The organism is Sphingobacterium sp. GW821-FHT03E03, assembly GCF_059420745.1.
The window spans coordinates 1-57,671 of sequence record NZ_JBWKUH010000030.1; the positions used below are offsets into that span (position 1 = coordinate 1).

A 57,671-nucleotide genomic window follows, 5' to 3' on the forward strand; every position below is an offset into this window, starting at 1 on the left:
CAATTTCTAAAACAATAAAGATATTTTTAACCGCACTTATTCTTTCCAATATCGTCCTAATGGCTTGTGTAGCCTACTTTTTTTTAAACAACGAGCGCAGCTTAACCACAGAAAGAATAGATATCAAGGACAGATCTGGAAAAAATCGTGTAGTTATTGCAAACACAGATAACATTCCGCAGCCCATTATCAAAGGGAAGACGTACAAAAGGGCTTACTCTCCCGCAGGTCTTATTTTCTTTGATAAAAACGGCGACGAAAGAGGTGGTTTGGCGATTACTGATAATGAGGAGACTAATCTGAACGCACTAGCATTTGATTATCAGAATGCCGATGCCATCGGTATCTTGGCACAGGATAATAAACATGACAATTATTTCAGGGCTGGTCTATTGATTAACGATAAAGATCTATCTGGTAAGCCAGGGCATAATATCAATCGTATCAACCTGCTAACGGAAAACGGGAATGCATCTTTGGTAATGAAAGATAATAATGAAGTACCGAGAATTATTTTAAAGGTTGATAGTCTAGGTAACCCCTCTATCGAAATGTTTGACAATAATGGAAAAGTGAAATGGAAACAATAAGCTAAGTACATATGAAAAAAACATTAAAAGCCATAGTCCTTATCAGGTCAATCCTTATGGCGGTAAAAACTTTGGGTCAAAATAAAAACCAACAAAAAATGGAACAATTTCAAATAGAGGAGAAATCTATAACCGAAAAGTGTGCTGTCATTGATAAAATTACTATCTCAGCTAAAGCCATTGAAACATACACCGAAAAGGCAGGATATATCCGTAATATGATTCGACAACAGCCAGGATTTATAAAATAGGGAGTGCAACTCAAACTGTGTCATTGGATAATTACCCTAAATCTAAAAGCCTCTATCAAGTTTGAGCCTATCCCAAAATTTAATGTTAAGTTGGGATATGGTCAAGCCCCAGTTGTGCACCGGCGTCGTCCACTTTTCAGAGATATACTTTATGATCAAATACATCAATTTTATTAATGTTGTTCGGAGCTGAAAGCTCCTTTAGATTATTCATTAGAGCTTATTCTTAAGGCATTCATGAGCTCGCTTCGCTCGGTTTAATGATTTTTCATATCTGACGGTGAATTCCCTCGATCGGATTTGTGGTGTATATAATCTTACGAACCTAATCCTCGTACTCAAAGAAAGTGGAAATATTGGTCCAGTTATCCATCCAGGATTTGGCAGCAAGAGGATATTTCTTGCCCCATTTTTCTTCATTTGCGGCTTTATATACAGATTTTAGGCTCCATTACGAGCTTTTATCTTTCTCAGTTACGTAACGTATACTTGTTCTGATCTGGTGAACATCTATCAGTTAGTTATTGTAAAAGCAAAGCAATCATCTAAACCATTAAAAACAATAAGATAAATCCTTTTTAGTCGTAGTTTTATTCATAATATTCAATTTTTCTTTTTATTAGAAGTCCACCTTCAAATTCGTCTTTAGGATTTCTTTTAATAATTTCCTTTTGTTCAATCCAGTTTCCATAATTATCATATATATAAGAATAGTTTGATAATTCAATTGTAGAACGTTTTTCAGACTCGGTTTTTTCTTCTTCTAAATCACCGTGCGAATTGTATTTATAACTTTTTGTTTCTTTAAAATAAGAAGACTCCAGCTCTATGGGCTTATTGAAATTATCATACTTTATATTAACTACCCCTGATATATTACCATCAAAATTCTCTGTTTTTTCCTGAATAATATTTTTATGAAAGTCATATATTTTAGTGATGATAGAAGTTAACAGAAATTCTTGTTTTGTTTCATCATATTCATAACGTTTTTCTATTTCTTCATTTACATTATAACAATAATCGGTGTATGCACTCAACTGATTCATCACTAGCTTATTGGCTTGGAATTGGTTTTCAATCTTTTTTACCAATTGCATTTTTTCATTATAGGAAAACAAAACCTCTTGGCATTTTTCAGCTGTATTTGTGCCAATTTCTTCTATTTTGTTGAGTTTTCCTTTTTCATAAACATATCTTTCATTTAAATTGTAGCTATTTTTACCCTTATTTTTGTCAAATTCTACTATATATATTTTTGAAACGGTACCATCTGCATTGTATTCTCTATATTCATCGAGACCTTTCCGATCCACTCTGTTAATATGCCTTCTACCTATTCCGTGATAGGTTATTTCTTCTGATTTTATCAGAGGATTAGTTTTTTGTGTTCCTTGTCCAAAAGCAACAGTCCACAATAAAAACATTGATGTAAATACTATTACTTTTTTTTTCATTTAATGCTATTTTGTAAGTGCTCTATTTTTTGTCTTGAGATGGAGTCTCCTAGTGTTTCTCTGTTTTAATTAAATTTCCTTTTTCGTCGTAAAATTTCCAATCTCCAGTTTCCTTTCCATCTATATAGATTTCTGTTTTTACCAGACTGCCTTGTTCATTATAAAATTTCCATTCGCCGTTATATCTTTTGTATTGATTATAGATTTCTACATGTTCCAATTGTCCATTTTGATAATAATAATTCCAATCGCCAATTTTCATTCCATCATCATATCTACCAATGCTTTCCAATTGTCCATTCTCGTAGTATTCTTTCCATTCTCTCGCTGGACGTCCGTATTCATCATATTGCTCTAATCCTCTTGTCGTTCCGTCTTGGTAATACAATTTCCATTGATCTATATAACTCCCATTTTTCATATCTCCTAAAGCCGATAGTTGACCATTTTCATAATAATACTTCCAAGCGCCTGTTTTTTCGCCATTTTCATAATTTCCACTGTTTCCCAATTGTCCATTTTCATGGTATTCTTTCCATTCTCCAGACATCTTTTCATTTTCACCGAATGATACACTACCTCTTAGTTTTCCATTTTTCCAATACCACATGCTTTCACCAATTTTCTTTCCACTTTTATATTTGTTGACCGTCGACAACTTTCCATTGTCAAAATATATTTTTGCTTCGCCAGTCAATTGGCCATTTTCATCTAAATAATATATTTCCTTAACCTGACCGTTCTCAAAAAAGTTCCTTTGCTCCTTGTATTGTCCATTACAAGAAAAAAATAAGTGTAAAATAGCGAGTAGAAATAGTACTTTTTTCATTTATCTGTGTATTGTGTTTCAATATCATTATTCAAATCTTGCTATTGAAGAGCAAAAGAAATCATTATAATGTAGCTACCTCGTCCAATGGCAGTGTTTTTCCCAATTCATACCATGAACTACTACTACATCATAAGTGTCGACATAATTTTATATAAATATACTTACGGTTTTCTCGATATCTAGGGATGATTTATAATTCGTTAAGTTGTATTTACTATCCGCTATAACTTTACAATTATCCGTGACTAATCAGCCAACAAAAGATCAAATAAATCAAGGAGACTATCCGCGTGATTGTTTTGTGTCTCATTTAGGGCTTAGTATTGAAAGATTATTTTATCTATCAAAATGCAATCGTATTTGGCATTTTTTCATTCAATTTATCTTCTGGAGATTTGTCGAGTTGATATATATCGTCGTACATAGTTGGTTTCTCATCTTTTATCGACATAGTCAGATAAGTGATGATGATGGATACAGGCTGCTTCAAAACAAAATCCATTTTACCATACGTTTTCACTGCGTCTTCCAACACGGAATTTTATCCTTTGAACTATCGAATGCCAACAATTTAGCTGCCAATAGTTTAGGGTTTTGAACCCAAAGATTTTCACAATTGTTTGTGGCTTAGAACCGGATGACTGATTTTGGGTAATTCAAGTTAGATAGATTGAGACTATCCTTAAGGAATAATGTGATCGCGTTAGTTACCTTTAAATCCTGACAGTAGATTGTTGTAGTGATAATACTAAAAAAGATCGCTGTAAAATTCAGGAACGCTTTCATAACTTTGAATTTCAATACACTAAAACTACAAATTATTCCCTAATATATACAAAAATTAATCACTAAAAGAATAATCGTTTACTAACTATATTGGACTATATCGATACAACGACCAACTCTTTTCATTAATGGTCTTCCCATACTTCGCTTTTAGACTTTGGGTACTGGGTTTAAAAATCCGCCTCATAAGTAATATGGGGCGGAGAAGGGAACTGTGATCATTTATCATATTTTCTTTAGAAGAGGCATTCCAAAACCTGCTGTGGATGGTGGGATCAGTTTGCCATCCTGGATCTTGTAGCCGGAAAGATCAACGTCGTCGGACGTGCTCGTTACCCCCTCTATGGTGATCGTATTACCAAGCCCTCCTGCTAGATGTGCCGTATAGTAGGACTTAAGCAGAGAGCCCCATGCATGCGGGGAAGCCTGCGCACCCATTTTCTTCAATTGCGGCATCAATCTTCTCCAGCTCGTGAAGCCCAGGCCCTCGATATCTGTAAGGTGTACGTCCAATAGTTTCTTTTCAAAGAGCTCCTTAAGCAGCGCTGGATTGGGATCTGCTTCACCATCCGCCAACAAAGTGTTTATCCCCGCAGTTTTTATGTAATTTCTCAGTTTTTGATAGTCAACAACGGTTTCATGAAAGGGTTCTTCTATCCAGAATAAGCTGACCGATGGAATACCTTTTAGATATTGGATGAATTGATCTATTGTAAAACCATTGTTCCCATCCACTAAAATGCCACAATCAGGGAAGGCTTGGGCCACTGCATTGGTTACATCAATATCTCGCTGGAGCCCTTCTTTGAAGGGCATCCATTTATGGCCCCGCCCGATCTTAAGCTTAAATTGTCTATAGCCAACTTCATAATCATATCGGCACTCCTCCAGAATCCGGTCTATACCTCCAGGCTTTTCCAATGGTTCCAAATCGTCGAAATAAATCATTCCACTATAATAGTCAGTGGTATATGGCGTCTTGCGACCAAGTAGTTCATAAACTGGTTTCTGCAAGATTACTCCCGCAAGATCGTGAAGGGCAATATCAAAAGCGATGTGCCTGTCATTCAAAATTCCAATATTGGAAGCAAAAAGTTCAGATACTTTTTTACCGAGGAGTTCCTTTTCCATCTGCTCTGCATCTTTTCTGGATCCTCGTAAAGAAGCCCAGCCCATAGCACCTTTGTCTGTTTTGATAACACAGATTTCCACATTAGGGCCATAGCCATGCAGATCTAGTCGGGCATTTTTCCCCACAAGGCGGGGATATTTCATCTGAACGTTCGAATATTTTATTTCCTGTATTCGGTGATATGAGAGTTCCTTTTCCCGAACATTACTGTCCAAGATAGCTGTTAATGACATGGCATTTCCTGCACCATGATAGAATGTTGCGGATGCAATGCCCAAATTTAATGTCTGTAAGAACGTTCTTCTTTTCATTTTTGGTTTATTTTGATTTTAATTGATTATCGATGATTTTTCCTTGTCTTTATCGCCAAGACTAGTCTTTATTGGCTCATCAAGCTTCGCAAAATGTTGTGCGCTAGCAATTAAAGATTAAATTGCCTGTTTCAAATCTTTATTGGTTATTCGATGTTTTCTTAAATATTATGAGGTATAATTTAAAGTTTTACAGTAGTTTTTTGAAAAGTACATTAAAATCAAAAATTTAAGCAGCATTTCTGTTTCAATTTACTATCGAATTTTATCATTATGATCCAAAGTGTTAGTTGGTAAAATACATAATACATTTTCCTATGCGTTGGGGCAGGCAATTTGAGGTGTTGGCATAAATTTTCTTTTGCGGGGGAAAAATACCTGGTCAAGCAGTGTTTGTCCGGTAAGAGCTGTATCACTTTACGGAATACGCCTTTGTAAACTACGGATCTGCAATAAATATCCGCTTATGGGTACAGCTTTTGATGCATAAAACGAAACAACATAACACCTTAATTATAAAATGTCATATGGAAAATATAGATCAAAAAGCAAAGAAAATCGGCCTAGAAAAGGGATATTATTTACTATTAATGGCTATTTTGGGTATTCCAGTAAATAACGAGAACGACAGCACAAAAGAGGACTAAGTGTATGAAAAGAATCGTTATTATAAGTACCTATCCACCCCAGGAATGCGGGTTAGCTACTTTCACGAAAGACCTTAGCAAAGGAATGGCATTGGATCAGACAGTCTCCATTGAGGTGATCGCAGTGTCCAAATCCGGCTCCGAAGAGTTTGATCCTGCCGTTCGCTTTGTTATCGACAAAGAGCGACTTGACAGTTATATCCAGGCTGTACGTATCATCAATGAGGAATACGATTATTGTATTATCCAACACGAATATGGGATATTCGGCGGAGCTGATGGAATATTTATCAATCAGCTGGCTAATCATTTAAAAATTCCTTTGTTAACGATATTCCATACGATATTGAAATCACCGTCCTTACGTCAAAAGGAAATCATGGAATTGTTACTTACCAAATCTCAAGCGGTAGTTTCGCTATCGCCGAAAGGTAGTGAATTATTAAAAGATCTCTTTCCAACAATCGACCGCCAGAAAATCCACGTAATAGCCCACGGTGTACCTCAATTTGATTACAACCAAGGCTTGGCAAAATACAGATTGGGCTTACAAGATAACTTTGTGATGATGACTTTTGGTCTAATTGGACGAAGTAAAGGCCTAGAATATGCGATCCGGTCATTGGCTGAACTCAGTCTGCCGAATTTCAAATATCTAATTGTGGGCAAGACTCATCCGAATGTCTTGGCGCATGAGGGTGAATCCTATCGCTTTGAATTACAAAGTTTAGTAACTCAGTTGCAATTGCAGGATAAGATTATTTTTATTGATGAATTCATCAGCGATGACCAACTAAAAGAATACTTAACAGCCTGTGATATTTATTTATCTCCCTATCAACATGAGCAACAGATTAGCAGTGGAACATTATCTTTTGCGGTAGGAGCTGGTGCCGCCGTCATTTCTACTCCTTATTGGCATGCTGCAGACCTATTGACAGATGACCGTGGCATTCTTACACCCTTTGATGATGTCCAAAGCATGAGCGATCATATCAAATTATTATATAGATCTAAACGTTTACTTGCTTGGCATCGTTTCAAGGCTCGTAGTTATGGAGAACAGACGACTTGGGAAATGATCGCGAAAATATATCTTGGACTGCTATCTGAATTGATTACACCTGTACGATCCTTGGTGCACTATAAGAATTACCATACATTTGATTTAAAGCAGGAAGCCTAAAGAACAGGTCTCGCCAATGGCGAGACTTGTTCTTTCTATGTTTGTGCGTTTGACAAATCCTTCTTGACATGTGAATAGTAGTCAAGTATGAAAAGTTCGATTGATTGATTTATTATAAAACATTATCCAAACGAATATTGTTATCAGTAAAAAACATATTAACATTATGGGAAATTTATTATACATCATTGCCGTTATTTTAGTTATCATCTGGGCAATTAGTTTTTTTGGAGGTTATGCGACAGGAAATATAATCCACGCGCTGTTGGTAATCGCAATTATCGTGGTACTATTACGTGTGATTCGCGGTGCAGCCTAATGGGTATCACTTATTGGTAACAACATGGATTGTCCTTGAAAAACGATTTTGGCCTCCTGTCTCAAAACCGCACGCGTCAAAAATAGAGATTTTCGGTATTATCAGGGATTTTGTATCCAATAAAACCACTTTTTTACAAGTGGTTTTATTGTGCAATTTAAGCCATGTACTTAAAATTCGGCAATATGACTGAGAACACGAAAACATCCAATTTATGATCTTGATGGAAGAAGTACCAAATAAATCCGTTCTGGGGAACGCATTTATTTGGCGATAATTGTTTGATACTAAAAACATTGAGGCGAAATATGATCTCACGAATTGTGAGCTATCAAATCTGCTTTTTAATAGGCGTTTTTCACTGTTAAATTATAGGTGTTTGGTGCCCCTGGAATTCCGCCACCAGTTACCAGTGTTTTTACTAGTGTAACAGGTGTCGTAATATTAACATGGTATTTGCCATTGGTATCTATAGTAACATCTGCCGTTCCACCCGAGGTAGTAGTTGCTGCATAATTAACTGCACCGCTTGTAACTGCAGTTCCTACGACGCAAGTGAGCGCCATATAACGTACATTAGGATTAGCCGACATTACACTACTGGTCGTTAATGTATATTTCCCTGCTCCTAAAGAAGATCGAAAAATAATAGTTAATGCGCTACCAGAATAGGCGCCATGATTACCCCCATCCCCGGATGTTGTCACCGTCATTCCTGCCAAACCACCGGTATTACTTTGAGAGGAGGCTCCTCTATTATAAGAATAGGCACCGAGTTTCCAACTGGATTCAGTTGCAGGCGGCTCTGGAACTGGATCATCATCTTTGCTTCCACAGGAAAATAGTGTCGTGGAGCTGGCAAGTAAAATACAAATAAGTGATTTTTTCATATTGTTTTATATTAATTATTAAAGGTCAAAATAGACTGTATTTTGATTGTACAATTCTTTAGGTGAAAATTATTGATTATAGGCAATGAATAGGACTATCCTATAAATAGCCAGGATTATGAATTTGGCTATTCAAAGCCGCATGAGTGAAATTTTGATAAATTCGTTTTCTTTGCTGTTCTAATTTCATAATTGCCTGTTCTGGATTTATGGTACCATCAACTGGAAAATAATTGATGTCTACTATTCCGAGTTGATTTAGGATACGCGTTATCTGTATTTCAATGAGATTCTTTTCTTCTGCTGCGGGCTGAGTCATGCCCATTGCAGAAATGATATATGCCTTTTTATCGGTCAGCAACCCTCTTATTCCGTTACTGTCATTTGTAAAAGTCTTTTCTGTACGGACGATGAGGTCAAAATAAGCCTTTAAAGATGATGGAATGCCATAATTATACATCGGACAGGTAATAAGCAGCTCATCATTGCTATATAGCTCTTCGATCAATTGATCCGATAAAGCAAGAATTTCGGAAGATACAGCGCTATCAAAAAAACCGTTTACAGTGTCCTGAGTAAGGTGGGGAATCATTTGCAGATTTATGTCCCTTTCGATGATCTTTCCGTTTGGGTGTTTTATTTTCCATAATTCTACAAAATAATCACCCATCGTCCGAGAATAGGAACCTTTTATCCGAAGGCTGCTATCAATGCGAAGTATTGTTTTCATGTGTGCTTTTTTTCTAAAGACATAATTACCATTACATGTGAGGCTTAAACCAAGCTTTTAATTCTGAGGGTCTACAATGGAATTGTCTCCCAGATTCGAAAACTACGGTAAAAACGCATTTAATTCTAAGTTGGGAGACGGTCCTTTTGCTCCTTTTTCCTATTGAAACGATAGGTCGCTGTAGCATTGACAATCCGGCCAACACCATAATTCTTTGACTCCAAACGATAAGTCGATCCGTTGAGCGTCTGCTTTTCAACAAGGGAGTCAAATACATTATTGAAAGCCATGCTCACAGTCATTTTTTCGTTAAAAATATCTTTGCTGATAGCGATGTTAAATTTGTATACAGGGCTGTTAAGGGACTGTACTTCCTTAAAATTGCTAGTATAAGTAAATACAGATTCTATCACTAGTCTTGTGGGCAATCTGAGCCTGGAATTTAACTGAGCAGTCCATCGATTGCCTTTCACAAAATAGCGTTCACCGCTAAATTTGCCTTGTTGATTAAAACCATAATAGTTAAAATTTAGAGCTATTCGCCAATTTGGCAAAGGACTATATAAACTATTCAATTCTAATCCGTAACGCTTCTCATAATCCATATTAATAGGTGAACGAAGAAAATAGTCCACAGCAGTCTCCTGCACGAAATATTGAAAAAAGCTATTCGTATATTTGTAATAAATTGTAGGGTTGATCGTAAATTGTGAAAGCTTCTGCATTAGCATAAATTCTATTGCATTTGTATAAGCTGGATCGAGATCCGCATTACCAATAGTAAGATTACGTAGGTCAGAAAGACCACCAAAGGGATTCAATTGTGGAAATTCCGGACGGTCAATCCTTCTGCTATAGCTAAGTTGCAAATCGGAATTATCCTGGATTTTATAGCCCAAATGGATAGTTGGAAAAATATCAATATAACGCTTATCCTTGTTAAAGTCCCCTTTTCGATCTGCTATTTCAATCAATGATAGCTCTGTCCTTAAACCGAATTGATAACTCCATCGTTTCATAGTATTGTTCCATTGAAAATAGGCTGCAATAAGACGTTCATTATAATTAAGTTTGTTATCATATTCTTCCAACAATACACCATTGGCAGTAGCCCAATAATCACTTCTAATTGCACGGAGATCGACACGACCACCTACTTCGAGTTTGCCCCTACTACCAATAGTGTTAATATAATCACTCTGGATAAAGATATCATTGCTACTTTCTATGTTTTGAGTGACTAAATTGTCTGTCGCAACTGGCATCGGAAAAACAGACGACTGGCTAATGTATTGATTTTCATTATCATGCCAAAAATCATAACGCATGCTTGTCGTCCAGTTTTTGTCTTTTTTCTCAAATGTCTTGACATAACTAACCTCAAGCTGATTATATTTTTTAGGCTCATTATATTGCTCAAAGCGCTGGGTAGTACTATCCAGCTTGCCCCCTGAACTGAAATAATCATATTGGTTGTCTATTCTATTATCAACGAGTAGCGTACTATGATAAAAACTAGCAGTCAATGTATTTAGACTATCGATATAATAGTCGCCCCCAATGTAAAAATTATGACCTCTGCCCCCCCAATCCGTACTGGTTTCCTGCTTCAAAAGGCGTTGTTTACCTTCGCCCAACGAAATTCGTTTCAATTCGCTTCTGACAGTTAAATCGCGGTAACGGAAGCCAACATCGCCAAAAAGATTAACCTTATCCGTTTTATAACTCAAATTAATATTTCCATTATGATTTGTAGGAGTAGTCCAAGTGGTCTGAACACTTCCGTTTAGACCGGTTAACATATTTTTTTTCAGTACAATATTGATTATTCCCGCAGTTCCTTGGGCTTCATATTTCGCTGACGGATTATTAATCACCTCTATTTTCTCAATAGAGCTAGCCGACAGCTGCTCTAATCCATTATTGGCGGAGATAATCGAAGGCTTTCCATTGACCAGTATACGGACACCCGATTCTCCACGAATGCTAATATTTCCCTTACCGTCAACGTTGACGGAGGGCACATTGTTTAAAACATCATTGGCCGTACCTCCTTTAGCTGACAGATCTGATCCTACATAAAATACCTTCCTATCCAGCTCAAGTGACAATCCTGGCATCATTCCGGTAACCTCAGCACCTTCCAGCAATTGGGTTTTAGCCTGCAACATTACTGTACCGAGGTCCTTATTGCTATCTATTTGTTGCCTAGGAAGCAATAATGCCTGGAACGAAACAAAACTTATTATGATATCGTAGTAGCCTTTCTCAACAGAAACTTTAAATTCTCCATTTGCTGAGGCCATCGTAGTCGTTAGCCCTTGTACTCCTGATATAGCTCGTAAGGTAATACTGGCACCACCCAATGGTAATTGTGTTTGCCGACTGTGCACACTTCCTTTAACAATGACTTTCTGAATTTCCTGCCCTAGACCGCGATCAGTAAAAAGACTTACCAGTAAAATAATTAATATCGCTTTTATTGTCTTCATAACATTGAATTTGCTACGAAAATGCGGGATTCTCAGTTAGGAAAGATGGTTTGACGATAGATAAGTCGAATAAAGCAGATTAAAACACACTATTGAAGGCAAATGGATTTTGTCGACAGAATAACTCCATTTATAGGGCTATTTGCGGTATTCGTCTTTTACTGATACCTTTCTTTTATAGAAACGTTATCTTTGATACTAACATGTCAATTGTAGAAAAAGCTATTCGCTATAGTACTATTTATCGGGTTTCTAGCCACGTATTATTCTGGTTGGTAGTTTTCATCGTTCCTCAATATCAAACGGATATGAGTATCCGTGATATGCTGATCCAAAACTCATTTTACGTCTCTTTTTACATGATGGCTTCTTATTTTGTAGCTTATTTTATCATCCCCAAGTTTCAAAAAGGAGAAAATTATTTGATTGTTATTCTTTATTTTATAATAGGCGGTTATCTACTTAGTGCTACTTCACGGATCATGGTTGTCTATATGCTTGAACCCTTGATACGTAAGCCTCCATACAGCCAGGAGTCGATATTGGAAATTATTACCGATCTCAGAAAACTCATCACGGATTATTTCCTTCAAAACTTTTCATTGGCATGGATTTTCGGCTTTATCAAGCTATCGAAAGACCAATATCTGATAAGACAACGTACATTACAGTTAGAAAAGGAAAAGGCAGAAGCTGAATTAAATGCTTTAAAAGCGCAATTAAATCCACATTTTCTATTTAATACCTTAAATAATATCTATAGTCTTTCGTTGATCAACTCGCCAATCACTTCTTCGTCAATCGCGGGATTGGCGGAAATCTTAGATCACATACTGTATCGCTGCAATAGCAATTTTGTTCCGATGTCTACAGAGATTAATCTGCTCGAGAATTACATTGCATTGGAAAAAATTAGATATGACAAGCGTCTAAACGTGCATTTTAATCATGTTATCGACCAAGATGTACAAATCGTCCCGCTCATCCTATTATCAATCATAGAGAATGCATTCAAACATGGTGCGGGAGAAGATATAGGCGAACCGCGCATCGCTATTGATCTAATAGTGCGGGAAGGCGCTCTACATTTTAAAGTGGAGAATACATATGTTGATCAAAAAGAGCAGGTATACACTGAAAAAATAGGTATGAGCAATTTACGCAAACAATTAGCATTAGTTTATCCAAAAAATCATGAATTTACAACATATATTTCACAAGGCAGATTTGTAACTTTACTCAACATATTCAATTTAACTATTGATGATAATCGATTCAAAAATAAAAGTACGATGTCTTTTAGTTGATGATGAACCGTTAGCAATTCAATTGCTCCAAACTCATCTAAAAAGAATGGAGATATTCGAAGTGGCAGCAACTTCTACTACTGCTCTAAAGGCCCTGGAAATTATACGACATGAGGCAATTGACCTCATGTTTTTAGATATTAAGATGCCACAGATAAATGGAATAGATTTTTTAAAAACACTGAAGCATCCCCCGGCTGTTATTATTACAACTGCTTTTAGAGAATATGCCATAGAGGGATATGATCTGGATGTTGTAGATTATCTATTAAAACCTATTACTTTTGAGCGTTTTTTTAAAGCAATAGACCGTTATCTTAGAAACCGAAAAATTCAGTCCCAAAACATGATGCCTGAGGCAAAAGACCAAGCGATCACAATCAGGTCAGGTGGAAAATTCCATAGGCTGGAGATTGCTGATATTCTTTATATTGAAAGCAACAAAGATTATATTACTATCCACAGTAGCCAACGAATTGTGACAACTAAATATAAAATCACCGTAATTGAACAAGAATTAAAGCAATTCAATTTTCTTCGTATTCACCGATCTTTCCTCATTAATACAAATAAAATCACAGCTTTTACCACGAATGATATCGAAATTGGAAAACAAATGATTCCGATTGGCACCAATTACAAAGAACTTGTTCAACAAGCATTAAAATATCTTTGTTTAAAATGATTTGCCAAAAATTGCAGACCAACAAAAACCCTAGAAGTCTAGTATAGGTTTCAAATTTTTGGGAGAAACTGCAAGTACTTATTTTGCGCGCTTTGATTTACTATCGGATGAAGGAGCTTAATAATATTTTCTTAATTTTATGGTTAATATCAAAAGGAATGGAAGTGCTCTTCTAATAAGGTTGCTTAACCAAACTTAAGGCATCAGAATGGAATATAGCGTAGAATGCGAAAAACCATTCGCTCTTTTGAACAAAGTTAAATAGGCCTTTTGAACAAAATAAGAAATATGGAAGCTTTCTAATTTTGTCTCACTAATAATAATTAGATGTATTCAAAATGGAAAAAAATAATTATCAGGGAGCTCAACAACATCCTATAGTTTCAGGCTTCAATGCAAAATCAACATCGAATGAAGTAATCGAAAACATCGATCTTACTGGGAAAATAGCAATTGTCACTGGTGGAAATACCGGGATTGGACTGGAAACAACTAAAATTCTCTCAGCAGCAGGAGCTACAGTAATCGTACCCGCACGAGATCTTAAAAAAGCAGAGAAGAATCTGGAAGGAATAGCCAACGTTGAAATTACCGCAATGGATTTAATGTCACCAACATCAATTGATACCTTCGCTGAAAATTTTATTGCTTCGGGAAGACCTTTACATTTACTGATCAATAATGCCGGTATTATGTGGGTACCCCTGCGTAGAGATGAGCGGGGTATAGAATCACAGCTTGCCACCAATTACTTGGCATTATTCCAGCTTACTTCCAGATTATGGCCTTCACTAAAGAAAGCCAATGGCGCACGAGTGGTTAATATTTCTTCTCACGGTCATCATTTTGCACCCTTTGATTTTGATGATCCTAACTTTTTGCATAAAGAATATGAAACATTGCAGGGATACGGACAATCCAAGACGGCTGTCAATCTTTTTTCAATGGAACTTGATGTACGAGGACAATCTTCTCTTGTCAGAACTTATGCCGTTCACCCAGGCTCTATTGCTGGGACAGAGCTAGGCAGGGAAGCTCCATTGGAGCTGTTTCAAAAAATGGGATTTGTAGATGCTGATGGCAATATGTTACCCGAAATAGCAGCATCACTAAAGACTGTCCCACAAGGTGCTGCTACAACAGTATGGTGTGCAACGAACTCACTATTAAATCATATTGGTGGTATATATTGTGAAGATGGAGATATTGCTGAATTATCATCAGATAGTGGATATCAAAAAGGTGTAAACCCATACTCATTGGATGAAAGCCTTGCAAAAAAATTATGGAAACTTACTGAGGAAATGACAGGTATCAGATTTAATCCAGAAGCATCTTTTTGAACAAAATAAATGATGTTATTTTTATCTTTATAGTATTGATTTCCTTTTTAAAAAAAACAAAATCATGGAATACCAAGCCCGCTATATCACCGAAGACATAAAGCTCTCCAGTTATGAAGACAAATTTTTCAAGTCGGACATAATGTTTGACCAACATATGCTGGTATGGTTTCTTTCAGGTGAAACCAAGATTGTGCAAGCTGACGCCTCCTATATCTTTGGAAAAGGTGATATATTTCTGATTCCCAGAAATCAATTGGCCACTATTATCAACTATCCTAAGAATGATGAACCGCATAAAACGGTAGTCATGCATTTATCACGGGAGATATTAAAAAATTATTATGCAGCCAAAAATATAAAACCCCAACCGCAAAAATCATCGAGAATCTTTTGCTTCAATAATCATCCGTTACTGGAAAGCTGTCTTGCGTCACTCATCCCTTATTTTGAGATGAAGGATATACCTGCAGATATTGCATCTATTAAAATTACAGAAGCCATAAGCATTCTTAGAACCCTAGACAAGGAGATCGATCTTGTTCTAGCTAATTTTGAGGAGCCAGGAAAAATTGACCTTGCCAATTATATGGAAAAGAATTTTATGTTCAATCTTCCACTTGAAAAGTTTGGTTATCTGACAGGCAGAAGTCTAACAACATTTAAACGTGATTTCAAAAAGGCTTTCACCATGACTCCACAACGATGGTTAACACAGAAGCGTTTGGAACTAGCCTATTATCAGTTGACCGAAAAGAAAAAGAAGCCCCAGGAAGTTTGTTATGAGGTAGGATTTGAAAACCTATCTCATTTTTCCTTTGCCTTTAAAAAGCAGTTTGGAATTGCTCCAAGTCTATTAGTATCCCCCTCTGTTACTTCGTAGGGGATAAAATGACATTTTTCGATCCTCACTATGCCTCTGGGTATTATCCCTACTTACATTGATATGTGGATTTTGAACGACTAGTTTATCAGATTTTTTAAAATCACTTACATTTTTTCCTGTGTGGATGTTGGCAAGTATTTTGACGACGATTGTTATAAGCCTATCTAACCGTTTACGATTTCTCCACCATTAGGGTGCAAAACTTGACCGCTCATAAAATGTGAATCTTTGCTAGCTAGAAATAGAAAGCTTGGTGCTATTTCATTTGGCATTCCTGCCCTTCTCATTGGAGAGTCACTTCCGAATTCGGAGTTCTTTTTGGGGTCAAATGAAGATGCTATTAATGGAGTCCATATCGGACCTGGGGCAACAGCGTTTACCCTAATTCCTTTAGCTATAAGATTTGCTGACAAACTTCGAGTGAAAGAAATTATTGCCCCTTTTGTTGCAGAATAATCTATCAACTTTGGACTGCCTCGATAAGCAGTCACCGAGGATGTGTTAATTATACTTGCCCCCTTCTTAAGATAGGGTATGGCATACTTCGTAATCCAGAAATAGGAAAAGAAATTATTCTGAAAAGTCTTTAATAGCTATTCGGTCGTAATTTTTTCAATGGATTCTGTTTCCCAATGAAGGCCAGCATTATTAACGATAATATCAACTTTCTTATGAGTTTTTATCGTAATTTTAATTACTTTTTTACAGTGATTTTCTTTTCCCAAATCACCTTTAATCAGTATGCATTTTCTAGAGAAGGATTCAACATCTTTTTGAGTTTGTTTTGCATCTTTTGTTTCACTAAGATAGGCTACAACGATATCAGCTCCCTCCTTCGCAAATAACAAAGCTACAGCTTTCCCTATGCCGCTATCTCCTCCGGTAATTAACGCTACCTTATTTTTTAATTTTCCTTCTTTAGGATACTTTAATGGAGAAGTATCAGGAACTGGTGTCATATTTATTTCTAATCCCGGTCGCTTTTGCTTTTGCAAAGGTCGATTTTTTTTAATTGCTACTTTTTTCATACTAATTCTTTCAAATAACGACAAACAACATGCGAATTCCATAATGTATTAGAAACAAATAGTCCTTCTTCCGAAGGGCTATTTGTTTTTACTTTAGGAAGGTACTTTTCTTGATTTTTCTCTCTCCCATACACGATGGCCTCTCATAATCGCTATAAAATCCGTTGTTAGATTATCCTTGCTTTCGAAAATAACACCTTTGTCTTTTTTAATAAATGATCTTTCAGCTAACTCTTCAGCACCTTGTGCAAATGCCAAGATCTTACAGTGTCGGTAACCTTCATTGATAAAATGGAGGTAATCGGCATTTTGCGCAAGAGTTTTTACCGATTCACCTGCTGGTGTGAAGAATGCATCGTAACAAACTGACGCTTCAGTAAGATATGAATGCTGGATATCTTCTTCTGTTCCTTCCTTGAACCGGATCTTTCCTACATGAGATGCAATCAGCACGGCTTGCGCCCCTTCCCTCTCAAGTGCTGTTTTCATTTTATCTATAGAGGATTTACTAGCTCCATTATCAACAAGGAAAGCAACCTTTCTGGTCTTGATTGTACCCTCTCCTTCTCTTACCTTCATGCTCAAAGCAGCAGACTTTTCAACTTCTGGTTTGACGGGTTTTAGAGGATATTTGGGATGGTTTTGCCGTGCAAATTTGAGGGTTAATGGATCAAGTTCTTCTGGCGGGGTAAGCCCGAGATTTCTACCAACATTTTCTGCTAATTTTTGGTCTATCTGATTCAAAATAGCCAATTCTCGCTTTCGTATATTGACATCGTTCACTTTCGAAAGCTCAAAACTCAGGGCATTGACCATGTGGTCCTGTTCTTCTGGACTCTGTGAATTAAAAAATAGTTTTGCTTGTGTAAAGTGATCGGCAAAGGAATCTGAGCGAGCCCTAACTTTTGAACCATCAATAGGTTGCTTGTGGGATTCAAATCCTACCCCATCATTAAGCATTGCGTGATAAGGGCACCCCACAGCCTTACTGTTAGGGAAATAACTCACAGCACCTTTAGGGATTTCAGCCCGGGCAAAACCATCTTTTTGGTTATTATGTTTACCAGTCACTGGACGATTGATAGGAAGTTCATGGAAATTTGGCCCACCTAATCGATAATTTTGGGTATCCATGTATGAAAATATCCGTCCTTGTAAAAGCGGATCATCCGAAACATCTATACCTGGCACCAACCTGCCCGGGTCGAAAGCGGCTTGTTCGGTCTCTGCAAAAAAATTCTCTGGGTTGCGATTTAGTGTCATCGTTCCTATAATCTGAACTGGCACAAGCTCCTCAGGAATAATCTTGGTCGCATCAAGAATGTCAAACGAGTATTTCAATTCATCTGTTTCAGGAATCAATTGAACGCCGAGATCCCATTGCGGAAAATCTCCTTTGTCAATAGCTTCGTAGAGATCCCTTCGATGAAAATCGGCATCAAATCCTGAAATCTTTTGGGCTTCGTTCCATGCGACTGAATGTACACCTAATCTCGGTTTCCAATGAAATTTAACGAATGTGCCTTTTCCTTGGGCATTCACAAATTTAAATGTATGTACGCCAAAACCTTCCATCATCCTTAAACTTCTGGGTATCGCACGATCTGACATAGTCCACATAATCATGTGCGCAGATTCGGGCATCAGCGAGATAAAATCCCAAAAGGTGTCATGTGCGGATGCTGCCTGTGGCATTTCGCTGTTCGGTTCTGGCTTTACAGCGTGGACGAGATCTGGAAAGTTCATCGCATCCTGAATAAAAAAAACTGGAATATTATTCCCCACGAGATCGTAATTACCTTCTTCGGTATAGAATTTAACAGAGAAACCTCGTACATCTCTAGCAAGGTCGGTAGAACCTTTGAAACCCGCTACAGTCGAAAATCTTGTAAAAAGAGGTGTTACTGTTCCTTTTTTTAAAAATGCGGCGGTTGTATATTGGGATAGGTCAGCAGTGGCTTCGAAAATACCGCGGGCTCCTGATCCACGCGCATGAACGACACGTTCTGGTATACGTTCGCGATCAAAATGCATCAGCTTGTCAAAATAAATATGATCCTGCTGCAATGATGGCCCCCTCTCCCCGGCCTTTAAGGTATTGTTGTTGTCAGAAATAGGCACACCATCGTTAGTGGTCATAATCTGTTGAGAATTATCCACTAAACGCTGATCAATCTCAGCCGTTTTTAGATTCTTTTCTTTTTTCATATCCAATTCTGTTCTTGTTTATACTAGTATGGGAAAAAATATATTATCAATTCGTACAAAAAATATATAAGAAATAATGCTTCTATATGAGTGTAAGAATGAAATAACAACAATATATCTTACAGCAAATCAAAATGCGATAAATCAAATATTTGACTAATTGTACGTGGTGAAAAAATATTTGTGCAGCAATTGCATATTTAAAACAAATGCTATGTTAGAAACGTTTGAATTTTGCGAAAAAAGGCATAATTATGAATGGATCCTAGTTTCTTTTTTATACAAATTTCTTTTAAAATTTTAACCTTTCATTTTCATATATTTGTCTCGAAATTAGAGCACAATGAAAAAGAAAATTGTACTTATTCAGGATGACAAAGACATTCTGAATGTAATGGATGAAATTTTGGAAGACGAGGGTTTCGATACTGTTGCGTCATTGACAACTGAGCCAATTGACAGGATTGACGATATTGATCCTGACCTTGTTATAGTTGATGACAATATCAAGGGAAATAAAAAAGGATCGAAAGTGATTGAAGAATTAAAAAATGATCCTGAAACCGAAGAATTATCTGCTGTATTAACCTCCACATCCAATGATCTTCCTAGAACTGCTAAGGAATGTAAAGCTGATGACTTTATTGAAAAGCCTTTTGATATTGATCATATGATCGAGGTTGTAAAAAAGAATGCCTAAAATTATGCTCACTTTTACATTTTATAGAAAAGTAGATTTTATTAAATTATAAACTTCACTTTTTTCACTTTTAGTTGTAGCATTATAAAAAAATCGATATTTGGAATTATCAATGAAATCTACAAATATGATTGATTTTCAAATTTGGATAGTGCTTTTAAAAGGTCTATGCCTTTTCCTAATACAGGTTTGAACAAGTCTCCTTTGTCTTTTAAACGTTCGGCCATATTGAAGATATTGAAATCAGTTGGGCGAAGACCTTTTTTAACTTCAGCCCATTCTAAAGGAGCAGAAACAGGTGCACCGGGTTTTGGGCGTATACTGTACACACTCGCCAAGGTCTGCGCTCTTCTATTCTGTAGATAATCCAGATAGATTTTCTTTTTGTCCCTTTTTTGAAGGCTTCTTTCTAATGTGGTAAGCTCAGGAAGTTTCTCCTGAACCAATTGCATGAGTATATGTCCAAAACCCTTCACCTGGTCATAGGTATATTTCCCTCCCATAGGTATATAGACATGAATACCGGAGCTTCCTGAAGTTTTTGGATATCCTACAATACCTATTCTATCCAACACTTCTTTCACAACTAGAGCCGCTTCTATGACGTCCTCAAATGTATTTTTTTCGGAGGGGTCAAGATCGAGGACCAGATAATCGGGAAATTCAGCTTTTTGTACACGGCTGGTCCACACATTAAGCTCAATACACCCTAAATTGTTGAGGTATGCCAATGTTTCTTTATCATTACAAATAATATAATCGAGGTATTTATCATTAGTTTCAGAATATACTTTCTCTAATGTCACCCAATTAGGTGTATGTTCATCCGCATCTTTCTGATAAAAACTTAATCCTCCAATGCCATTCGGAAAACGATTGAGTGACTGGGGACGGTTTCTAAGATGGGGCAGAATAAACTTAGAAATACGCTGATAATAATCAACAATATCTCCCTTGCTAACTCTATCTTCGGGAAAATATAGCTTTTTCTGATTGGTAAGGAGCACCTGCTGCTTGCCAATCTTCTTCACTTGATCTTTTTCAGGGGCTTTTCTCGGTATTTTAGATTCCATTTTAGTTTTTTTATCAGGTACGTCTGTCGTAAATTTAACCTCTAGTGGATCAATGTCTTCTCTTAATCTTAAAAAAACAGGATGCCGGTAAATATGATCCTTTGTAAGCTCGGTAAACTTGATCTCGGCGACCATCTCAGGTCTAAGCCAGGTTGCTCTGGAATTAGTCTTGGGTGTTACTTTAAATGCCGATTCTTTCACCCTCAGTTGTTGCATTTTCTGGTATAACTCTCGGAGGAGTTTATCCGTAAATCCAGTTCCGCTATGTCCACAAAAAACCAGCTCATCCTCCAAATACTTTCCTAAAATAAGTGATCCAAATTGCTTTCTAGCCCCCTTAGGTTCCGTAAATCCGCAGATCAACGCTTCGTCGCTTTTATGAATTTTTATTTTCAGCCACTCCGAACTTCTGGTATTCTCTTTATATGTACTGTCCAGTTTTTTAGCAATAATACCCTCCAACCCCATATCTTCAGCAGCTTGAAAAAAATCTTTCCCCTTTTCAAGGATATGGTCGTGATACTGGATAATTTCGTTTTCTGCTAAGGCTTCTTTTAATAATTCTTTCCGTTGCAAATAAGAAAGATTTTCAGTCGAATGCCCGTTCAACGATAACAGATCGAAAACCTGATATATTAGCACCAAATCTATGTTTTGTTCCCCAATCCGCTGCAACCATTGGAAATTGGGCTTTCCTTTATCATCATAGGCAACGATTTCACCATCGAGTACCATCTCATGTTTTTGAATTTTGAGTGAATCAGCAATTTTTTTAAAGGATATTGAAAAATCTAGTCCGTTTCTGGAATATAACTGAATAACTTCATTTCGCAGATCCGCTATAGCCCTGTATCCATCCCATTTTATTTCAAAAGCCCAGTCTTTGTCATCGAAAGGTATATCGCTTGTTTTACATAACATGGGTCTGATGAAACCGGGTAATTTCTTTTCCTGGGAAAGTGACTGCGCATAATTTTTATAATGCTTCAGACTTTCGGCAGTTTCATTTTTTTTTTTGCTGGTCTTCTTCTGAAGATAAGCTGTGACTTTAGAATTTTTTGAAATATGCTCTTCGGCATCATAATCTTCGGAAACAGAATACTTGTCTTTATGCTTAATGAGCAGCCATGCATTCTCTTCTGCGGTGTTTTTTATTTTTACCAGCGCGAACTCACCTTTCAGCTTCTTACCATGTAAAATAACTTTTAAAGATTGTTTATGCAGTTCAGCACGCATGATCAGATCGTCAGTTTTTCCAGTTATTTTTTCTAATGGTTCATAAGTTCCTTCATCCCAAATTTCAACTTCTCCGGCACCGTAATTTCCTTGGGGAATACTTCCTTCAAATCTTCTATATTCATAGGGATGATCTTCCACCATCATTGCCAATCTCTTGTCTGATGGATTAAGGGAAGGACCTTTTGGAACGGCCCAGCTTTTAAGAACTCCTTCCATTTCCAACCGGAAATCGTAATGCAGACGTGTTGCGGCATGACGTTGAACCACAAATTTTAATTTTGTGGTACTTTCGTTCTGTTTGCCTTCCGGTTCGGAAGTTGTCTTAAAATCTCTCTTTTTATGATATTCTTCTAATGGCATCATGAATAAATTAGAGTTTCTACAAGGATTAATGACCAGTCTTTTAATCTACCCTACTTTTCTTTTTCCAGACTCGAGACTTGCTTTCAGCATTGCCATAAGATCCGTCGCTTTTCCTGCGGGTTCTTTGGTTTCCTTAGGTTTTACGTTTTTACCCTTTGCTTTCTGTTTTATAATTTTCAGCAGATCCTCATTGTAGGTGTCTCTGTACTTTGAAGGATCAAAAGTCTCGGCTAATGATTTAATTAAGGTTTCTGCCATTTTCAGTTCTTCGGGTTTTGGCGCTTTTCCTGATGGAATTTTCAACTCACTATAATTTCTCATTTCTTCAGGATACCGCATTCTGTTCACCATCAGAACTTTATTTTCGTAAGGGCGAATCATACACAGGATCTCCCTTTCTCTTAAAATGAATGAACCTATTCCTGCCATTTTGGTTTTCTGTAGTGCTTCCAGTAATAGTCTATAGGCCGCTTCGCCATTTTTTTGAGGCTCCAGAAAATAAGGTGTTTCGAAAAGTGCAGGGTCCACTTCATCTTCCTTTACAAACTGAATAATACTTAAGATTTTAGATTTTTCAGGGCTTACAGCCTCAAAATCGGCATCCTCCAGTACAATATATTTGTCTTCTATTTTGTAGCCTTTTACTATATTTTCCCAGGCTACTTCTTTATTGGTATTTTCATTTACCCTTTTGTATTTGATATTGCTGAAATCTTTTTTGTCCAGCATATCCAAATCCAAAGTACTCGATTCACTAGCCGAGTATAGTTTGATCGGTATATTCACCAACCCAAAACCTATTGCTCCATTCCAGATTGCCCTCATATGTTTTGTTTTTTTAAGCTACAGTACCAATCCCTCGCTAAATTGGTTTAAACATCTTCTGATTTCATCAGCCCTTCTTGTCTGTAAATTAACGCCCTACTCCTTTTACCATTTGGTAACTATATAGAGAACAAGTCCTTACAGGGAAAAGTTTTATAGAGATAGATTTTTATATACATATCTTGCATTGTTAATTGCATAAAAAAGGGGAATAAATATTGTTATGTAACTGAACGTCGATAAGTAACAGGATCTGCATCTCTGCGTAAATAAATTGTAATTAATCTAATAAAGACTTCATATCAATTTTGAATCTTTCTTCATCAATATCTTCTACAGACTTGCACAATTTATTTAAATTTGATAGGGACTCCACTCTAGTTACGAACCAACAAGTCCGACTTTGAATATGGTGGCAGTTTTTACAACTCAAAGGAAGACTTTTCAGTTTTTTTTGACTTTCTCACAGCATTAACCGATCAACTGGATAAATATTATCATGCTAACGAACCAGCGAACAGCTATTTAAAAATTCTCGATGAAAATGGTTTTTGGGAAAAATCGCGTAAATTAGAATTGATCAGGAAAAATTAAATATATCCACTATTTTTCCATAGAAATGGGCTATGAAAACCTGCTGTCTTTCGAGGAAAAATGGAGTAAGAAATATCCACTTGCCGCCAAATCCTGGTTGGATAACTGGACCAATCTTTCCACTTTCTTTCAGTACGAGGAACAGGTTCGCAAAATTATATACACGACAAATTCGATCGAGGGAATGCATCGTCAGATACGAAAAATCATTAAACCGAGCGAAGCGAGCTCATGAATGCCTTAAGAATAAACTCTAATGAATAATCTAAAGGAGCTTTCAGCTCTGAATAGGCACTAATGAAATTGATGTATCTGATCATAAAGGATATCGCAAAAAAAAGGACGATGCAAATGCATAACTGGGGCTTGACCATATCCCAACTTTATATTAGATTTGGGGATAGGCTCATACTGGAAAGAGATTTTTAAAATTTAATCCTATGACACAGTTCGTGTTACACTCCCATCAATTAATCATAACGAAAGGATGCAACAAACAGATACAGTTCTTTTAAGTTTCTATTTCTGCTGACCTCTATTTTTTGGAAGTTCAGGTGATTGATTTTTATTATATTCGTCTATTTTTTGTGTTGCTGCCATGGAGACAACCAAATCATTTAGCATGGAGCTTGCAGCCGTCGGCGAGTTCGGAAGTAAAACCAAATTGCTTCTGCTATTGGCTCCAATAGCATTCAGCGTGTCATAATGTTGAGTAACCACAATTAAAGCAGAGGCTTCCTGAGCGTTGATATTAGCCGCATTGAGCATTTTCACAGATTCTTCCAGTCCTCTTGCAATCTCCCTTCTCTGGTCTGCAATACCTTGTCCTTGAAGCTTTTTAGATTCTGCTTCAGCTTTTGCAACAGCAACAATTCGGATTCTTTGCGCTTCGGATTCATATTCTGCAGCAGTCTTTTCACGTTCGGCAGCGTTGATTCTGTTCATGGCGTGTTTTACCTGTTCATCAGGATCGATATCTGTCACTAAAGCTTTGATAATATCGTAACCATAACTTTGCATCGCTTCCTGCAATTCACTTTTTACGGCAATGGCAATATCATCTTTTCTTACAAAAACGTCATCTAATTTTGTTTTTGGAACTTCAGCACGCACAACATCAAAAACATAAGACGTAATCTGATTCTCAGGATTTTCTAGACGATAATAAGCGTCTCTTACATTCTCTCTGATCACCTGATACTGAACAGAAACTTTCATCTTTACGAAAACATTATCCAACGTTTTGGTGTCGATAATGACATCCAATTGCTTTATTCTAAGATTCAGGCGTTTGGAGATTTGATCAAAAAACGGAATTTTTAAATGCAAACCGGCGTGGCTTACTTTCAAAAATTTACCTAACCTTTCTACCACAGCTGCAGATTCTTGTTTTACAGTATAAAAGGAAGCAAATAAGGTAATAAGTCCGAAAAAGATTAGAATTCCTAAATATATCATATCCTTAAATTTATTATTGGTGATACACGAATTTACACCTTTATATTGTCATTCTAGCAGCAATTCCTTTTATTTTATCTTTGTTACTTCTTTTTTCAATTTTGTTCAGATTGACTGTACAATGATTTCCAAATGCAATATTCAATCGACAATAATTAATATCGGTCTTTATCAGAAAACTTAAAATCCTGTATTCTGGGTAAAGGTCGTATCAAAACTCTTTTTTTTCTTACTTTCGGTACTTCGGCTGAACCTAATTTTTCATCGGATTCGATTCGAATCCCCGTAATCAGGTTAAATTTTGTTTCTGTGAATATGGTGTTTTCGTCAATATAGCCCTTAGTTGTGTCGCTTGTGAGTTTATCAACATAAATCAATTCAAAATTGCCCTTGTTATATTTGAAGTGGTAAGTAATGTTTCCTCCCTTAATTTCACTCCACATTTTTAAAACTCCTTTTTCTATAAAGAAATTCGGAATTTGAAAGCCATTAAATTTTCCATGGTTTTCAGTAGGAAATTGCGGTTCGATGATTTTATCGGACGATACAGCCAAAGTTAGCTTTCCATTAGGCTGAGACAGGAAAACTTGTAACCTCAACGGCCTTGTTTCATCAACAGTATCCATTTTCACAGTTATTTTGTCCATTTTACCATCGTGATTTAAGTCCCCCTTTTCTTCTCTAACTTGATAAGTATAATTGTTTTTATTTTCAACATTTTGAGAGAGTACGCTCATTGGGACTGTAATTAAAATAGATATAAGATAACGGTAAAAATTTTTATTAATTCTATTCATCTTGTTTGTTTTGACCTGCTTTTCGAGTTCACCTTATATCCCGTCAAGAAAACCACACTACCTATCAATCCGTAATGAAACTCCTATGATTATGCATTTTCTTTTCATTAAATTTTGCTGGTGCGCCAAGCGTTGTTTGTATTTTATTATTATTCAATGATTAAAAATCTTCCTGATTATATCTTTACTAATTTACTTTATTTGTATGATACATCACCACTTTATTTGAATGCAAAATTTGAATACAAATCCTTTTAGTGCAAAGTCACATTTTTTCAACGCAATTGCTAGTTCCCATAACTTATTTTTTGATACGGCTGGTCTTTAATTGTTTGAGTTCATATAGGGAATTTAATTTAAGGAGTTAGATATTTTTTCCTTTATCAATCTGGTTTATTAACTTCAAAACCATTGCAGGCAATGGGATTAAATTGATAGAGTTTCTCAAATTGACAGATGAAAAAATTGCTGCAAATGAAATGATTAACTGGATAATCACATTAAAAGATGATCCTAAAATGATTGGAACTATAGGTTATTATCATATTAAACCTGAGCATTATAGGGCAGAAATTGGCTATATGTTACTTCCAAACTTCCAGGGACGGGGTTATGTCACTGAAGCTATCGCTGAGGTCGTCAAGTATGGCTTTAAGAGAATGAAACTTCATTCGATTGAAGCAGTAGTTGATCCGATAATTCACTATTTTTCTCTCATTAACCGTTTGCATATTGCCAATCATAAGTCCTGTAAGAAATCTAAAAGTATATCGTGATTATATCCTAGTTTAGTAAGAAATATAAACCCATGGAAGAAACTAATTTTTACACAGATATTATTGAAAGTATCAAACTTATTTTTTCCTTCTTGCAAAAAAAATATGGTTTCTCGGATTTTGAAGAACGCCAAATTGCTTATGAAATGCATTATGAGGCTCATAAAGATGATATAATGATTGATATTTGGTTTGAAGCAATTGTATCTACCCCAATTTGGGCAAAAATAAACAACTATTACATTGATAATCTCGAGCTTGAAAACGAAAATATAAAAAGGTACAATAAAAGATTAGATGAAATATATGACACTATAGAGGAAAATTCTGATACAAAATATTTTGAAAATGAATTCTCTCAATACCATAAATATGGCCAGGAGCTTAACACATTTTATCTGACGGAAATTGCAAACCTACTAAAAAGGTATTCTTCTGTATTAGAAGGTAATTTTGAACTACTGGAAGCTAATACGCAATTACTTATCGCTGCTAACAAAAAAGAGACAGACGCCCTTCGAATAGAAAAAGGCACTTACACAATTGAGTTTCAATTATTTTCAAAAGATGACTACGATATGTATATAGAATTTGACTCTTTGGAAGACGCAAAAAGATATATATCAGAAGATGATACTATAAAAGTTTACAGAATATTGGATTGCTATATGAATCCAATAAATTGGAATGGAGAGTAGCGAAGGACATTGTCTCATAAAGTGTGTAAGTTATAAAAATGCGGAGTTGGAAAGGACTTCGCATTTTTTATTTACTTAACTTTATAAGAGTATGATTGACAAGGATTCACTATTAAACGACAAGGAGTTCTTAAAGAGTTTTAAGGACGGCTTGGAGCTGCAATCGTTTTTCCGCGAGTTACAGGCACGTGCAGTATCGCAAATGCTTGAAGGAGAAATGGACGGCCACCTTGGCTATGAAAAGCATGAGCACAGTGGTCAGGGTAATTCACGCAACGGATATACGAGCAAAAAGGTCCGTGGCGATCAGGGAGATCTGGAAATTCAGGTTCCCCGGGATCGCGATGGCACATTCAATCCCATCATCGTTCCCAAACGCAAGAACATGATTGACGGAGTGGAGAACGTGATCGTTTCGCTGTATGCCAAAGGCATGAGTGTTTCGGATATAGAAAATATGATGCGGGATGTGTATGGATTTGACCTTTCTGAATTGACGATTTCCCGGATTACCGACCGTGTCGTGGATGATGTGATCGCCTGACAAAACCGCCCGCTGGACAACGTATATCTGATTGTCTGGATGGATGGCATTGTTTTTAAGGTCAGGGAGAACTCCAAAGTGGTCAATAAGACCATTTATCTTGCTGTGGGCCTGAACAGGGATAGCTATAAAGAAGTTCTGGGTATGTGGCTGGGCAAAAATGAAAGTGCCAGTTTTTGGATGGGAATCCTGACAGACCTGAAATCCCGGGGCGTAGAGGATATGCTGATTACAGCGACTGATAATCTCAATGGTTTCTCCGCTACTATACGGAGTGTTTTTCCTGAGTGTAGTACCCAGGTCTGTGTTGTCCATCAGATCAGAAATCCTACTATAAGATAGGCTAAAGACTCGTCAAGAAATTTATTTTTCAATTCCATTAATCCCGCTAGCTGGGGCATAGACCTATACAGCGTGGAAAATATTGCCCATTCTTCCTCCCCAGGGTAATATTGTTCCAATTTTATAATCTTTTAAAAACATCCAAATCATCCTTGTATGCTTTCTTGTAAAATACTATTATCATATTCGTATATTGCAGTTACATTTTTTTAAACTTGCCATTTTTTAGTAAAGCATATGTTTCTGTTTCAAAAATGGGCTCTTCATTCATCCAATTTGAGCTCGTTATGACTATTTTATCTTTTTCAATTTGGCTCCTTTTACCAAATGCAGATTCTGCTATTTCGTCATAAGAAATTTGAAGTTTATCGATGATTTTGTATTTTTTATCTACTGTAATCAATGTTGTGAAGAGCTCGTGCTCACCGCACTGATAGCTAACCACAATGGAAGTAAAATTTTCAGAGAAAGGTATTTTGTATTTTAACCTGAAATCTGTTGCATCGTTACATCCAGGATCAAACTTTATGCGTTTCAGAAAACCAGTGTCATATACTCCATATTTTTCAACATTGTCGAAAGTAGTACTGTCTATTATCGGAAGATCCCTTAGAGGAAGCTGTGCCAATAAGTCTAGATCATAATTGAAAATTTCTTTGTCTTTTTCTATAAGAGCGCCATCATCTCTAATGCTTTTTGTTATTAGCGGTATTTTTGTCGTTTTCTTTTCCGTTTTGCTGTCGCAACCCAAGAAAATAAATACTGTTATCAACAGTAGTGTAAACAGTTTTTGCATGCTTATTCTATTTTCAGATCTATTCAATGATTAAACTCAATTCTCTATTTAAAAACTCCTTTTCTATAAATGCAAAGAGTTCCTCCTCGTTCAAAGTTGGGTGGATATCATTACCGAGCCATTTCACTGAATTTCTGTGAAGAACATATGCTGATAATTTTGTTGTCGATTTGGGCAGCATAGCTTCGCCCAATATTATCAGCACAGACTAAAGGTGAATGACATATATATTTACCAACATTGTTTATCTGATACAGCATATTCTATACATTGATCAATGGTCTTAAGTTTGCCCCGAACGATTTTATTTTTATAGAGTTTTCTTTCTCTGCTGTCACTTACACCCGTTATTAGATATTTTCCTGTTTTGTCCCATCCATAGAAAGCCGCTTTATCAAAAAAATCTGGGATAAATATAAATTTACTTTCTTTTTCAGACCACTTGTAAAATTGGTAAATATCATTATCTCTCCTGGAGCTTGCTAGATCCAGAATAAGAAGGTCTTCATATCCATCATTATCCATATCTATTATTGTTATAAAATTATAATCTCCTTTACGAAAAGTCATTCTTTTTCTACTTACAAACTCATTTTCTTTAAATTCTTTATCCTTATAATAACCATAGGTATAATAATATGAATCGCTATTTATAGTTTGCCAATGCTGAAGTTCAATAGTTCCTTCAATACATCTGTAAGCAGACTTCGGTAAAAAGATATTTGTACCCGCTTCTATTTCAGCAATGGTATAATTTTTCCCTCGTAACAAATCTTCGGATCTTGCGAGTAACAATCGGATATCTATCTTTTTCTTATTAATTTCCAACGGAATCACTATTACATATTTTGACGGAATATGCAATGTATCTATATATTTTTGCACAACCTGTTTCCTGATAGACTTAGGCTTAGGTATTCGACCGTCGATCGCTGTAGAATCAATTTTAGCTAAATTAGTATCATCCTCGTTTGAGGTGCTTCTAGATTGATTTCTTGTACAAGAAATCAACAACATGATTACAAAAACATATGCTATTATTGTAGTTGTCGATTTCATAAACTTGAACTATTAATTTCTATAAGTCAAAAGTATGGAAAAGAAACAGTTACTCGCTATAAAAAGCTATGTTTTAGTATTGTAAATGTGAAAGACTGTAAGATAGAAATGATCTTATATCTAGCTTATGAATGTTTTTTCTTAAATTGTAAGCTTAAAAATGAAATCCAGTAAACTAACATATTATGATTACAGAATTCCCTCTCCTCAAGAGTTTGAAACAGTATTCTCACATTTTTATTTTGCGGAAAATAGAACTGAAACAACAATAACCAAAACACTTTTACCATCTTTCCAAACCATCATGGTTTTTAATTTCGGAGAGCCTGCATTTTTGATTTCCAAGCAAAAAACGAAAATCAAAGTTGGAAAATGTATTGTTTTGGGACCTATTAAGTCCGCATTTGAATACGGTATCCCTCCAAACTCCAACATATTGGTTCTCAATTTCAAAGATGATTCATTCTACCGTTTTTTTGGCAAAGCATTTTTATCTAATCATTTGCCGATTCATCCCGATGAAGCAATGGAAGAAAATTGTTTTACTAGTCTATGGGCACAATTGAATAGTATAGATGGTGTACAGGAAAAGGTGGCTCATATTCTCAATTTCTGCCAGCCTTATCTCAACTTTCAAAATGTAACGTCTAATCTATTAGCTAGTTTCAAATCAGATACAATAAATCCAATCAAGTCTATTGCAGAAAAAGTACGGCAAAGTGAAAGAAACATTCAATTGATTCATAAAAAGCATTTTGGTTTCAGCGCCAAGGAGATCATCCGTTATAATCGTTTCTTTAAAGCGATTGAATTGATTCAACAGATAGATTTTTCCAATGAAAAGGTAAACTGGTTTGAAATTATCGATAAATGCGGCTATTATGATCAAAGCCAGCTTATTCACGACTTTAAACATTTTATTAATCTTTCGCCTAAGAACTACCTAAAGTTCCAGCAGGATATCTGTCAAGCTACCAGCAAATAGCTATTTTCGTTTTCTTACAATTTTCCTGATTTGCCCTATTTTAAATTGTACTGTTCAATCAAATAAAGTAACGCTATGAAACATCTTATTATTTATGCCCATCCAAATCAGGAAAGTCTGAATGGTCAGTTTAAACAAGCTATTGAAAAAATTCTAGAACAACAAAAACAGGATGTAATCGTCAGAGATCTTTACACGCTCGGATTTGACCCTGTGCTGTCTCTGGAAGATATGACAGGTCAACGAAAAGGCATTGTCAATGAACTTATTAAAAAAGAGCAGGAATATATTTCTTGGGCAGATATACTCACCTTTATCTACCCAATCTGGTGGACCGGTATGCCGGCGATTATGAAAGGATACATTGACAGGGTATTTAGTTATGGATTTGCCTATCGTTATGATCAGGGTATACAAAAAGGACTATTAACTGGAAAACAAGCGATAATTCTCAATACGCATGGAAAATCCAATGAAGAGTATAGCACTATAGGTATGGATAAGGCATTACTACTGACATCCGATAAAGGTATCTACACCTATTGTGGATTTCAGGTCAAAGAGCATTTCTTCTTTGATAAAGCCGATCGTGCCACTCCTGAGATCGTTGAAATATGGCTTTCTAAAATCAGAGATGTATATACTAAAATAAGCTCTCAACTTTCTAATTGTTAGAGCTCATCGTATAAGGAAACTCATCTAGCTCACTCAATTCTATTATGTCGTTACGATAGTATTAGTGGGATGGAATTATTTCGATTTATACAAAACATCTGTGGTCATCGATCATAAGGAATGTGATTAATAAAGACTTAAAGAAAAAAGGCAGGATATTGAAATTCTGCCTTACTTTCTTCTACTTCATATTCTGGAACATTATTATTAATGAATGCAACAACCTATATTTCAATTGATGGAACTTTATCAATATGAAAAGCTGTTTTAAAAGTTCTGATATCTAATAGATTCTATTGACATAAATAGTAAGCACCTCTCCTTCAAATCCTTATAGAAAGCACTATTTTTGGCAATATTTTGTTATATAATCTTTCGTATCTTAATTCAGTCAATAGAATGTTCCGAGCAAAGCACATGAAAATTATAACCAGTTTTATCCTCTCACTCCTTCTCCTATTCATGTTATCCCGTAAAGAAAAAATAAAAAATGAAGATCAGTTTGTAATTTATCAAGTAAGCCCTGATAAAGGAAATGTAAAATTGTATTGGAAAAATAATGATCATACTATTCTAAGAAGTATTGTTCGGCTGAAGAAACAAGTTGAAGCTAGGAACGAAACATTATTGTTTGCCATGAATGGTGGAACGTTTGAGCCCGACAATTCCCCCGAAAGGTCTTTATATCGAAAACTTTAAAATGCTAAAATCAATTGATACATTAAAAGGCAACGGAAACTCCTACCTTCCTCGAAATGGAATATTCTACCTGAAGACAAATAATCAGACAGTAATTGTTAAAACTCAAAAATTCAGACAGAGCACGGAAATCAGGTATGCTACTCAATCTGGACCGATGCTACTTATGAACGGAGAAATAAATCCCATTTTTCAAAAAGACTCTAAAAATCTGAATATAAGGAATGGTGTGGGCATTTTGGGAAATGGGGATCTCCTCTTTGTCCTGCCCAAAGAAGAGATCAGTTTTTATAATCTTGCACGATTTTTTAAGGAATCAGGATGCAAAAATGCATTATACCTAGATGGTTTTGTTTCCAGAGCCTATCTTCCTGAGAAAAACTGGGTATAAAATGATGGAGACTTTGGAGTCATGATTGGTATAACTAAGGCTATGCGATAATTTCGGATAATTTACTTTTTTATTCGAATGTTGCCATTTCAGTAATGATATTCTCAATTAAATCTTTGGCCCGATGGAACTTTAAAATTGATGCGGCCTGCCCTGACCAAAATGATTTCAGTTCGGGATCAGACTCTGTATTTGCGGGATATGCACCAAGTTTTCCCACGATCTTGCCCTGAAAAGGGTACGGAGCCAATTGTTCCTGATAATCCTTCAATTCTTCTGTCAATCTATTTTTGATTGCTCGCGATAGTCTTCCGGTAAATATTTTGGTTAGCGTGGTATATCGTGCCTCAACTGAGAATAATTTCTGCCGATAGGTTTGACTTGCACCTGATTCTTAGGTAGCCAAAAATGCTGTCCCAATCTGGACAGCATCTGCACCCAGTGAAAAAGCGGCTCTTACGCCTCGATAATCAGCGATACCACCTGCAGCTATAACTGGAATCCTGACATGATCGGCGATCTGAGGGATCAAGGAAAATGTACCTATGAGGCTTTCCTCAGCTTTATTTAGAAATGAGACTCGATGCCCACCGGCATCAAAGCCTGTAGCGACTACGGCATCAATTCCCGAATTTTCAATGGCAATAGCTTCATCCAATGTGGTAGCTGCCCCTACAGTTTTGATATTCAATTGGCGGCATTTTTCTAAAATATCTACTGTGGGTATGCCATAAACGAAACTAAATACTGCTGGTCTTATTGCGAAAATAGCTTCAATTTGATTCTCAAAAGACGGACTATCATGGAGTGGAAACGGGGGGGGGCTCTATTCCTGCTTCATTAAAATAGGGTTGAAATAGTTGAGTTACCTCCCGAAGGATAAGTTCATTAAAATCCCCAATATTATCATCCTGACTTTTTACCCAAAGATTGAGATTGAAAGGCTTGTTGGTCTTTTCCCTAATTTCTTCTGAAATTGCAATAATTTCATTTGCATAAAAAGGTTGACAACCATAAGATCCTAACCCTCCACTGTTGGACACGATAGCAGCGAGATCCGTAGATGATATTTTTCCCCCGAAAGGTCCTTGAACAATAGGCAAATCAATGCCTAGTAACCGAGTAAGTTTTGTGTCATTCCACATTGTTTACATTTTTAATATTTTACAATGTAAAATTCACGCTATTTATACTACTATAAAAGGATCTACCGCACAAAAAAAATGTGATATAGATCAAAATTATTTTGTGGAATAAAGTCGGCTAAGGGTTTCCCGGCTAACGCCAAGATAAGATGCTAAAATGTGCTTTGGTAGTTTCTGTACAAGCGATGGATACTCTAATAGAAATTTTTCATAACGCTGTTTTGCACTACTACTCAACAAAGAAAGGATCCGATTCTGCAAGGCAACATTCCTACGATTGGTTTTCTTTCGAAAGAAATGTTCGATCTGATGGAACTCACGACATAGTTTTTCTCTATTATCATTACTCAGGCACAGTACTTCGGTATCTTCTAAGCAATCAATATTGACAATCGCATTTTTCTGGTAGTAATAGGCTTCATAATCGGTAATCCACCAATCTTTTAATGCAAAAAGTAAAATATGCATCTTTCCATTTTCATCACAATAGTAAGATTTCACGCAACCTGAAAGCAAAAAATAATCGAAAGTAACATGTTGGCCATCTTGTACTAAAAACTGATGTTTTTTAAATTTTTTATATATAAAGTGACCTAATATGTAATCAAATTCTTCAGGCTGGATAGCAATAATCTTCTGAAACTGATCTCTTAGAATTTTGCTCATGTTAATAACGCATATTTCAATTTATAGAAAGTTTAAGTGGATTTTAATATTCATCTCCTAAAATTACGAAATTAAAATGCTTAGCTCAGCAGATTTCAAGGATTAACTTAAATAAGCTAACATCTATGATCATTGATACATTTTGGAAGGTTTCTCATATTTTAGCATGGCCTAAATAGATACTGTAGGAGCTGGTAATGAACCCTAAATGAAAGACCAATCTGTTAAATTGGTTTCTTAGAACCGAAACTCCCGTTTTTCCACTATTCCTTCGTTATATATTTCGGTATAAATTAACTGTCCTTTTTTCCTAGTATTTACTATAGGTCTTCCTGTTTCTTCATTGTATTTTTGCAGTAATTTATAAAACTTCCATGTTCCAACGGGAGAACCATTTTTATACTCCGCTTCCAAGTAAGTATAAGGATCGGTAAATTCTGAATACCGTTGTAAATCAATATGGAAATTTGATTTAAACTCTATCCATTTGCCTTCTTTCTTATGGTTTTTCACCATCCCTTGCTCCTCATCATTTTTATAGAAGCCATTATTATCATAATATCTAGAAAATTTCCCGGAAGGAAGAATCTGGTATTTACGTAAAGGTCTTAATATTAGGGGACCTTCGCTAAATTCATAATCTTGTATGGAAATTATATAATTTTCAGCGATGTTAAATAAGGTATGGTGTGCAAATCCCATTTCCCCCTCATGATGAAGATATATTCTTTTCATATCAATAAGTTTACTGTCCTTCGTTGAAATTAAGTACACTTGTTCAATAAACGGCTCGGCATAACGGACAGTATTATATACAGCTACAAAGTACAATGAATGCGCTCCATAACCCAGAAAATTAGATGCAATTTTAACACTATCATATTTCTCATTTACATTCTCACTAAATGGCAGAAAAACATCATATTCTTCGGGAAGTAACATCAGATCTTTTTTGATTACTTTTTCAAAGTTTAAAGCATGAAGTTCTTTCAATTTCTTTTCATTCTGTATGGTAGACAGAATGGCGTCAATGCTCCCTTGTTTTGAAATATCTGAATATCCAAATGGCAAAGCTATAAGATTAATTTTATTTCCTTTGGAGAACACTAATCCCTTATCGCTCGAAGGTACATCTGTGTCTATTGCCTTATTCTCTATCTGAGCATTACTGTAGCTAGAAAAAAGGAAAAATAAAGTGGTAAAACAAATGATATTAATTTTATACATATATAGCTAATATAGAAAGGGAACCATGAAATGGTAATTTTCTTCGAAAGAAGAATGACTTCGGACGATACCCCATACATACAACACAAATATCAATATCTGGTTTCTCAAATTAGTGCGAATACTAATATTCGTGTGCTACAATTTAATATTTGTAAATCTATTCTTGTAATTATCGATATTCCTTTTATATGAGCAAAGTAGCAGATTTCAAAATTTCTTAACACAACTTGTATTTAAAACATGATATCCACCATAAAAATGGACAAGAAATATCTGTCACGTTGGTATAGTAATATTTAGGGTTTATTCTTGGTGGAAGCTGGATCTGGACTTATGTTTTTTTGTCAAGTATCCGGTCAAATAGCTCCGAATGTCCTTTGGAAGACCACTCAGCGTAACTTTTAAGCTTTGGACAGGTTTACAGTCCTTTCCTTCTCCACAATAATAGTCTAGATGGAAGATATAGTCCTTGTTTCTATAAATGACAATATAGGATACTTTCATATCATAGCTCTCGTATCCCCCACAGTAATAAAAAGGAATGATAGCCGCCTTTCGCCCACCAAGGTTCTGGATATGTATTTCTTCCTTTACGAAGTAGATTAATGACATTTGAGAATAGGGATATGCATAGACCACCGATGTAGAACCTTTTTTGTTTTTCACACGCGCTTCGATCTGGGTGAGTACTCCATCAAATCTAGACGAATCATCATTGCAGGGATTCGTGACTTTTACGTGCAATGTGTTTTTTCCATATGCATCTTGATAGACGCACTTGGTCACGATGGTATCAAAGACCTGCAGTTCCGAACCTCCTCGAACGGTATCTTGTAGATACCTCTTCGAGGTTGCGAAACACGTAGTGGTAAAGAGAAGCAACACCATAAACATGGTACAGCTAGAAATTGTGGCAATATACACTCGAGAAATCGCTACAACGGATATATTATGTATATTTATTGGTTTTGCCATGTGCAAAGGTTCATAAAAAATAGTATCATTTCGTCTGTATAATCGAGCAAAATCTGTTCCAACATAGGGTCATTTTGCTGTCTTTGAGTTCTTGCTTGTACACGGTCAATTTTTCGATTATTACCATTGGTACCGGACGCATTTCTGATTTTGCTTTTCAATATCTACATCCATTTTTTTTATATTATATCCTTTGAAATTGACAATTCACTAATTATTAAATTAACTGCCTCTAAATAGTTTTTATTTTTGTCATAAAGTATTCTAAAATCAAAGTTTTCCTTTCGAAATAAATGATGTTCCGCTTTGTTCAAGATATTGGACAAAGCGGAACATCATTTATTTCGAAAGTCGAATAGACAAGTTTACAGCAGGCTAGGAAAACCTGATTAATCTTTATAGGATCACGCAGGTTTTCAGCGATATGAGCCCTATTCATCAAGGGCAAATGTCCGAGATCATTTTTAAGCAATTTTATCTTAGCATCTTTGATTATATCTATTAGCATTTTCTAACTTTTATGAAAAGGTGTGTATTTCCATTTTTATTAATTTTAGTCTTCAATCTACTATTATACTCCTTCATTTTATTCGTGATCGAAAACTAAATTCCACTTAAATCTACCCTATTTCTTGTTAAGGTGGGCTTATCAATTTATATTTGATAGCGTTCATCTATAATTCGCTTTATTATAGACACAATGATTCATGGGTTAATTGATCGTACTTATTAAATTTATTTACATCAACTCTTACTTCATTACGCCAACAGGCGTCGCCTTGCGATCAAACATAACCGGTTTTTCACTACCGTCCAGCAAAATTCCTATACCTTGAATCTGACCAGCCACATCGCTAAAAAAGTTAAATAGAAGATTGCTTGGCTCCGTATCCGCAACCCCATTTTTATCTACCGATCTTGGATCAAAAACATCATAATGCCTATGTTTGAGAATAACGTTTTCATAACCAAGCAGAGTGTATAAGTTATTATCTTTAAGATGTATTTTAATGATTCCATAAGCAGGATTCTCGAAGGAGCCCGTATAATCTTTCAGCTTATGAGAAGGTGTCGTTGATGGGACAGGAATCTTTCCTTCTTCTTTTTTAACTAGACGTGAAGCTTCAATTTCGGCCTTTTTTTCACCATTCCAATCAATTGGTTCTAATTGAAGTAGCCTATCCGCAATAGAATTCCTTACGATAGTGGGAACCTTAGAAACATTTTGATTAGTCAATACCACTATTCCCAGAGAATCAGTTGGAAAAAATGCAACATTTGCAGAGAAACCATTTATATTACCACCGTGTTCTACTTGATAATGCCCTCTGTAGGAACCAATCATCCAGCCTAAACCATAATTGGAGAGGAAAATGTCTTTGTGTTTGTCCGGTAATGCTGCGTCCATAACCATTTGAGAACTTGCAGCCTCACTAATATAATCTACTGGCAGTATAACTTTCCCATTGAAACGACCGCCATTGAGCCAAATCTTTAGCCAGTTGGCCATGTCATTAACACTACTGTTCATACTTCCAGCTGGTCCCATCCCATTAATATTGTAATAATCAATCTGTTTAATCATATTATCTTTAGAGACAGTATAGGGTAACGAAGCGTTACTATCTCTTTGAAATGTCTGGATATCCGTATTGGAACGCATCATCTCTAAAGGGTTGAAAAACCTTTCCTGTATATTTTTCTCCCAAGTTTTACCACTTAATCGTTCAACAATCATTCCTTGTGCCAAATACATAAAGTTATTATAATACCATTTCATCCGTACAGGCGAACTAGGTTTCATATACTTAACACGTGTTATCAGACTATCTTTGTTATCGCTATTAAATAGAAACCAGGATAAATCATACCTTGACAAACCCGTCCTATGCGCCATGAGGTCCCGAAGAATGATCTGATTATCCATCTCATCACTATAGAACTTCAACTTAGGAAGTAGTGTTACAGCCTTATCCTCAAACGTCAGTTTACCATCCTGCCTCAACAAACCTAACAATGAAGCTGTAAAAGCTTTGGAGCTGGAACCTATGGCAAAAAGCGTATTGGGTGTGACAGGTTTCTTATTGACGATATCACGATAGCCAAATCCTTTACTATAAATGACCTTATTCCCTTTCACCACCGCGACTGCAAAACCAGCTACATGATGATCGCTTAAAACCTGGTCTAACACCGAATCAATAGCTGCAAAGTGATCATTTTTATTTTTTTGTACTTGGGCAAATAGCGAAAGAGAAATCAATGAGCAAAAAATACAGGTTAATAGGGCTTTCATATCGAATTGATTTTTATACTAATCTACTCATTCGCCATCACTCACGCAAATATGGCATCTATTCGCAAAACCCAATTATAAATTTATCATCTGATCTACTCTCTTTCACAAATTTCGATGGCATCAATTAATAGTAAATAAGCTTCACCAAAACTAGATTGCCTACCTATTCCTTCACCTTTATGTATTCGTAGTTAGACGTATTATCTGTTCCCGCTAGGAAAACAAATATCCAGCCCCACCTATTCTGCAGCCTATCCACACGCAGCTGACTATTTTGATCCAACCAGAGTTGGAATTGGTTATTCTGGATCATTCCATATATTAGCGGGATAGGTATGATGGTGCGCTTATGCTGAGATACGAAATAATTGCCTTTTAACTTTCCTTTTAGCACAATGCTTTTCTTTTCGAGACCGTTATCCAACCAAGTCGCTTTGATTTGGCTCCTTCCAATTGCCTTGAGTCTTATTTTCGCGTTCTTGAAATCCAACATATCAATCTCATTTTTCAGGATCAGCTGATTCCATAGAGACGAAAATTCGCTCCCCTCATGATCACTTGTTAGATTCTCATAAGTTCCATCGAAAGACTGTAATTCAGAAATTTCATGCATGCTATCTTGTCTCGTCTGCTTCAACGAAGCACATCCACATAGACTTAAAATAATACACAGAAGCACTAATCGCATCCTCACCTTTCTTATGGGCTTTCTTTTTTCGGCTATCACCATTGCACGGTTTATATAACTTAAATATAACCATCTTTAAGCATATATTATATTGCCAGATAGATCTTACAGACTTGACTGGATCTATAGATACTACAGAAAATTTTTATAGGCTAGCTCCTTCTTGATGCAAATAAAAATGTATTCGTAGTATATTTCGATTGGATTTAGTCCGTGTATATTTATTATCTCTTTTTTGCTATTCGTCTATTTATTCGGATTAAGAGTAATCCTATTAGCAGGAAGACCACAGTTATAATCACGCTATTTGTTAATACGCGATTCATGCCCAGTTCAGAAACATTTACAAAAGGATAAGGGTAAAATCCAGAAAGTGCTCCATGCCACAAAGTATAGAGCAAATAGACAAAGGGATACAACAACCAGCTAAATATAGATCTCCAGTGTATAACACGCTGATCAATCATACTCCACCAACAGATCAAAACCAAAATGGGAATAAGTGAGTGGAGCATTTCATCCACAATCCTAGCTATTCCAGCAGGCTGCCACAGGAAACGAAGTATCAGATTATAGATAAGTCCAACTATCAGAATATACAATGTCACTGCTGTGATTGTTGTCGGTTTAGCAAAAAAAAGTCCTACCTTATTCTTTGGAAACAGTACGATACTAGTACAACAAATCGCAACCATGAGATTCGTCAAGATTGTAAAATAACTAAAGAACCTAACGACTAATTCGCTAATCGCAATAGAGGAATTACTGCAGCTAATTAAAAATTGAGCACCAATAGCGGTCCAGCTTAATATTGCGATGAAAGCAGCAAGGCTTCTTTGAGACAAAATTGTGTTCTTCATTTACTACCTAAAAATAGGTAATTTATCAACTAAATTCCAAGGGTCATCATAAGTAAATCCATACCTGCGTCTAACGATTTCCTTCCTTGATGTTAGTTTTATTTCCTATTAATGGATTTATATTCGTGTAAAAATTCGTTAGCTTTATCAACGTACTGCGTCTTCTGAATCAATAGTCAGTCTGCATAGAGATGGGTAATCGTTGTCATAAAAGGTGGGAAATATCAGGAAGATAGCAAAATCTAAAAGATCAAGCTACATGTTGACTATATTGACTATAATAGTCCGAAAAGAAAGATAATTTTTTTTCAAAATAAAAGGTGATACTTTGACCATAATTGGTACATCGTTATAAAAGGTAATTATAATATGCACAGTATTAGTAATTCAAATCGAGTATTGAGGCGGCAGACACTTATAATGGATCTGTATAAAAGTGCATTTCCAGCAGTCGCTAAATATGTCAGTCGTATGGGGGGAAACTTTGATGAAGCCAAGGATGTATTTCAAGACGCCTTGGTGGTATATTATGAAAAGACTACACGGACTCCAACGGTACTGACGAATGATATTGGGTATTTGGTCGGTACAGCCAAAAACCTCTGGCTGAAACGTTATTATCAAACGAGCCTGAACCTACCCTTAGATCATATTGAAATCCCATTAGCGAACGATGAGTTTCCTTCAAGTAAGCGACTGCTTCGCTTCTTGGAAACTGCAGGACGCAAATGTATGGATTTATTAAAAAGCTTTTACTATGACCAGATGTCACTTCAAGAGATCGCAGATGAATTCGGGTATTCAGGAACCCGGAGTGCTACTGTTCAAAAATACAAATGCTTAGAGAAAGTGAGAGAAACTGTTAAAGAAAAATCCTTAGTTTATGACGACTTCATGGAATGAAACCCAACAGATAGAAACTCATCTCCTAGGGACAAATCATCCTAGTGACACATTGCTTTTCGAAGCCCATTTGTTGCTGGACGAGGAATTGGCAGAGAAAGTTATCATGCAACAAAAAGCTTACGAGGCCATACAACGATATGGTCGCAAGCAGTTAAAAAGTGAAATTGAAGCGATACATCAAACACTGTTTACACAACCCAAAAACACACGTTTTAGCCAAAAAGTAATGCGGCTATTTAGAAAACCATAAATCTCCAAAATCATGAATATTGACAAAAATGAGTTCCGCAAATTTGCGGCCGGGCACTGCTATGTCCCAAAAGAAAGGGTAGATAATTACATTGCACATATCGAAAGCTCCAGTATCCCCCATGCAATGACACCTTACATTACCGAAGAACGCGAGTTGCGAGTATCACAGATGGATGTTTTCTCCAGGTTAATGATCGACCGTATTATATTTATGGGAGCTCCTGTCGAATCCAATATTGCAAATATCGTACAAGCCCAACTATTGTTCCTTCAGTCCGTTGACCCCAAAAAGGATATACATATGTATATTAACTCTCCTGGTGGTGAAGTTTATGCGGGACTTGGCATTTACGATACCATGCAATTAATTAGTCCGGATGTTGCCACAATCTGTACCGGCATGGCCCTCTCTTTTGGTGCAATATTACTTTGTGGTGGCGCTAAGGGTAAACGAAGCGCCCTGACGCATGCACGGGTCATGTTGCACCAACCGTTAGGAGGTGTGCAAGGACAGGCATCAGACATTGAGATTACTGCCAATCAAGTTTTAAAAATAAAAAAAGAACTTTGTGATATTATAGCCAAACATAGCGGCCAAAGCTATCAGAAAGTTCACGATATTAGTGACAGAGATCATTGGATGGTAGCAGCTGAAGCAAAAGAATTTGGAATAATAGACGAAGTTTTGACCTAATAAGCTGTAAGTCATTGATAGTATACAATCGCTAATGACAACTTCCTGTCAATAGCGATTATTATTATTTTCAAGCGAAGGTATATAATTAGCTTTTCCACACCTATATTCAAATCAACTATCTATTACTTTTCTAAGTTTCTTTCTGAACACTAGAAATTCAACAACAGTACATAATAAATAGATTATTGAAAAGTATAACAGCATTTTTAATGGAATCAGCGTTACACTATATTGGTAAATATCAACCAAAATAGCGACAGCTAGAAAAACAACACACAAGAACGGAATTCCGGAAAATGTCAATAAGGACAAAAAATAACTGTTCCTAATTTTTTCAATTTGATTTAGAAAAAACAACAAGGTACTAATACAAATAGCAACAACATATAGCATTGAAAACCCAAGACTTAGAAACAAATCCATAATACTAAGAAAACTATCAAAAAGAGTTGTACCGGTAGGCTCTAATCCACTAATAACAATTCTATAAAGGATAAATAATATAACACATAGTAGAAGATTAAACAGCGAAAACCTAAATATAATTTTTTTCATATATTTCCAAGTATACATTCAAAATATAAACCCCCGTTAAGTAGTTTCAATTATTTCTAAGACTTTTTTCAAAGTATTGATCACAGTGATTAACGCTAAATTCAATTTAAAACTACGTTATTTTTCACTATAACGAACCACAATCTTATATTCGATGTACATCGTTTAAGATTCGTTTGTATGATATGACTATCGTTATATGTAAATGCACTAAAAGATAATCTGCTTGCGATAAACCCATCGGTTTGTTGCTCTGTTCGCTCTTATTTACTAACTTCAGCAACAATATAGAAAAGTATAAGGAAAATCTCAACGGCATTCACAAACGTGGATTAAGAACAGAGATAATTTAGCGACTTAATTCAACGATACATGAATAAAAATGAGATAACATTATCTATCTTCAATAGTAAATATACCTTTTGGGCATCACTAATCACCATATTTATTTTATTCCCTTTTTCGATAGTATTCATTAAAGCAATTGGTGTTAAATATACTGTAAATCTAACCCAGCTAATCATTGCAGTCTTGAGTGTAGTTTTTGGGCTTCTAATTATTGTTATGAAAAGTACCATGCAGATAATTTCTTTTATGAAATCTGGAGACAAATTTTACATGAAAGATAGTAGTGGGAATGAAATTGATCTACCGACTAATACAACCTATAATATCTACAACTATAATTCGAAAAAGGCTTTTATGCTAAGAATTACAACCCAAACCGGTACACACTATTGTTTATCTCCGGATATAAATATGAAATCAAGTATAGCGGATTTTTTTGCAAAGTTTCAAAAAAAAACGAACCGAAAGGATACTTATGTTAGGGCATACCCTTACGTAATCTGTTTCGCTTATGTTATTATAAGTATCGTTTTTGGGTTGTTTATTTAATAATTGAATATTAATAAACTCTCCCAACCCCCTTTTAGAATATATGTAACTACATCCAAGTAAAGTTGGTCCATAAATTCATTGTTACAACGCTAACCTATCATTATGCTTCACTATAAGATATTTCATAAGCTATTTCTTTGTCATTAAGACTCATCAAAAACAGTATTTAATAAATACCTGTTGACTCCCCATATTTTTCTAAACAAACTGCATCCGCTATCCCATAAAGTATCTGTTCCGTAAAATCACTAACATTATGGGGTATTTTCTCTGGCTTATCTAAAATTTCAAAATAGAAATTTTCACCATTACTCACCACCCAGTTTGCAATATCTTCCCTCCCGTCTTCTGACTCTTCCATATAATCAGTGAATGGTTCACACTGTAATTCAATAGAAGCGTCCACAAATTCTTCCTGAAACCTAATTATTTCCTCTTTAGAAAAAGAAATAAGAATCTCTTTCAACTTTTCCCTACTAAGTGCTGCCTTTTCTACAATAGCCCAAAACCATTTGGATGTTTCAATATTTTCCATTTATATATTTTGTGAGTCAATTTTAATCATTTTTTCAAGCTTTCTATCATTCGTTTGCTACTGAATTTCTTGGTACAGATAGTTCCGATGTCTTATTTAAGCTTCCAACTCTGTTTGTCCTTTTGTCTTTCTGAATTCAGTCAAGCTCATTATATGCCGCTTTTTAAAGAATTTATTGAGATGGCTTTCGTCGGAAAAGCCAAATTCGGAAACAATTTCGTTAACCCGCATATCGCTGAAAAGAAGTCTATGCTCAATCAATCTCATTTTATAATTCAATATATAATGCTGTATAGTTTCACCACATTGCTTTTTAAAGTAGCTACCGAGATAGCTTTCAGAGAAACCAAATTTTTGTGCTATCGAAGAAACCTTTAACAGGGCTGGATCATGGATGTTTCCTTGGATATAATTAATGATATCCAAGGCCCTCTTGTCTGTATTAGAGGCTACATGCTCTACTCTCATCTTTGAAATATTGCGTGCAGCAATTACAATAATAGCATTCACATAGTGTAGTGTCAGCTCTTCATGGAAGAGGTCTGGATGATTGATATTGTGAAGAAGCGACGATACAATCGAATCAACCAAAATAACATCAGGTTTATTCTGTAAGATGCACCCCGACAAATAGGAAGCACCGTATAATAGGCACTCCATAGAATTAATACTGTTCCATTTGTAATCCTTAACATAACGTTCGCTAAACTTGATAAGCAAAAGTTCCGTTTTCTCGACAATTTCCAAATAGTGCTGATCATTTGGTGTAAGGAGGATCAGGCTGCCTTCGCTGTATGAGGCTGTATTGTTATTTATCTTAAGGAATCCTTTTCCACAAATCACATATATGATTTGAAAAAAAGAGAACTGATTGTCTTTTAGTGGACAGTTTACCTCCTTATGATGCTCTACTTTGACCAATTGGTCGATATTCTCGCGTTTCATCATGTAAAAATACCTATTTATCATTAAAATATACTGATTTTTTAGAATTTTTCTGTTCAAATTTGCTATATATAAATTTTAGACATCAATGAAAAATTCGATCTACGTCCTGGCTCTGGGCGCTTTTGGCATAATCACCACTGAATTTGGGATAGTTGGCATCCTTCCAACGATTAGTCGGCAATTCCAGGTATCAATAGATACTGCGGGGTGGTTGCTTAGTGCTTTTGCCATAACTGTCGCAGTCTCCTCTCCTTTTATCACTTCATTCACGACCAAAATAAATCGAAAACTCCTTTTGTGTTTGGTCATGAGCATATTCGTTTTCTCAAACTTAATCTCAGCATTTTCTTCAAATTTCTCGATACTCATGGTCGCCCGTATACTACCAGCCATTTTACATCCCCTATTCTGGAATATCTCTATTGCAATAGCCTTTAAAAACAGTGGCGCAAAAGGCGTTTCTACAGTGATGTTAGGGCTAAGCTTAGCTACAGTATTAGGTATTCCATTAACGACATATGCTGTAGATCTCTTCCACAATTGGCAGGCTTCGTTCTTCCTCAGTAGCGCAATCAGTTTGATTGCCTTTATCGGTCTATTACTCTTCATACCTTCTATCCCAGCAGATAACTCGAAGTCTACACAGAATCAGATATCCGTTCTAAAAAGTCCACAATTGTGGCTCAATCTGATTTCTACCATTTGTACATTAGCAGCAATGTTCTCAAGTTATACTTATCTTACTGCCTATCTTGAGCAAATTACAAAAATGGATGGGGCTCAGATCAGTATCATGTTGCTTCTTTTTGGTGGCATGGGAACTTTAGGAAACTGGCTTATGGGGTTAGCCCTGAATAGAAATGTGTTATTGACTGCAAGACTTTTTTTGGCTTCTTTAATTACAGTACAGGTTTTAGCTTACTACCTTGGTGGAATCTTTACGCCAATGGTCGTTATCGTTTCCCTTTGGGGAATGATTCATACGGGGGGCTTTTTAGTTTCAAATATCAGAACAACACAGTCTGTTCCTCATCATGCCTTAGAATTTGTGAATAGCTTACTTACTTCATCATTCAATATCGGCATATCCTTAGGTGCATTTCTCGGTGGTGTAATAAGCGCGTATTACGGAGTTCATTATGTTTTATGGGTAAGTATTCTGTTACTCGCTGTAACATTCGCTATGAGTTTTGTCAGTTTTCCAAAAGAAAATACAAAAAGTGAAGGAACAATGCACACAAAACTTGCTCCATCGGTCTGTGAATAAACGCTGAAACCATATCAACTGCTTTGTGGTGCAACTTAAGCAACCTCCGGCAACGGAAAGGTTGCTTTTGTGTATTCTAACATAGAATAATTAAAGAATTGCTATAGAAATAAACGACAATAGAAAGCACAATCGATACTTTATAAAACAAATACAAAATTTACCCGAAGCAATTACTACTGTCTTAAATTTGCTATTTTTATCCCTATGGAAGAATCTTTGAAACAACTCTTTAAGGAAAAAATATACTCATATCATAAAATTTCACAAGTTTCATTTGAGAATCTTTTAAAAATAGCAACAGTTGTGAACCTCGAAAGAAATCAAGTACTTGTGCAACAGGGTTCCATTGGACGTGAGTTTTGCTTTTTGCACACAGGTTATTTAAGAGCATATATAAGTGATGAAAAGGGACAAATTTATAACAAGAATATTGCTGTTGGGGGTGACTTTGTCGCATCGACAGTTTCCTGCATTCTAAATCGTCCCTCAAAATTTACCCTTCAAGCCATAACCCACTGTTCATTATTGAGTCTTTCCTATAAAAAGTTCAGAGAACTGCTTTTCCAAACAGATGACCTAAAATCCTTTTATATTAATTATCTTGAAAAGAATTGGGTCATCGATAAAGAAGAACGAGAAGTATCCATCGTCATGGAGGAAGCTCAAATTAGATATGAGAAATTTTTAAAATGTCATTCTATTATAGAGAACTACGTACCCTTACGGGATATCGCTTCCCATCTCGGTATTACCCCCACTCAGCTTAGCAGAATTCGTAAGCAGTTAAAATAATATTTTTATCAACATATGTAAAGCACTATGCGATCTCAGTCTTATAACTTTGATTTATAAAATAACAAAAGAAAATATTTCATGAATTATATGTTAAGGGATATGATACGAAAGAGTCTAAATTCAGAATTCGATACGATCTACGAGATTATTAACGATGCATCTACAGCTTACAAGGGTAAGATACCTGAAGACCGGTGGAAAGAGCCTTATATGGATGAACACGAGTTGCGGGAACAAATTGCTGATGGGGTTGAATTTTGGTGCTATCACCAAGATAACACTATACTTGGTGTAATGGGGATTCAACACAAATCAGATGTGACCCTAATCCGCCATGCATATGTGAGGACGACAGCCAGAAACAATGGAATTGGTGGCAAATTGTTAAAACACCTTTCAGCACTTACCAATAAACCAATCCTAATTGGCACTTGGGCTAATGCCAATTGGGCAATTAATTTCTATGTAAAAAACGGCTTTCGTCAAGTTAGCCATATAGAAAAAGAAGAATTACTGCGGGAATATTGGAATATCCCCTTGCGACAAATGGAGACATCAGTCGTGCTCGTCAGTTCAGATTTTGTTAGTAAGTTAGCGTTCTGAGGCATCTATCTTAAAAGGATCCTGGCGTAAAGTCATTCTACGGTATGCGTCCATCTCACATCATCAAATTTGCCAGTTTCAGCGTAAGATGAAACTGGCTCCGTCGCTCAATGCTAATTCTTAACTGGGTACCTAGAGGCTACTCCTATTGATCCTTGATAACAGGTGCTACTATCATATTTTACCATAAATACGAATCCAGGCTTATCAATTTCCCCTTATCTATTTAAAATACGTTGTAATTTTGCTGTCACTATTGAATCTTGCGTTGCTGGGGTATGGCGATCTCCCAACTCCGATCTGTTACTGTAAACACTAAAAATGGATTTACCCATAAAGAATAAACCTATTAACGGAACAAGAAAATATCTTTTTGGCATAATAATGTATTTTATCTGTTCAAATCTTAAACGAGCATGTGCTTATCTCAAATTGTTTAGTCAAACTTAAAGTATACGAGTTTCTTGTTGAAAAAATAGTGACTAGTTTCGACGATTTGATGACGAAATAAGTTTATCAAAAAATGCAAGAGATCCTTCGATTATGTTGTAACGAGCTAACCTCCAAGACGGTAAATGGGTAGAAAGGCCTTCCAATATTTATCTGTTATCATTCAATAAAATTTATTGTTACTTATCGTATTTTTGATTAAATTAATGTTATATTTATGTTAACTCCCAAAACAACAATAAATTATGGCAAAATCTGCAAACATTCAATCTCCTAAAAAAGAATTAAAAAATCAAGTAATTACTCATCTACACAGTGCGATCGAGTATTTGCGTGTTCATTTGAGCGAAAAAGAGTTTCGTAACCGGATAGAAAAAACCGCCAAATTATTGACAGAAGGTATTAAAAATAAGGATTTAAAGAAAAAAAGTGTTAAATCAGCAAAAGAAAAACTTGTAAAAAAAGAACTTCTTGTTGATGAGAGTAAGTCTACTCCTATAAAAGAAAATACTTTTAAAGCATCAGCTAAAAAAACACTAATTAAAGATGCTCAACCAGTTACTAAAACGAACAGCGTAGATAATCAACAGCCTAAAGTCGCTCAAGCAACAGTTACAAATACACTTAGTTCTACCAAACAACTGTCTAAGGTCACGCCTACAAAGGCAACATCACCGGCTCCTAAAACAACTGCAGTTAAATCGTCGGCCACAAGTAGGTTCACCAAAGTTGTGCAAACAGCAGCCAAAAATACATTTAGTTCGGCCGAACAACAACCGAAGGTCACGCCTACAAAGGCAACATCACCGGCTCCTAAAACAACTGCAGTTAAATCGTCGGCCACAAGCAGGTTCACCAAAGTTGTGCAAACAGCAGCCAAAAATACCCCTAGTTCAACCAAACAACAGCCTAAGGTCACGCCTACAAAAGCAACATCACCGGCTCCTAAAACAACTGCAGTTAAATCACCAGCCAAAAGCAGGGCCACCAAAGTTGTGCAAATAGCTGCCAAAAATACCCCTAGTTCAACCAAACAACAGCCTAAGCCCGCACCAACAAAAACAATATCATCGGCTCCTAAAACAACTGCAGTTAAATCGTCGGCCAAAAGCGGGATCACCAAAGTTGTGCAAACAGCAGCCAAAAATACCGAAGATACTAAAGCAACATAATTAACCTCTTATTTCCAGTGATATTCAAATAGGTCCGATCTGTATTACTTCTTAAAATCAAATTTTGGGTGATATAAACCCTTGGTGAAAAGGACTACTTCATTAAATAGATTTTTCAATTCGGCTGTATTTTTTTCCAACGATTTTATATCCAAAGTCAAAATAACATTCACTTTATTTTTTTACAAATTCTCTGATGTATTGGATTGAAAAGGGCTGCTTTTCGTTATAATAAATGGCTATATCAATATCGGAGTTTTCATTTGCTCTTCCTGTCGCATGTGATCCCCCCAATGCAATCGCCTCAATGTGTTCTATCGTGCGTAGATCTGCAACAAGACGTTCAATAAAATGTCTCTTCCTATCTGTTAAACTTATGATATCTTTTACTATGTACTTCATCTAATTCATTATTTTTTTAATCTCTCAAATGTGAATGTAAACAGTACGCTACCAGACAATAAAGGTATATACTTTATTCTAATATAACTTTTACGCCATCACTGAATAAAATATATACCTTAATCTAAAATTCACTTGCTGCTATTTTCTAAATAGCGCCTTTTTGAGCGCTAGCGCGCCCTGTTCTGTTGAAAGCTTCACTGCTTCGATATGATCCAAGGGATTCAATAATCCATAGTCATGAATAAACCCATTATAAGTTTGAATAGTGGTTGTGACACCTGCTTCATCTAATTTTCTAGCATAGGCTAATCCCTCGTCAAACAGGATATCATTTTCCGCTAGCTGCACCAATGCCGACGGAACCTAATATTGTTTGCATATTATTTTGTTTTACCTATAGACACAAAGTTCTGAAGAACTGTAATAATCAGTGTAACTCAATTAGGGAAATTTGTAACAGAATCTCTGCTATTTATAAGTACCTAAGGCATAATCCTAAAAATAGGATAAAGAAGGTGTGACTTTTCATAGTAGTTCGAATGTCTGTATACCCAATCTATCTGGGCTTTTCCGTCAGCAGCAAATTTTGAATTGCTTGCTTTCTCTTTATCAAATGCAGATTTTAGATCTTTATCTTCTTTTAAAAGTTTCGCAGCAGTATCTTCAAAAACATAGGCCGAATAGTATTCTTTTTGGCCCAGAATAGCATCAAAGAAATTCCAGTTGAAATAGGAATCAATCGCTTCTGGTTCGAGTGTTTCCAAGAGAAACTTTACTCCTTCTTGATTTAGCGGGACCAAGAAGTCCCCAGCTCTGAACTTAATTTTCTTCAATTCTTTGAATACATGAGTATCATAATGGAGATAATGCCCCTCATAGGGGCTTGAAGTTGTCTTAAAATCTTTGATCTTATATTGTTCTACAGTAATAATAGAATCCTTTTGTATTGGATTCAATTTGATCTGATTGAGTTTCAGTAAATCAATAATTTTCCATTCGGATTGTGGAATTACATAATACATTGGTATAGTAATCTCTTTGGTTGGGATATAGGTGTTATACAATTTAACTTGTTTTGAAAATTTGGCATTTCGGTCATACCATAATCTACTTTCTGAGGAAACTTCACTCGGCTTATATTTAGCCTCAAAACCTTTAAAATCGATGTTTTCATATTTTGTAGAATCGAGTTTCCACATAATGGGATACCTATTCCCTATACGATACTGTTTGAGATTTTCTATTCTTTTTTGTCGGATAACTTTGTGGTTCTCATCAATAAATTTGAGGTTATATAGCATATAATCATATGTTGCCTTTACCCGTTCTTTATAAGGCTTCAACATATGTGTTTCCACGACGGTACCAATTACATTGAATAGACTTGTATAGCCTGTTGCATATCGCGGCGAATCCATAAAAACTGGAAAACCACCATCAGGAACATCATTATGAATATTGACATAAGGGACGGAAATAAAACCGTCATTTTCCAGATCCATAAGTAGTTTTCGTTGCATATGACCATTAAAATAGTCACCTAACTCCTTTCCTAAACGCTCCTTATTGGTGGAAATATAGGTGAACGTATATTGATAATCTGCTCCATTACTGACATGATTGTCAATAAACACATCCGGTTTTATCCATTGAAAAATCTGCTGAAAACTCCTCGAATTTCTGGTATCTGTTTTTATAAAATCCCTATTTAAATCGTAATTTCTCGCGTTCCCACGAAACCCATACTCCTCTGGTCCGTTTTGATTCGCTCTAGAAAAACCATTTCGGTTTAGCATACCACTTACATTATAGCTAGCTATGGCAGCAATAATTACATTTTTAGGCGCTTTTATTCTTCCTGTCGCCAAATCTCGCATGAGTATCATGGTTGCGTCAATTCCATCTGGCTCACCTGGATGAATCCCATTATTGATAAACAAAACTGACTTGTCTTTTCTCGATCCTTCCAAAGTTTGTTCTGAGGGGTTGAAAATCACTACATCAATCGGAGCCTTATTATCGTCCTCTCCTCTTGTTTCATAACTGATCGCTGGAAATTGCCTTGACAATCCCCGATAGAATTCACGCATTTCTTCAAAAGTCGTGGATTGATTGCCATTACCTCTTTCGTACGGCGTAAGATTTTGAGAATAGAGAGTATTAGAAATTAGTAGAAGGAATAAAATTGGAAGTTTTTTCATGAGATCAATTTATAAGATCTAATTTAAAAAAAACTTATTGAAATCTATGTCCTATGACAATTCAGCTCGCAAATTGACGAGTAACGACATATTATAAAGTATTTTCATAGAAGGCCACAAAGGGTAGTATACTATCTTAATCAATTCCTTCTAAATTGGTTTCCATTTACCTTTTTTAAAAAACACATTATTAAATTTAGCTGACTCAAACACCAATTCTCGTATTTGCAATAGTGACCTCTATTTTACTATAAAACAAATAATTGTATTGACGAAAAGCCAGTAAAATACAGCACAATGTTTTATTATTGTAGTCTTTCTATGAATACCTTATCTTTATTATGGAAAATGACACAATACAATCATATTACATAATAGATGAGAAATATTTTTTTGTTCACGTTATTATTACTTATTCAATCCGTTTTGGGCCAAAGTATGATGGCTCCTAATCCATTATCTCCTAATGAAAAACTTTCCTCAGACGCCTACATCGTATTAAAAACCAATAAATTTCTAGATTTCAAAGGCAGAGATTTCATGGAAGAAATCATCGACGGGCAGATGTACAAAAAGACTGATCTAAACAATTTTTTTTCCTATAGAAAAGACTGGAATACGATAGAAAATGAGACATTCTACAACTATAAACAGAACAATCCGAAGTACAGTTATACCTATACCGACAACACAATGACGGAATCCTATACGCTATACGGTAGCTATGATGTTCAGCGCGACATAAAAATCAAATATAATGCAAAAGGCTTTGTATTAAGTCGTGAAGAAAAAATAACAATTAATAATATTTTTAAAGAAAGACGCCTTACGATCAACGAATTTGACTCAAAGAATAGAGTAATAAAAATTATCCATACGAGCGAATACCTAAAAAAGGAAGAGGATAAAAAAGCAGTTATCGCTATCACATATGAAGTCGATCTTATAAAAGTAACGAGTGATAATGGCACTATAATCTGTAAATTTATAACTGGAGCAAATCCAGAAGGTTTTATATCCAGGCTAAGTCCGAGAGAAACAATATCTCAATTTATGCACGCGTTAACAGGAGAAAACCCTAAAAAAGCAAAAGATCATCTATCAGATCAAATGCGGGAAAATAATCAATCACTTCCAAAATGGGTGTCAGCGCAGTCCATGGGAGGAACAGACACTTATTCTTCAGACAAAGTAATTGCTGAGGAGAGTTGGTTAATAGAATTCTCAGTAGGAAAAAAGGAACGGCGAAACGTTCAGTTGACCTTGATAAAGCAAATAAATGGATGGAAAATAGACCGGTTTGTAATAGATCAATCCATAGAATCTGCAAGACCGCTATAAGATAAGCTAGTATCATTCAACGAAATAAAAAAAGAACAGTAATCTAAAAATACTAGTTATGATTTTTATTGTTTTTTTTGTTAATATCAACATTGGAAAGGATGGGCCTTTGTTCGAGCCCAAATTTTACGCATATTTCAGTTATCTTTCACAGCTACGTACTTCAAAAAGAAGCCAATAAAAGAAAAGTAAATGTGGCGTAGAATGGCAAGTTTATTGTACCTTGATAGTTGCCGACAACCTTAAGCCAAGAACACAACAACAGTTTGCAAAAATACTCCAATGAGGAGAATCATGCTAGTAGTACCACCTGGAAGCTTTGAAATAAAATTCCATGAAACATATCCACATATTTTGGGAGAACAGTTTCCATCTGGAAAAGCTTCTCATCTCCCGATATTCCCACCGTATTAAGACCCTATTTAGTTTTCTCAATTTAACGACCTTATCTAATAGCTGTTAGAAGTGCTCAGATCGGCTTTTAAACTCTTTTATGTTAATATAATTTTAGTATTTAACAATATCTGTTTATATTTAACACACAGACCTGACAACAATCAATTATATACTAAATGAAAAAAATAATTCCAGACGAAGAGCTGATCACAATCGGAAGGATGCGAAAAGATCCTTTTATAATGGCAATCGAAGAAAAAATAGCTTGGAAAAAAGACCTAGGACAAAATATCCGCCGTCATCTGTTCTCACAGCAATTACCTTTGATCTATCATAAGAACGGACAAATGATTGCTGAGTATCAGGATGGAACAATTCGATTTATCTGAATATGGCAACAATCTACGTAATTGCTGGGCCACCAAACATTGGAAAAAGCACTTGTGGTCCATATTTTATACCCGAAGGTGTTAAAATACTTGATGCTGATCTCACTGTACAGCGTTATCGCGAGCTCGGAATAATGAATGGATACAAACGGTTCGAAAAAATGTTGCAGGATAAGCTTCTAGCTAATCAGGATTTTGCGATAGAAATCAATTTAGGATTGAAAAGACATTTCGACCTGTTGAGACAAATAAAAGCTTTCCACCCTGATAATAGAATCGAAATATTATTTTTCTATACAGACAATCTCGACATTTGTCTGGCTCGGGCACAAAATCGGAAGAGTAGCCAAATACCTCGCAGTTTAGAAAATATTGAGGATTTATACATTCGGGCACTCCCACTCCTGAAACGCAATTTGGATATTTTCGATACATTAAAAGGAGTAGATGTGCGGGAAAACCACATAGAGCCCGAAATTATTTTTCAATATCAATATGCTTCAGCAGATATTGAAGTATCCGAAAAACTCCCACAATGGGCCCGATAATAAAATTGAAAATTTATTTGTGTTGTAGCTGAATTTTATTTTACCTTTGCAATCATCAGATGATATGACTATATGAAAAATGAACACATCGTACGAAGATCCTTGGCTGAAGAAGTCGCTGCCGCAATTGAAGAAAAAATCAAATTGGGTAATTTTCCGGTGGATTCAAAACTCCCTACTGAACCCGAGTTGATGAAACAATTTGCTGTTGGAAGATCTACAATTCGGGAAGCAATAAAGTATTTAAGTCAATCTGGTTATCTAAATGTACAACAAGGTTTGGGAACATTTATCAAAAGTGTGACCGGACACCATGCACTTGATGCAAAAATTGAAAAAGGTAATTTTAACGATATTTTCGAGGTTAGACACGTTCTAGAATTGAAAATCATTGAAAAAGCCGCAATAAATCGTAGCGCAAAAGGATTGAAAGATATGGCTCTTGCGCTTAAAAATAGAGCAAAATATGCCATTAGCGGAGATCTTATCGCTTGTGTAGAAGCAGATATCGCTTTTCATAGCGCAATCGCCGAATCTTGTGGAAATAATATTCTAACAGCGTTATACAATACCTTATCGGTTCACGTGAATAAATTTTTTATGGAAATCTATAAGGATACAACACCCTTCATCGCCTCACAAAAGCAACATGAGGACCTGATGGAAGCCATTAAAGATAAAAACATTCAGCAAGCTGTTGCCGTCGCAAATCAAATTATCCAACATAAATAATTTTTAAAAGCTTTTGTAGTTAAAAATCACGAAAACCAAACAATAATAAATAACGTCACAAAACATCAGATGACCTGATGTATTCATTTATGAAAACAGAATCTTTAAAAGCAGATGGTTCTTGGAATAGTTCCCAGACGGTCTACCCTATTTTATTTGCAATTAGTATTTCTCATCTATTGAATGATCTTATTCAATCAGTTATTCCAGCTGTTTATCCGCTGTTAAAATCTAATTATGCTCTTAGCTTTACGCAAATTGGCATTATCACCCTAGTATTTCAACTGACAGCTTCCATTCTGCAACCTTTTGTTGGACTTTACACAGATAAGAATCCCACGCCAAGATCCTTGGCTATCGGAATGTTGTTTTCCCTCGCCGGTTTGCTTTGTATTGCCTTTGCTTCCAGTTTTATCTATATCTTGCTTTCAGTGAGCCTCATTGGCATGGGATCTTCTATTTTTCACCCTGAGGCCTCCCGTGTTGCGCACTTAGCTTCTGGTGGCAAAAAAGGATTGGCGCAATCAATTTTTCAGGTTGGCGGAAATGCTGGTGGTGCAATAGGTCCTCTCCTAGCGGCACTGATTGTTATCCCATTTGGCCAACAATACATCGGCGTTTTTGGTGTATTGGCAATTCTAGCCATTTTAATTCTTACCTATGTCGGAAATTGGTACCAATTGCATCTTAAACCAAAAGCTACCGTCAGCACACCTAGTGCGACACAGGTAAAATCGAGTTTTTCCAGATCCAAAATCATCTTTGCTCTAGTTATCCTGTTGATTCTTATATTTTCAAAGTATTTCTATATGGCATCTATGACCAGCTATTTTACATTTTATCTTATCGATAAGTTTGGCATTACTGTACAAGAATCACAAATTTATCTTTTTGTTTTTCTTGCATCCGTAGCGGTTGGAACAATACTCGGTGGCCCATTAGGCGATCGCTACGGCCGTAAACTCATTATTTGGGTTTCAATACTTGGTGCGGCGCCCTTTACATTACTTTTGCCACATGTGGGGCTGACATTAACGATGATACTGTCTATTCTGATCGGACTGATTATATCTTCTGCTTTCTCTGCCATATTGGTTTACGCTACAGAATTGATTCCGGGAAAAGTGGGCATGATCGCTGGACTCTTCTTTGGACTTGCCTTTGGTATGGGTGGAATTGGTTCTGCCATTTTGGGATGGCTCGCGGATAAAACTTCCATTGAACACGTCTTTAACATCTGTGCCTATCTTCCATTGATCGGTATTGCGACGGGCTTATTACCCAATATTGAACGTCAGAAAAAGGCCTGATAAAAAAACATCTCTCCGATAATTACCGGAGAGATGTTTCTAAAGATATCTAATATCCCGGATTCTGAATAAGCTGGGTATTTCTATTTATTTCATCGCGATGTAAAGAAGTAAAATACATCTTATCATCCCAGTTTCTATTTTCGATTCCAGGATCAATATTACTTACAAAATATTTGTAATTATAATTGCTCGGATCATATTTATACAATGTCACTGTCTTATTGTCTTTTAGCGTTCCTGTGATATTGATGACGTTGGCTTTACGTCCTATCGTTTCTGCAGCGATCATCCAGCGTCTTGCATCAA

54 protein-coding genes and 5 pseudogenes (1 of these 59 running past the window's edge) are annotated in these 57,671 nt (G+C 35.9%); 29 read left to right on the forward strand and 30 right to left on the reverse strand.

Features of this window, described 5'->3' with window-relative positions; translation table 11 throughout:
- Window positions 1–590: hypothetical protein (locus tag AC07UV_RS22270; protein WP_495185353.1), on the forward strand; the 590-nt coding region annotated here is incomplete at its 5' end.
- A gap of 11 nt (window positions 591–601) precedes the next feature.
- The gene (locus AC07UV_RS22275) at window positions 602–841 is read left to right on the forward strand and encodes a hypothetical protein (RefSeq protein WP_495185354.1); all 240 of its coding nucleotides are present in this window, start codon (window positions 602–604) and stop codon (window positions 839–841) included.
- Between the two features lie 42 nt (window positions 842–883).
- On the opposite strand, the pseudogene AC07UV_RS22280 reads toward AC07UV_RS22275, so the two are convergent.
- The 5 genes and pseudogenes from AC07UV_RS22280 to AC07UV_RS22300 all read right to left on the reverse strand — a co-directional run.
- Window positions 884–1,349 (reverse strand): annotated as a pseudogene (locus AC07UV_RS22280) (transposase); the annotation flags it as partial.
- Window positions 1,350–1,431: 82 nt separating this feature from the next.
- Window positions 1,432–2,298, reverse strand: a complete 867-nt coding sequence (locus tag AC07UV_RS22285; protein WP_495185355.1) for a hypothetical protein — start codon at window positions 2,296–2,298, stop codon at window positions 1,432–1,434.
- 49 nt (window positions 2,299–2,347) lie between these two features.
- Complete coding sequence (locus tag AC07UV_RS22290) at window positions 2,348–3,127, reverse strand: toxin-antitoxin system YwqK family antitoxin (protein WP_495185356.1); 780 nt, start codon at window positions 3,125–3,127, stop codon at window positions 2,348–2,350.
- A 346-nt stretch (window positions 3,128–3,473) separates the two neighbouring features.
- On the reverse strand, window positions 3,474–3,662 hold the full coding sequence (locus AC07UV_RS22295; protein WP_495185357.1) for a hypothetical protein: 189 nt from the start codon (window positions 3,660–3,662) through the stop codon (window positions 3,474–3,476).
- A gap of 479 nt (window positions 3,663–4,141) precedes the next feature.
- The gene (locus AC07UV_RS22300) at window positions 4,142–5,359 is read right to left on the reverse strand and encodes an enolase C-terminal domain-like protein (protein WP_495185358.1); all 1,218 of its coding nucleotides are present in this window, start codon (window positions 5,357–5,359) and stop codon (window positions 4,142–4,144) included.
- A gap of 651 nt (window positions 5,360–6,010) precedes the next feature.
- Here AC07UV_RS22300 and AC07UV_RS22305 point away from each other — a divergent pair.
- Window positions 6,011–7,192, forward strand: coding sequence for a glycosyltransferase (locus tag AC07UV_RS22305; RefSeq protein WP_495185359.1), 1,182 nt, complete (start codon window positions 6,011–6,013; stop codon window positions 7,190–7,192).
- Between the two features lie 166 nt (window positions 7,193–7,358).
- The gene (locus tag AC07UV_RS22310) at window positions 7,359–7,511 is read left to right on the forward strand and encodes a lmo0937 family membrane protein (protein WP_223585335.1); all 153 of its coding nucleotides are present in this window, start codon (window positions 7,359–7,361) and stop codon (window positions 7,509–7,511) included.
- Window positions 7,512–7,855: 344 nt separating this feature from the next.
- On the opposite strand, the gene AC07UV_RS22315 is transcribed toward AC07UV_RS22310, so the two are convergent.
- From AC07UV_RS22315 to AC07UV_RS22325, 3 genes are all read right to left on the reverse strand, one after another.
- The gene (locus AC07UV_RS22315) at window positions 7,856–8,401 is read right to left on the reverse strand and encodes a hypothetical protein (protein ID WP_282254703.1); all 546 of its coding nucleotides are present in this window, start codon (window positions 8,399–8,401) and stop codon (window positions 7,856–7,858) included.
- Window positions 8,402–8,501: 100 nt separating this feature from the next.
- The gene (locus AC07UV_RS22320; RefSeq protein ID WP_495185360.1) at window positions 8,502–9,131 is read right to left on the reverse strand and encodes an FMN-dependent NADH-azoreductase; all 630 of its coding nucleotides are present in this window, start codon (window positions 9,129–9,131) and stop codon (window positions 8,502–8,504) included.
- A gap of 125 nt (window positions 9,132–9,256) precedes the next feature.
- Window positions 9,257–11,623 carry a TonB-dependent receptor gene (locus tag AC07UV_RS22325; RefSeq protein ID WP_495185361.1) on the reverse strand — a complete coding sequence of 789 codons (2,367 nt, stop codon included), beginning with the start codon at window positions 11,621–11,623 and terminating at the stop codon, window positions 9,257–9,259.
- A gap of 203 nt (window positions 11,624–11,826) precedes the next feature.
- Between AC07UV_RS22325 and AC07UV_RS22330 the strand changes: the two genes are divergently transcribed.
- The 4 genes from AC07UV_RS22330 to AC07UV_RS22345 all read left to right on the forward strand — a co-directional run bounded on the left by AC07UV_RS22330 (window position 11,827) and on the right by AC07UV_RS22345 (window position 15,841).
- Window positions 11,827–12,930, forward strand: coding sequence for a sensor histidine kinase (locus tag AC07UV_RS22330; protein ID WP_495185362.1), 1,104 nt, complete (start codon window positions 11,827–11,829; stop codon window positions 12,928–12,930).
- On the forward strand, window positions 12,887–13,615 hold the full coding sequence (locus AC07UV_RS22335) for a LytR/AlgR family response regulator transcription factor (protein WP_495185363.1): 729 nt from the start codon (window positions 12,887–12,889) through the stop codon (window positions 13,613–13,615). Before AC07UV_RS22330 ends, AC07UV_RS22335 begins: the two co-directional genes overlap by 44 nt.
- Before the next feature lie 338 nt (window positions 13,616–13,953).
- A complete protein-coding gene (locus tag AC07UV_RS22340; protein WP_495185364.1) occupies window positions 13,954–14,958 on the forward strand; it encodes an SDR family NAD(P)-dependent oxidoreductase in 1,005 nt (334 codons plus the stop codon).
- Window positions 14,959–15,022: 64 nt separating this feature from the next.
- Window positions 15,023–15,841 (forward strand): helix-turn-helix domain-containing protein, encoded by an 819-nt coding sequence (locus tag AC07UV_RS22345; RefSeq protein WP_495185365.1) that lies wholly within the window; start codon window positions 15,023–15,025, stop codon window positions 15,839–15,841.
- Window positions 15,842–16,008: 167 nt separating this feature from the next.
- Here the strand turns inward: AC07UV_RS22345 and AC07UV_RS22350 are convergent.
- Both AC07UV_RS22350 and AC07UV_RS22355 read right to left on the reverse strand, forming a co-directional pair.
- A pseudogene (locus AC07UV_RS22350) lies at window positions 16,009–16,914 on the reverse strand (SDR family oxidoreductase).
- 51 nt (window positions 16,915–16,965) lie between these two features.
- Complete coding sequence (locus AC07UV_RS22355; RefSeq protein ID WP_495185366.1) at window positions 16,966–19,080, reverse strand: catalase; 2,115 nt, start codon at window positions 19,078–19,080, stop codon at window positions 16,966–16,968.
- A gap of 343 nt (window positions 19,081–19,423) precedes the next feature.
- Between AC07UV_RS22355 and AC07UV_RS22360 the strand changes: the two genes are divergently transcribed.
- On the forward strand, window positions 19,424–19,780 hold the full coding sequence (locus AC07UV_RS22360) for a response regulator (protein WP_282254713.1): 357 nt from the start codon (window positions 19,424–19,426) through the stop codon (window positions 19,778–19,780).
- Window positions 19,781–19,899: 119 nt separating this feature from the next.
- On the opposite strand, the gene ligD is transcribed toward AC07UV_RS22360, so the two are convergent.
- Both ligD and ku read right to left on the reverse strand, forming a co-directional pair.
- Window positions 19,900–22,455 (reverse strand): DNA ligase D, encoded by a 2,556-nt coding sequence (gene ligD, locus AC07UV_RS22365; protein WP_495185367.1) that lies wholly within the window; start codon window positions 22,453–22,455, stop codon window positions 19,900–19,902.
- A gap of 45 nt (window positions 22,456–22,500) precedes the next feature.
- Window positions 22,501–23,280, reverse strand: coding sequence for a non-homologous end joining protein Ku (gene ku / locus AC07UV_RS22370; protein ID WP_282254716.1), 780 nt, complete (start codon window positions 23,278–23,280; stop codon window positions 22,501–22,503).
- 616 nt (window positions 23,281–23,896) lie between these two features.
- Here ku and AC07UV_RS22375 point away from each other — a divergent pair.
- Window positions 23,897–24,303, forward strand: a pseudogene (locus tag AC07UV_RS22375) (transposase); the annotation flags it as partial.
- 90 nt (window positions 24,304–24,393) lie between these two features.
- Here the strand turns inward: AC07UV_RS22375 and AC07UV_RS22380 are convergent.
- Both AC07UV_RS22380 and AC07UV_RS22385 read right to left on the reverse strand, forming a co-directional pair.
- A complete protein-coding gene (locus tag AC07UV_RS22380; RefSeq protein ID WP_495185368.1) occupies window positions 24,394–25,332 on the reverse strand; it encodes an SPFH domain-containing protein in 939 nt (312 codons plus the stop codon).
- 155 nt (window positions 25,333–25,487) lie between these two features.
- Window positions 25,488–26,129, reverse strand: coding sequence for a hypothetical protein (locus AC07UV_RS22385; protein WP_495185369.1), 642 nt, complete (start codon window positions 26,127–26,129; stop codon window positions 25,488–25,490).
- Window positions 26,130–26,608: 479 nt separating this feature from the next.
- Here AC07UV_RS22385 and AC07UV_RS22390 point away from each other — a divergent pair, with 479 nt between their 5' ends.
- The 3 genes and pseudogenes from AC07UV_RS22390 to AC07UV_RS22400 all read left to right on the forward strand — a co-directional run bounded on the left by AC07UV_RS22390 (window position 26,609) and on the right by AC07UV_RS22400 (window position 28,489).
- Window positions 26,609–26,905, forward strand: a complete 297-nt coding sequence (locus AC07UV_RS22390) for a GNAT family N-acetyltransferase (protein WP_495185370.1) — start codon at window positions 26,609–26,611, stop codon at window positions 26,903–26,905.
- A 32-nt stretch (window positions 26,906–26,937) separates the two neighbouring features.
- Window positions 26,938–27,603 carry a hypothetical protein gene (locus tag AC07UV_RS22395; RefSeq protein ID WP_495185371.1) on the forward strand — a complete coding sequence of 222 codons (666 nt, stop codon included), beginning with the start codon at window positions 26,938–26,940 and terminating at the stop codon, window positions 27,601–27,603.
- 91 nt (window positions 27,604–27,694) lie between these two features.
- A pseudogene (locus AC07UV_RS22400) lies at window positions 27,695–28,489 on the forward strand (IS256 family transposase).
- 199 nt (window positions 28,490–28,688) lie between these two features.
- Here AC07UV_RS22400 and AC07UV_RS22405 read toward each other — a convergent pair.
- Both AC07UV_RS22405 and AC07UV_RS22410 read right to left on the reverse strand, forming a co-directional pair.
- Window positions 28,689–29,285 carry a hypothetical protein gene (locus tag AC07UV_RS22405; protein ID WP_282254722.1) on the reverse strand — a complete coding sequence of 199 codons (597 nt, stop codon included), beginning with the start codon at window positions 29,283–29,285 and terminating at the stop codon, window positions 28,689–28,691.
- A 231-nt stretch (window positions 29,286–29,516) separates the two neighbouring features.
- Window positions 29,517–30,344 (reverse strand): hypothetical protein, encoded by an 828-nt coding sequence (locus AC07UV_RS22410; protein ID WP_282254723.1) that lies wholly within the window; start codon window positions 30,342–30,344, stop codon window positions 29,517–29,519.
- 160 nt (window positions 30,345–30,504) lie between these two features.
- Here AC07UV_RS22410 and AC07UV_RS22415 point away from each other — a divergent pair, with 160 nt between their 5' ends.
- The 4 genes from AC07UV_RS22415 to AC07UV_RS22430 all read left to right on the forward strand — a co-directional run bounded on the left by AC07UV_RS22415 (window position 30,505) and on the right by AC07UV_RS22430 (window position 33,094).
- Complete coding sequence (locus tag AC07UV_RS22415) at window positions 30,505–31,329, forward strand: helix-turn-helix domain-containing protein (RefSeq protein WP_495185372.1); 825 nt, start codon at window positions 30,505–30,507, stop codon at window positions 31,327–31,329.
- 75 nt (window positions 31,330–31,404) lie between these two features.
- Complete coding sequence (locus tag AC07UV_RS22420) at window positions 31,405–32,004, forward strand: NAD(P)H-dependent oxidoreductase (protein ID WP_495185373.1); 600 nt, start codon at window positions 31,405–31,407, stop codon at window positions 32,002–32,004.
- Window positions 32,005–32,421: 417 nt separating this feature from the next.
- Window positions 32,422–32,703, forward strand: a complete 282-nt coding sequence (locus AC07UV_RS22425) for a hypothetical protein (RefSeq protein ID WP_495185374.1) — start codon at window positions 32,422–32,424, stop codon at window positions 32,701–32,703.
- Between the two features lies 1 nt (window position 32,704).
- Window positions 32,705–33,094 (forward strand): phosphodiester glycosidase family protein, encoded by a 390-nt coding sequence (locus tag AC07UV_RS22430; RefSeq protein WP_495185375.1) that lies wholly within the window; start codon window positions 32,705–32,707, stop codon window positions 33,092–33,094.
- A 70-nt stretch (window positions 33,095–33,164) separates the two neighbouring features.
- On the opposite strand, the pseudogene AC07UV_RS22435 reads toward AC07UV_RS22430, so the two are convergent.
- The 8 genes and pseudogenes from AC07UV_RS22435 to AC07UV_RS22470 all read right to left on the reverse strand — a co-directional run bounded on the left by AC07UV_RS22435 (window position 33,165) and on the right by AC07UV_RS22470 (window position 40,957).
- Window positions 33,165–33,872: pseudogene (locus tag AC07UV_RS22435) on the reverse strand (NAD(P)H-dependent flavin oxidoreductase).
- A 22-nt stretch (window positions 33,873–33,894) separates the two neighbouring features.
- Window positions 33,895–34,239, reverse strand: a complete 345-nt coding sequence (locus AC07UV_RS22440) for a nitronate monooxygenase (protein WP_495185376.1) — start codon at window positions 34,237–34,239, stop codon at window positions 33,895–33,897.
- Window positions 34,240–34,335: 96 nt separating this feature from the next.
- On the reverse strand, window positions 34,336–34,905 hold the full coding sequence (locus AC07UV_RS22445; RefSeq protein WP_495185377.1) for a Crp/Fnr family transcriptional regulator: 570 nt from the start codon (window positions 34,903–34,905) through the stop codon (window positions 34,336–34,338).
- A 237-nt stretch (window positions 34,906–35,142) separates the two neighbouring features.
- Complete coding sequence (locus tag AC07UV_RS22450; protein ID WP_495185378.1) at window positions 35,143–36,132, reverse strand: hypothetical protein; 990 nt, start codon at window positions 36,130–36,132, stop codon at window positions 35,143–35,145.
- Between the two features lie 306 nt (window positions 36,133–36,438).
- On the reverse strand, window positions 36,439–37,110 hold the full coding sequence (locus AC07UV_RS22455) for a hypothetical protein (RefSeq protein ID WP_282254730.1): 672 nt from the start codon (window positions 37,108–37,110) through the stop codon (window positions 36,439–36,441).
- Between the two features lie 751 nt (window positions 37,111–37,861).
- Window positions 37,862–39,406, reverse strand: a complete 1,545-nt coding sequence (locus tag AC07UV_RS22460; RefSeq protein WP_495185379.1) for a serine hydrolase — start codon at window positions 39,404–39,406, stop codon at window positions 37,862–37,864.
- Between the two features lie 166 nt (window positions 39,407–39,572).
- Window positions 39,573–40,097: a hypothetical protein gene (locus AC07UV_RS22465; RefSeq protein WP_282254732.1), complete on the reverse strand. Its 525-nt coding sequence runs from the start codon at window positions 40,095–40,097 to the stop codon at window positions 39,573–39,575.
- A gap of 224 nt (window positions 40,098–40,321) precedes the next feature.
- A complete protein-coding gene (locus AC07UV_RS22470; protein ID WP_495185380.1) occupies window positions 40,322–40,957 on the reverse strand; it encodes a Pr6Pr family membrane protein in 636 nt (211 codons plus the stop codon).
- A gap of 369 nt (window positions 40,958–41,326) precedes the next feature.
- On the opposite strand from AC07UV_RS22470, the gene AC07UV_RS22475 reads away from it, so the two are divergent.
- Genes AC07UV_RS22475 through AC07UV_RS22485 form a run of 3 tightly spaced genes read left to right on the forward strand, consistent with a single transcriptional unit; the run spans window position 41,327 to window position 42,809 of the window.
- Entirely contained in the window at window positions 41,327–41,860 is a 534-nt protein-coding gene (locus tag AC07UV_RS22475; RefSeq protein ID WP_282254733.1) for an RNA polymerase sigma factor, read from the forward strand.
- Window positions 41,841–42,113, forward strand: a complete 273-nt coding sequence (locus AC07UV_RS22480; protein ID WP_282254734.1) for a hypothetical protein — start codon at window positions 41,841–41,843, stop codon at window positions 42,111–42,113. Before AC07UV_RS22475 ends, AC07UV_RS22480 begins: the two co-directional genes overlap by 20 nt.
- Window positions 42,114–42,125: 12 nt before the next feature.
- The gene (locus AC07UV_RS22485) at window positions 42,126–42,809 is read left to right on the forward strand and encodes a ClpP family protease (RefSeq protein WP_282254735.1); all 684 of its coding nucleotides are present in this window, start codon (window positions 42,126–42,128) and stop codon (window positions 42,807–42,809) included.
- A 1,624-nt stretch (window positions 42,810–44,433) separates the two neighbouring features.
- Here AC07UV_RS22485 and AC07UV_RS22490 read toward each other — a convergent pair.
- Together AC07UV_RS22490 and AC07UV_RS22495 are read right to left on the reverse strand one after the other, a co-directional pair.
- The gene (locus AC07UV_RS22490) at window positions 44,434–44,802 is read right to left on the reverse strand and encodes a DUF4240 domain-containing protein (RefSeq protein ID WP_282254736.1); all 369 of its coding nucleotides are present in this window, start codon (window positions 44,800–44,802) and stop codon (window positions 44,434–44,436) included.
- A gap of 96 nt (window positions 44,803–44,898) precedes the next feature.
- Entirely contained in the window at window positions 44,899–45,771 is an 873-nt protein-coding gene (locus AC07UV_RS22495) for an AraC family transcriptional regulator (protein ID WP_495185381.1), read from the reverse strand.
- A gap of 64 nt (window positions 45,772–45,835) precedes the next feature.
- Between AC07UV_RS22495 and AC07UV_RS22500 the strand changes: the two genes are divergently transcribed.
- From AC07UV_RS22500 to AC07UV_RS22515, 4 genes are all read left to right on the forward strand, one after another.
- Complete coding sequence (locus AC07UV_RS22500) at window positions 45,836–47,017, forward strand: MFS transporter (protein WP_495185382.1); 1,182 nt, start codon at window positions 45,836–45,838, stop codon at window positions 47,015–47,017.
- 207 nt (window positions 47,018–47,224) lie between these two features.
- Window positions 47,225–47,812, forward strand: coding sequence for a Crp/Fnr family transcriptional regulator (locus AC07UV_RS22505; RefSeq protein ID WP_282254739.1), 588 nt, complete (start codon window positions 47,225–47,227; stop codon window positions 47,810–47,812).
- Between the two features lie 102 nt (window positions 47,813–47,914).
- Entirely contained in the window at window positions 47,915–48,418 is a 504-nt protein-coding gene (locus tag AC07UV_RS22510) for a GNAT family N-acetyltransferase (protein ID WP_282254740.1), read from the forward strand.
- Between the two features lie 695 nt (window positions 48,419–49,113).
- The gene (locus AC07UV_RS22515; RefSeq protein WP_495185383.1) at window positions 49,114–50,040 is read left to right on the forward strand and encodes a hypothetical protein; all 927 of its coding nucleotides are present in this window, start codon (window positions 49,114–49,116) and stop codon (window positions 50,038–50,040) included.
- 174 nt (window positions 50,041–50,214) lie between these two features.
- Here AC07UV_RS22515 and AC07UV_RS22520 read toward each other — a convergent pair whose 3' ends face one another.
- From AC07UV_RS22520 to AC07UV_RS22530, 3 genes are all read right to left on the reverse strand, one after another.
- A complete protein-coding gene (locus tag AC07UV_RS22520; protein WP_282254743.1) occupies window positions 50,215–50,442 on the reverse strand; it encodes a nucleotidyltransferase domain-containing protein in 228 nt (75 codons plus the stop codon).
- Between the two features lie 141 nt (window positions 50,443–50,583).
- Complete coding sequence (locus AC07UV_RS22525) at window positions 50,584–50,796, reverse strand: alpha/beta hydrolase (RefSeq protein ID WP_335995672.1); 213 nt, start codon at window positions 50,794–50,796, stop codon at window positions 50,584–50,586.
- 131 nt (window positions 50,797–50,927) lie between these two features.
- Complete coding sequence (locus AC07UV_RS22530) at window positions 50,928–52,646, reverse strand: M14 family metallopeptidase (RefSeq protein ID WP_282254744.1); 1,719 nt, start codon at window positions 52,644–52,646, stop codon at window positions 50,928–50,930.
- Window positions 52,647–53,024: 378 nt separating this feature from the next.
- Between AC07UV_RS22530 and AC07UV_RS22535 the strand changes: the two genes are divergently transcribed.
- The 5 genes from AC07UV_RS22535 to AC07UV_RS22555 all read left to right on the forward strand — a co-directional run bounded on the left by AC07UV_RS22535 (window position 53,025) and on the right by AC07UV_RS22555 (window position 57,362).
- On the forward strand, window positions 53,025–53,987 hold the full coding sequence (locus AC07UV_RS22535) for a hypothetical protein (RefSeq protein ID WP_495185384.1): 963 nt from the start codon (window positions 53,025–53,027) through the stop codon (window positions 53,985–53,987).
- Between the two features lie 572 nt (window positions 53,988–54,559).
- Window positions 54,560–54,772 carry a hypothetical protein gene (locus tag AC07UV_RS22540; protein WP_282254746.1) on the forward strand — a complete coding sequence of 71 codons (213 nt, stop codon included), beginning with the start codon at window positions 54,560–54,562 and terminating at the stop codon, window positions 54,770–54,772.
- Window positions 54,773–54,774: 2 nt separating this feature from the next.
- The gene (locus AC07UV_RS22545) at window positions 54,775–55,320 is read left to right on the forward strand and encodes a hypothetical protein (protein WP_282254747.1); all 546 of its coding nucleotides are present in this window, start codon (window positions 54,775–54,777) and stop codon (window positions 55,318–55,320) included.
- A 72-nt stretch (window positions 55,321–55,392) separates the two neighbouring features.
- Complete coding sequence (locus tag AC07UV_RS22550) at window positions 55,393–56,052, forward strand: FadR/GntR family transcriptional regulator (protein ID WP_282254748.1); 660 nt, start codon at window positions 55,393–55,395, stop codon at window positions 56,050–56,052.
- 89 nt (window positions 56,053–56,141) lie between these two features.
- On the forward strand, window positions 56,142–57,362 hold the full coding sequence (locus AC07UV_RS22555) for an MFS transporter (RefSeq protein ID WP_282254749.1): 1,221 nt from the start codon (window positions 56,142–56,144) through the stop codon (window positions 57,360–57,362).
- A 49-nt stretch (window positions 57,363–57,411) separates the two neighbouring features.
- On the opposite strand, the gene AC07UV_RS22560 is transcribed toward AC07UV_RS22555, so the two are convergent.
- Window positions 57,412–57,671 carry the 3' end of a RagB/SusD family nutrient uptake outer membrane protein gene (locus AC07UV_RS22560; protein ID WP_495185385.1) on the reverse strand. Its footprint extends 1,618 nt past the window's final position, so the window shows 260 of its 1,878 coding nt (coding positions 1,619–1,878); its start codon lies beyond the right edge, outside the window; it ends in the stop codon at window positions 57,412–57,414.

Coding starts and splice junctions, on each gene's coding strand:
- AC07UV_RS22275 (WP_495185354.1), top strand. CDS start 602: ATGAAAAAAACATTAAAAGCCATAGTCCTTATCAGGTCAATCCTTATG.
- AC07UV_RS22285 (WP_495185355.1), bottom strand. CDS start 2,298: ATGAAAAAAAAAGTAATAGTATTTACATCAATGTTTTTATTGTGGACT.
- AC07UV_RS22290 (WP_495185356.1), bottom strand. CDS start 3,127: ATGAAAAAAGTACTATTTCTACTCGCTATTTTACACTTATTTTTTTCT.
- AC07UV_RS22300 (WP_495185358.1), bottom strand. CDS start 5,359: ATGAAAAGAAGAACGTTCTTACAGACATTAAATTTGGGCATTGCATCC.
- AC07UV_RS22305 (WP_495185359.1), top strand. CDS start 6,011: ATGAAAAGAATCGTTATTATAAGTACCTATCCACCCCAGGAATGCGGG.
- AC07UV_RS22310 (WP_223585335.1), top strand. CDS start 7,359: ATGGGAAATTTATTATACATCATTGCCGTTATTTTAGTTATCATCTGG.
- AC07UV_RS22315 (WP_282254703.1), bottom strand. CDS start 8,401: ATGAAAAAATCACTTATTTGTATTTTACTTGCCAGCTCCACGACACTA.
- AC07UV_RS22320 (WP_495185360.1), bottom strand. CDS start 9,131: ATGAAAACAATACTTCGCATTGATAGCAGCCTTCGGATAAAAGGTTCC.
- AC07UV_RS22325 (WP_495185361.1), bottom strand. CDS start 11,623: ATGAAGACAATAAAAGCGATATTAATTATTTTACTGGTAAGTCTTTTT.
- AC07UV_RS22330 (WP_495185362.1), top strand. CDS start 11,827: ATGTCAATTGTAGAAAAAGCTATTCGCTATAGTACTATTTATCGGGTT.
- AC07UV_RS22335 (WP_495185363.1), top strand. CDS start 12,887: ATGATAATCGATTCAAAAATAAAAGTACGATGTCTTTTAGTTGATGAT.
- AC07UV_RS22340 (WP_495185364.1), top strand. CDS start 13,954: ATGGAAAAAAATAATTATCAGGGAGCTCAACAACATCCTATAGTTTCA.
- AC07UV_RS22345 (WP_495185365.1), top strand. CDS start 15,023: ATGGAATACCAAGCCCGCTATATCACCGAAGACATAAAGCTCTCCAGT.
- AC07UV_RS22355 (WP_495185366.1), bottom strand. CDS start 19,080: ATGAAAAAAGAAAAGAATCTAAAAACGGCTGAGATTGATCAGCGTTTA.
- AC07UV_RS22360 (WP_282254713.1), top strand. CDS start 19,424: ATGAAAAAGAAAATTGTACTTATTCAGGATGACAAAGACATTCTGAAT.
- ligD (WP_495185367.1), bottom strand. CDS start 22,455: ATGATGCCATTAGAAGAATATCATAAAAAGAGAGATTTTAAGACAACT.
- ku (WP_282254716.1), bottom strand. CDS start 23,280: ATGAGGGCAATCTGGAATGGAGCAATAGGTTTTGGGTTGGTGAATATA.
- AC07UV_RS22380 (WP_495185368.1), bottom strand. CDS start 25,332: ATGATATATTTAGGAATTCTAATCTTTTTCGGACTTATTACCTTATTT.
- AC07UV_RS22385 (WP_495185369.1), bottom strand. CDS start 26,129: ATGAATAGAATTAATAAAAATTTTTACCGTTATCTTATATCTATTTTA.
- AC07UV_RS22390 (WP_495185370.1), top strand. CDS start 26,609: ATGATTAACTGGATAATCACATTAAAAGATGATCCTAAAATGATTGGA.
- AC07UV_RS22395 (WP_495185371.1), top strand. CDS start 26,938: ATGGAAGAAACTAATTTTTACACAGATATTATTGAAAGTATCAAACTT.
- AC07UV_RS22405 (WP_282254722.1), bottom strand. CDS start 29,285: ATGCAAAAACTGTTTACACTACTGTTGATAACAGTATTTATTTTCTTG.
- AC07UV_RS22410 (WP_282254723.1), bottom strand. CDS start 30,344: ATGAAATCGACAACTACAATAATAGCATATGTTTTTGTAATCATGTTG.
- AC07UV_RS22415 (WP_495185372.1), top strand. CDS start 30,505: ATGAAATCCAGTAAACTAACATATTATGATTACAGAATTCCCTCTCCT.
- AC07UV_RS22420 (WP_495185373.1), top strand. CDS start 31,405: ATGAAACATCTTATTATTTATGCCCATCCAAATCAGGAAAGTCTGAAT.
- AC07UV_RS22425 (WP_495185374.1), top strand. CDS start 32,422: ATGAAAATTATAACCAGTTTTATCCTCTCACTCCTTCTCCTATTCATG.
- AC07UV_RS22430 (WP_495185375.1), top strand. CDS start 32,705: ATGCTAAAATCAATTGATACATTAAAAGGCAACGGAAACTCCTACCTT.
- AC07UV_RS22440 (WP_495185376.1), bottom strand. CDS start 34,239: ATGTGGAATGACACAAAACTTACTCGGTTACTAGGCATTGATTTGCCT.
- AC07UV_RS22445 (WP_495185377.1), bottom strand. CDS start 34,905: ATGAGCAAAATTCTAAGAGATCAGTTTCAGAAGATTATTGCTATCCAG.
- AC07UV_RS22450 (WP_495185378.1), bottom strand. CDS start 36,132: ATGTATAAAATTAATATCATTTGTTTTACCACTTTATTTTTCCTTTTT.
- AC07UV_RS22455 (WP_282254730.1), bottom strand. CDS start 37,110: ATGGCAAAACCAATAAATATACATAATATATCCGTTGTAGCGATTTCT.
- AC07UV_RS22460 (WP_495185379.1), bottom strand. CDS start 39,406: ATGAAAGCCCTATTAACCTGTATTTTTTGCTCATTGATTTCTCTTTCG.
- AC07UV_RS22465 (WP_282254732.1), bottom strand. CDS start 40,097: ATGCGATTAGTGCTTCTGTGTATTATTTTAAGTCTATGTGGATGTGCT.
- AC07UV_RS22470 (WP_495185380.1), bottom strand. CDS start 40,957: ATGAAGAACACAATTTTGTCTCAAAGAAGCCTTGCTGCTTTCATCGCA.
- AC07UV_RS22475 (WP_282254733.1), top strand. CDS start 41,327: ATGCACAGTATTAGTAATTCAAATCGAGTATTGAGGCGGCAGACACTT.
- AC07UV_RS22480 (WP_282254734.1), top strand. CDS start 41,841: ATGACGACTTCATGGAATGAAACCCAACAGATAGAAACTCATCTCCTA.
- AC07UV_RS22485 (WP_282254735.1), top strand. CDS start 42,126: ATGAATATTGACAAAAATGAGTTCCGCAAATTTGCGGCCGGGCACTGC.
- AC07UV_RS22490 (WP_282254736.1), bottom strand. CDS start 44,802: ATGGAAAATATTGAAACATCCAAATGGTTTTGGGCTATTGTAGAAAAG.
- AC07UV_RS22495 (WP_495185381.1), bottom strand. CDS start 45,771: ATGATAAATAGGTATTTTTACATGATGAAACGCGAGAATATCGACCAA.
- AC07UV_RS22500 (WP_495185382.1), top strand. CDS start 45,836: ATGAAAAATTCGATCTACGTCCTGGCTCTGGGCGCTTTTGGCATAATC.
- AC07UV_RS22505 (WP_282254739.1), top strand. CDS start 47,225: ATGGAAGAATCTTTGAAACAACTCTTTAAGGAAAAAATATACTCATAT.
- AC07UV_RS22510 (WP_282254740.1), top strand. CDS start 47,915: ATGATACGAAAGAGTCTAAATTCAGAATTCGATACGATCTACGAGATT.
- AC07UV_RS22515 (WP_495185383.1), top strand. CDS start 49,114: ATGGCAAAATCTGCAAACATTCAATCTCCTAAAAAAGAATTAAAAAAT.
- AC07UV_RS22520 (WP_282254743.1), bottom strand. CDS start 50,442: ATGAAGTACATAGTAAAAGATATCATAAGTTTAACAGATAGGAAGAGA.
- AC07UV_RS22530 (WP_282254744.1), bottom strand. CDS start 52,646: ATGAAAAAACTTCCAATTTTATTCCTTCTACTAATTTCTAATACTCTC.
- AC07UV_RS22535 (WP_495185384.1), top strand. CDS start 53,025: ATGAGAAATATTTTTTTGTTCACGTTATTATTACTTATTCAATCCGTT.
- AC07UV_RS22540 (WP_282254746.1), top strand. CDS start 54,560: ATGAAAAAAATAATTCCAGACGAAGAGCTGATCACAATCGGAAGGATG.
- AC07UV_RS22545 (WP_282254747.1), top strand. CDS start 54,775: ATGGCAACAATCTACGTAATTGCTGGGCCACCAAACATTGGAAAAAGC.
- AC07UV_RS22550 (WP_282254748.1), top strand. CDS start 55,393: ATGAAAAATGAACACATCGTACGAAGATCCTTGGCTGAAGAAGTCGCT.
- AC07UV_RS22555 (WP_282254749.1), top strand. CDS start 56,142: ATGAAAACAGAATCTTTAAAAGCAGATGGTTCTTGGAATAGTTCCCAG.